Consider the following 57671-nt stretch of genomic DNA (forward strand, 5'->3'; position numbering starts at 1 on the left):
ACCTTCGAGGAAACTGGAGAGCAAATACTACAAGACCTGGGAGGAGTACAAGGCATTGAATCCTGAGGTGTCGGATTTTGGAGCGTCAAAACTTCAGGGTCTTGAGGAAACCGTCTTCCAATATCTAATGTATTTATTGATATAAAACATAAAACAACAAAATCACGGACGTTAAATTTTAATATAAAAATAATTTGTCATTTTTCCCAGTGTAAAACGTTGATGTTCCTAATTTTTTAAATTAATAATATATGGAAAGGAGCATCGTGAATGATGAATAATAACGCTCAGCAGTCATCTTCATACCGCTGGGTTATCCTGACGATTGCTTGTTTGGCGACATTTATCGGGAGCTATGCGCAGTATCAGATCCCTGCCCTCGCATATAAGCTTATCCCTGCCTTCAACCTTTCTTCGTCGCAGTATGCCAGTATCCTTTCGGCTCCCATGCTGCCTGCTGTATTTTTCAGCATTGCGGCAGGTGCAATGGCCGACCGTTTCGGCGTAAAGAAAGTAGTGTCAGTGGGATTCATATTTGCTATAATAGGCATAACTTTCCGCTTTGCAGCCACAAACTTTTGGGAGATGTTAATACTGATGGCTATGGCAGGATGCAGTTCAGCCTTTTTGAACGCCAATATCTCCAAGCTGTTGGGAGCGTGGTTTCCGCCAGAGCAAATTGGCACCGCCATGGGAGTTGTTCTGGCTTCCGCCACCATTGCTATGGCTGTAGGTACTGCCACATCTGCCATGTTTCCATCTATGAGAAGTGCTTTCATAACCGCAGGTGTGATCTGTGTGATAATCGCCGCACTCTGGGTGTTATTCATAAAGGATAAGCCCGAAGGTGCACCGGATATGCCGAGCATGCCTGTGGCTAAATACATCGGTGTGGCAGCCAAAAGCAGAAACATCTGGCTTGTGGGAATAACTATGATGTTCATCATGGGCGCAATGATGGCTCTTTCCGGTTTTCTCCCTAATGCGCTTCATGCAGTGAGGGGGTTGGACCCCGTAAAAGCAGGCTTTGCAGCATCACTGGGAAGTTGGGGAGGATTGGCTGGCAGCATTTTAGGCCCTGTGATTTGTGATCGTCTGGGTCGTATGAAACCATTTCTTGTAATATCAGCCATCCTAGCGGCAGCTGGCACTTACTATGCTTGGCAGGCGCCTCTAGGAGCAGTTATGTGGATTTTGTTCATTATCAATGGCTTTGTGGGGGCGGCTATTTCTCCACTGCTGATGTCTTTCCCCATGTTATTGCCAGAAATCGGCCCGGTTTATGCCGGAAGCGCCGGGGGTTTGATTGCCACCATGCAGCTCATTGGTGCATTCTGCATTCCAACATTTATTATAGCCCCTATTGCAGGTACAAATTTTTATATTATGTTTGGCCTTGCAGGGTTAAGCTTTTTAATGGCTGCGGTTGTAATAATGTTCCTGCCCGAGCTGGGCGTGAAAGCTCGTGCAAAATCAGATCCAGACTCCTCTCACTAATGCATAAACAAGGAGTGAAGAAGCCAGAAATGTCCTTTCTGGCTTCTCTATTAAAACATCTGTTTTTTTAACAGGATTTATTGTCATTATTCAAATATAAAGATAACTCTCATTTTGAAAAAAAGTAAATTCATTTTTTGAAATTAGTGGCCTATTGACGTATAATAGAATTATAAACAACATTAAGGATGTGAAAGCATGAGAAATGTCATCATTGCTTGCCAGACGCTTTACGATGAATTAAATCTGGCCGTCAATGAAACTCATTGTGAGTACCCAGTGGTATGGGTGAGCTCTGAGTATCATAGTGATCCCAATCGTCTGAGGTCAAAATTGCAGCAGGAAATCGATGCACAGAACGGATTCGACAACATATTGTTTGCATACGGGTTTTGCGGTAATGCTGTAATAGGTCTGAAAGCCTCTACTGCAAACCTGATTTTTCCCAAAACCGATGACTGTATTTCAATGCTCCTTTCCAAACCAGAAGAGAAATATGAACGCATGAAAGAAACTTACTTTTTGACCAAAGGCTGGATAGAAAACTCAAAGAGTTTGTTGAATGAATATCTGAATGCCGTGAATCGTTATGGAGAAAAAAGGACGAAAAGAATATTTCAGATTATGTTAAAACATTACAATAAATTGATGCTCATTGACACGGGTGCTTATAATGTAGCCGATTATTGGGATAGGGCAAAAAAAATAGCTGGAATTGCAGATCTGGAATTGTTTACGGGGAAAGGCAACCTATGGCTGTTGAAAAAATTATTGACCGGCCCCTACGATGATGATTTTATTATTATTGATAAAGGTCAAACAGTCAATACAGCAAGTCTGGGATATGTTTATGATAGAAATACTTACCAGGATCTATAGTAGAGGTATACAGCTAAAAAATTTGTCGCTACACTTGATTTTTTGCTTTGTTTAATACTTTTTTGATATAATTTTTCCATTGTTTATAAGGGAAAATCCAATGGCATAGAATTCCAAAAGAGGGGAACACTATGCTATTTTTTCTTTCGGGAAATATATATTCTGTACGCAAAATACACAGGTGGATTTTATCCCAATGGAAAAAGCCATGCGGGAACTTGGCATAAATCAGTCTGACCTGGACAATATAGAAGATATAAAAAATCTTGATCGGCCTTAGCAAATACAGGCAGTTAAGGCAATTAACAAAGTGGCTGCTAATCCTCTGCCTCAAACAGAGGGTGGCTACGGTAAACCTTTGATAGTGGTGGATATTGACAAAATAAATGTGTAATGGTAAACTATCTTAACAAATAATATATCAAATGCGGTGAAGGGGAATAGTATAAACCTGTCGGGCATACAGAGAGCTGGCTGTTGGCTGAGATGCCGGCTGCCTATGGTTTTGAACCCACCCTGGAGCAGGAAGCGATGAGCTTTCCCGGATATCCGTTATATATTTAAGTGGGCTTTTGCCAATAAGGGTGGTACCGCGGAACCTTCCGTCCCTGTGAGGGGTTGGAGGGTTCTTTTTTTAAAGAAAAGGAGGATATTATGGAGGAGAAAAATCAGTATTTAAAAGAGATTACCCCAATGGATGAGGATTTTTCTCAATGGTATATTGATACCATATTGAAGGCAGAACTGGCTGATTATTCTACAGTAAGGGGTTGTATTGTCTTCAGACCATATGGCTATGCTATATGGGAAAACATGCAGCAGCTTTTAGACAGACGCTTTAAAGAAACAGGGCATAAGAATGCATATTTTCCACTGTTCATCCCCGAATCTCTCCTTCAAAAGGAAGCAGAGCATGTGGAAGGGTTTGCGCCTGAGGTGGCATGGGTTACCCATGGGGGCAGTGATGAATTGGTGGAGAGGCTTGCCGTAAGGCCGACGTCGGAAACTATAATATGCAGCATGTATTCAAAGTGGATAAAGTCGTGGAGGGACCTACCAGTCCTGATAAATCAGTGGGCAAATGTAGTCAGATGGGAAAAGAGTACCAGACCGTTTTTAAGGACATCAGAATTTCTATGGCAGGAGGGGCATACAGCCCACAGGACAGAAGAAGAGGCCGAGGAAGAGACACTGAGGATGCTTGAGGTTTACAGGGACTTTGTGGAGACTGAGCTGGCTATACCTGTGATAAAGGGTAGGAAAACTGAGAATGAAAAGTTTGCTGGGGCATTGAGGACATATACCATTGAGGCTCTTATGAAGGACGGTAAGGCACTTCAGGCCGGCACATCCCATAACCTTGGGCAGCACTTTGCAAAGGTGTTTGATATACAATATTTAGACACAGATGGACAGCTAAAGTATGTTTGGCAGACATCATGGGGTGTTTCAACGAGGCTCATTGGGGCACTGATCATGGTCCACGGGGATAACAAAGGTCTTAAAATACCGCCGCGGATAGCCCCTGTACAGGCAATAATAATACCTATACCTGGACAGGAAAGTGAAAAGGTGTTTGAAAAGGCTAAGGAACTATCTGCGGGGCTTAATAGCAGATTCCGTGTGGAAGTGGACTTTAATGATGAAAAGACCCCAGGATGGAAATTCAGTGAATACGAGATGAAAGGTGTGCCTCTAAGGATTGAGATTGGTCCAAGGGATGTAAAGAATGACCAGGTGGTCTTAGTTAGAAGGGATACCGGTGAAAAGATGGTTATATCCCAGGATGCTCTGGATGTGAAAATTGGAGAGGTACTTGAGGACATACAGAGGAATATGTTCACTCAGGCAAGGGCTTTTGTGGAGAAAAATACGAGAGAAGTTCATAGTTTTGATGAGTTTAAAGAGACAATAGAAAATAAAAAGGGTTTTGTAAAGGCAAATTGGTGCGGGAGTACTGAATGTGAGCTTGCGATAAAAGATGAGACCATGGCCACCATAAGGTGTATACCATTTGAAGGTAGTGAGCCTGATGGTGGGTGTGTGCACTGTGGCAATAGGGCTACCAAAAAGGTAATTTTTGCAAGGTCATATTGATTATGTATATGAACATGTCAGAGATAGTACCAATGCCTCTTAAGGATGTTTCTAAAAGCCTGGGTGATGATACAGTCAGGCTCATGGTAAGGGCCGGCCTTGTGAGGAAGGTCAGTGCTGACTCTCTTTTGTATATGCCCTTGAGTATCAAAGTGATTAGAAAGATTATCAATCGGATACTGAAATACTACTGTAGTGCACATGAAGTAATGCATGGCGGCCTTGATGAGAAGAGGTCCATCTCGTTTTTTAAGGTTTTAAAAAACGAGATGGACCTGTATCAGATTGCATTTTATTCCCTTTGCGGCGATGAGCTGACTGTATATTTTAAGGAAGAAAATTCAGGGGTGTATTTACCTGAATTTATTCGAGAGTATGTCCAAAAGGTTGAAAATAGTGCAGTTTATGTTTCCACGAATGAGACGGGCCATATGAGATTTCTCAGTTGTCCTGAATGTGGCAGACTTTATGACCCTCACAATATAGAGATTAGTATGGAAGCAGGCATACCTGATTCTGCAACTGACATGATGGAGATATATACTCCGGGTGCTACTACTATAGATAAGCTCTGTAAGTGTTTGGATATTATACCTGAAATGACCGTTAAGACCATGATATATGAGACAGAGAGGCAAAAGGAAAAGTATTATTATGCAGTAATGGTAAGGGGTGACAGGACGATATCAGAAGAAAAATTGAAAAAGGCTCTGGAGGCAGACAGGGTTGGCCTGGCCGATGAATCCGTGGTGAAGTCTATAACAGGCTCACCACCGGGGTTTTGTGGGCCTGTGGGCATAAATGTGCCGATAATTGCGGACCTTGAGATAAGCCATATGGATAAAATGGTTGCTGGTGCCAATAAGCTTGACACCCATATTGTAGGTTGTACACCGGGGAGGGATTTCCAGGTTGAGAGGTACTTTGACCTGAGATGTGGTACAGAAGGAGATAAATGCCCTGTCTGCAGTTGTGGGTTAAGGACTGTCAAGGGGTATGTAGTCATGCAGAAAGACGAGCCTTATGAGGGTGTGTGCAGCTTTACCTATCATCTGGGACGCATCCTGCAGAGCATTGTGAAAAATGGAATGGATGAATATGGTATCAGGTGGCCCAGGGGATTGGCCCCATTTGATGTGGCGATAGAGGTAACCTCGCCAGGGAATAAATTTCTTGTGGATGAGGCAAACAGCATCAAGAGGTTACTTGAAAGAGATTTTGATGTTTTGTATGATGATAGAGACATGGGGCTTAGGGCACGGCTGGTAGATATAGACCTTCTTGGCATTCCAAAGACTGTAATAGTCACTGATAAGACCAATGAAATAGGCAGGTATGAACTGAGGTATAGAAGAGGAGAGTCAAAGTTTGTTGAGAGGGATAGGCTTTTAGAAATACTGAATAGTCGTGGGCTTCAATGATATGATGAATTCAAAGCCGACGCTGGATTTCATTGAATTTATTGAGATAACTTGTTGGGCATAAAACTATAGTGGGAAACATAATTAAGGGTTTGTTTTTGGTGTCTGAGATTCTTGTTCATTTTCATTTACTGTTATAATCAGTAATATTTTATTGAGTATATAAACCACCCTGATTACACAAAATAAATGTGGAGGAGGGTGGTTTTTATGTCTATAATAACAGTCAATCTTGGCGATTTTAATCCGGTAATGGATGGTGTAATTGTAAAGAGGGTAGTGGAAAATGCTTCAGATGAGGATGAAATTGTTATAAACATAGACAGCAATGATGCAGTGGATGCATATAATATCTATAGTATACTGGAGAGTGGCGGCTATGAATTCCTTCCAAAGACATCAGACAATGGAAGAACATATAAGATAATGGCCCGTAAAAGGAGGACCTCTGATGACAGACCAAAAGGACTTGAGTAGAAAAAACAAGAGGAGCATTACACCTGAGAATGCCTTCGGCGAATTTGTACCTACCCTTCATAAGTGGGTCATGCCCAATGTAATGAGACAAAGGGCTAAATACATGAAAGAGATCTCTGCAGAGAAAAATCCCGGTGCAGATGCTGACACAAAAGCGTAGGTAAACCTGCGCTTTTGTACGATTAAAAGAGATACAATGTGACTGAGGAAAATATTCAGTTAAAATAGGTTAATTTTTAAATATCACAGGCTTTACATGTAAAAAATGGTGGGTTAAACTAAAATTGAAAGTCAAAGAAAGTCAAAGGCAGTAAAGAGGTGAAATGATGGCAAGGCTTAGCGACATTATAGAAAACTTCATAAAGCAGATGTTAGAAGAAAGTGGGAACAATTTTGTTGTGATACAGCGAAATGAGCTTGCCAACTATTTTAGATGTGCGCCGTCGCAGATAAACTATGTACTGGAGACAAGGTTCACTTATGAAAGAGGTTATTATATAGAGAGTAAGAGAGGCGGCGGTGGATATGTAAGGATATTTAAAGCTGACGTTGATGAAGACCACTACCTTCTGCAGATGTTGTCTCAGAAGATGGGTGACAGCATGGATCAGCAGACCGCATATGCATATATAGATGGCCTCCTTGAGCAAAACATATTGGACGAAAAGATACACAACATATTTAAAAATGTTGTGAGCGACAGGACATTAAATCTAGATCCCGAGATCAGGGATAGTATAAGGGCAAATATTGTTAAGACGATATTTTTGACCTTAATTAAGTTTTGCAATGAAGATGCGTAGGAGGGATGGGTATGCTCTGTGAAAGGTGCGGGAAAAATCCTGCAACTGTGCATTATACTCAGATTGTGAATGGTGTTAAGTCTGAAGCTCATCTATGTTCAGAGTGTGCTAAAGAGGTAGGTGCTACATTTGGTGGCAATCTACAGGGTATGATGTCCGGGTTTATGCCATTTGTTTTTGGCAACAATTTCTTTACTGAACCATTTGGACCCGGCAGCTTTCTTTCAGGTTTTATGGACTGGGGAATGTCTCCCGGAACAGTAGAGGAGGAACTGAGATGTGAATATTGTGGCCTATTGTATTCTCAATTTAAAAAGACAGGTTTTCTGGGATGTCCTAAATGCTACTCTACTTTCAGGGAGAGGTTAAATCCTCTTATAAGGCGGGTCCATGGTAGTTCAAACCATGTGGGCAAAGTACCTCGGAGAAAAGGTGGTAACCTCAGGATTAAGAGAGAGATTGAGGAACTCAGGGCGCAGCTTGATGAAGCGGTCAAGAAGGAGGAATTTGAAAAAGCTGCTGAGCTGAGAGACAGAATAAAGGACCTTGAAAAGAAATTAAAGGGATAGAGGTGTTTGACGTGAGTTGGTTTGATGAAAAGGGGCCGGAGGGGGATGTGGTACTAAGCAGTCGTATAAGACTTGCCAGAAATTTTGAAGATTTGCCATTTCCTGATATAATAAGTGTAGAACAGTCGCAGGTTGCTATCAAAAGATGCAAAGAGGCATTGCTGGATAAGGGTTCATCACTTTCCCCACAGCTTCAGTTTTTAGACCTGAAAGCCATGGATGATACAAGCCGCCAGGCGTTGGTGGAAAAACACCTGATCAGTCCTGATCTTGCGAGGAATTATAGTAAGGGTGGACTTATATTAAAAAATGACAACTCTGTGTCTATAATGATAAATGAGGAAGACCATATCAGAATTCAATGCTTTGCAGCTGGGTTAAACCCTGAGGCAGCATGGGATATTGCTGATAAGATTGATGACCTTTTAGAAGAGAATGAATCTTTTGCCTTTGACGAGGAGCTTGGTTATATAACAGCATGTCCCACCAATGTAGGTACGGGCTTGAGGGTTTCAGTGATGATGCACCTTCCTGCACTGGTCAAGACAGGGAATATAAACAATGTGATTGAAAATATTAATAAACTGGGAATAACGGTAAGGGGAATATATGGAGAAGGGACACAGGCCTTAGGAGACATCTTTCAGATTTCCAATCAGGTAACCCTGGGCAGGTCTGAGAGGGACATTATTGGTAATATAAGGGGCCTTGCTATGGAGATACTGAATGCTGAGCGTTCAACTATAGAGGCCTTGCTAAAAAGTTCAAAGTTACAGATAGAGGATATGGTATACAGGGCATTTGGGCTTTTATCAAATGCCAGAGTACTGACATCAGAAGAAACTTTAAGGCTGCTTTCGGATGTAAGGATGGGTGTGAATATGGGTATGATTGACGTTCCAATTACAGTGCTCAATAAGCTTTTGATAATGACAAGGCCAGCAAATCTGCAACTTATGTGTGGCAGAAGGCTGGAGCCTTATGAGAGGGACATAAAGAGGGCAGAATATGTAAAAGAAATTTTAAAAACTCAAAGTGGAGGTGTGTAAAAATGATGTTTGGTGGTAGATTTACAGAGAGGGCCCAGAGGGTATTGATTCTTGCCAATGAAGAGGCTAAGGCTTTAAACCACAATTATGTGGGTACTGAGCATATCCTGCTTGGGCTTTTAAAAGAAAATGAGGGTGTGGCTGCACAGGCTCTCCACAGCCTTGGCGTGCAGTTTGACGATATAAGGGATAGGATAGAGAGCCTTATCGGACGGGGAACCATGCCTGTGGATGTTATTGGTTATACGCCGAGGGCAAAGAGGGTTTTGGAACTGAGTTTTGTGGAGGCACGCAGGTTGGGGCATAACTACGTTGGGACGGAGCATATTCTCCTTGGTCTGTTAAGAGAAGGTGAAGGTGTAGCTGCACGGGTGTTGATGGAGATGGGTGTGGACCTAAACAGGGCGAGGGATGAAGTGATGAAGCTGCTCTCGCAGGAACCCGGCGGTCAGGCAAAACAGGGGAGGGCATACGGCAATACTCCTAACCTTAACCAGTATGGTAGAGACCTTACCGAAATGGCAAGAGACGGTAAATTGGACCCGGTGATAGGGAGACAAAAAGAGATAGAGAGGGTTATACAGGTACTCTCAAGACGTACTAAAAATAATCCCTGCCTCATAGGTGACCCTGGGGTTGGAAAAACAGCTATAGCTGAGGGCCTGGCCCAGCAAATAGTTGCCGGTAACGTGCCGGAGATTTTAAAAGATAAGAGAGTTGTTACCTTAGACCTCTCTGCTATGGTAGCAGGTGCCAAATACAGAGGAGAATTTGAGGAAAGGCTGAAAAATGTCATAAATGAGGTTATTAAGGCACAGAATGTGATACTGTTCATAGATGAGATGCATACGATAATAGGAGCAGGTGCGGCAGAGGGTGCTATTGATGCCTCAAATATATTAAAGCCGGCACTGGCCCGTGGCGAGATACAGGTGGTAGGTGCCACTACTGTAGACGAGTATAGAAAATATGTGGAAAAGGATGCTGCCTTAGAACGCAGATTTCAGCCGATAATGGTTGAAGAGCCTACTGTTGAGGAGACGATAGAAATCCTGAAAGGCTTAAGGGACAGGTATGAGGCACATCATAGGGTAAAGATAACTGACGGTGCTTTGGAGGCTGCAGCAAAGCTTTCTGCCAGGTATATAACCGACAGGTTCCTGCCAGACAAAGCCATAGACCTTATTGATGAAGCTGCATCTCGTGCCAGACTGCAGACCTATGTAGCTCCACCAGAAATCAAAGAGCTGGAAGAAAAGCTAAGCGACCTTGAAAAGGAAAAAGAAGCTGCTATAAGTGCTCAGGAATTTGAAAAGGCTGCGAGGATAAGGGATGAGGAACAGAAAGTAAAGCAGGAGATAGAAGACCGTAAGAAGGAATGGACAGCAAGGACGATGTCGGAGGACAAATGTGTGACAGAAAGTGATATAGCATATATTGTTTCCACATGGACGGGCATACCTGTAAAGAGCCTGACTCAAGAGGAATCAGACAGGTTATTAAACCTGGAGAAGATACTGCATGAGAGGGTAATAGGTCAGGATGAGGCAGTAGATGCTGTGGCCCGTGCTATAAGGAGGGCAAGGGTAGGTCTAAAAGACCCTAAAAGGCCTATTGGTTCGTTCATCTTTTTGGGACCAACGGGTGTGGGTAAGACAGAGCTGGCAAAAGCCCTTGCTGAGGCTATGTTTGGCGATGAGAATGCTATAATAAGGCTTGACATGTCTGAGTATATGGAGAGATTTAGCGTCTCCAGACTCATTGGTTCGCCTCCAGGATATGTGGGATATGATGAGGGAGGGCAGCTTACAGAGAGGGTAAGAAGGAAACCCTATTCTGTTGTGCTTTTTGATGAGATAGAAAAGGCTCATCCTGATGTGTTCAATATACTGCTGCAAATTTTGGATGATGGAAGGCTGACAGACGGGCAGGGCAGAACTGTGGACTTCAAAAACACTGTAATTATAATGACATCAAACGTTGGCGCAGAAACCATCAAAAAACAGGAGAGCATAGGTTTTACAGTAAAGGAAGAAGAAGGCTTAAGCGACTATGAAAAGATGAAGGAAAAGGTCTTAGAGGAGCTTAGAAGGACCTTCAGACCTGAATTTTTAAACAGGGTTGACGATGTGATTGTGTTCCGTCAACTAACCCTTGATGACTTGAGAAAGATAGTTGAATTGATGCTCAAGGATGTAAATAAGAGGATACAGCAAAATAACATCACCTTGGAGTTTATGCCTGAAGCCATGGAGTATCTGGCCAAAGAGGGCTTTGACCCAACGTATGGGGCCAGGCCGCTCAAAAGAGCCATACAGAAGCACGTAGAAGATGCCCTATCAGAGCTTATGTTAAGAGGCGAGGTAAAGGCAGGGGATTCTGTACTGGTGACTGTGGAAGATGGAAAACTGATTTTCAGAAACAAACAAAAACTGAATGTATAATAGCTTTATAAAATACATCAGAGGACTTAAATTTTTAATACAGGGGCTGTCCTTTGGTTGACAGATATTGTGCCGTTTGTACTTTGTGGTCCTTCAGGTTACGCTGAAGGACCTGTTTTTAAGGGGGATAATCATGGCAAAAGAGAAAAGCTCATATGTATGTATAGAATGTGGCTATCACTCATCTAAGTGGATGGGGCGATGTCCTTCATGCAACAGTTGGAACACGATGATAGAAGAAAAGCATGAGGATGAGAAAAAAACGACGAAAGACCTGAAACTAAAACAGGAAGAGCTTCCCGTATCCCTGGTAGACATTGATTCATTACCTGAAGAGAGAACGAAGACTGGCATAGAGGAATTTGACAGGGTATTGGGTGGTGGACTTGTAAAAGGGTCACTCGTGCTTGTTGGAGGCGACCCGGGTATAGGTAAATCTACCCTAATTCTTCAAGCAGCGATAAAGCTTGCCAGCAGCGGCCATAAGGTGCTTTATTTGTCTGGAGAGGAGTCAGTAAATCAGATAAAGATGCGTGCAAAGAGGATAGGTAGGCAGTCAGAGAATCTTTTTGTCGCTTCAGAGACTCGATTTTCAAAAATAGAGGGCATGATTGAGTATATAGCCCCAGAATTTCTCATAATTGACTCAATTCAGACCATGTATGATTCAGAGCTAAATACATCTGCAGGTAGTGTAAGTCAGATAAAGCTGGTTACTTCCAGGTTGATGGGCATAAGCAAGAGCAATGGCATTACCACCATGGTGATAGGACATGTCACAAAAGAAGGGGTGTTGGCGGGGCCGAGGGTTTTAGAACATATGGTGGATACAGTGCTCTACTTTGAAGGGGACAGGTCGGGAAGCTACAGGGTGATAAGGGCGGTTAAAAATCGCTTTGGTTCTACCAACGAGGTGGGACTCTTTGAAATGGACGAAAATGGCCTTGAGTCTATAGACAACCCCTCTGAGATACTTATTGGTCAAAGGAGTGATTCACCTGGCTCTGTTATCAGCTGTGCGATGGAAGGGACCAGGCCCCTATTAGTTGAGATACAGGCCCTTGTTACGCCAACAATTTTTGGGATGCCGAGGAGGATGGTAAACGACCTTGACTACAACAGGTTTTTAATGGTCGTAGCGGCACTGGAAAAACAGGTTGGCTTAAAAACACAGAGTCAGGATATATATGTAAATGCTGTAGGGGGGTTGAAACTTTCTGAGCCGGCACAGGATTTGAGTATAGCTGTTGCAATAGCCTCCAGCTATAAGGAAAGACCGGCAGACCCCTATACCCTTGTTGTTGGTGAAATTGGTCTTACCGGTGAGATACGCAGCATCAGCAATGTAGAGAGCAGGATAAAGGAGGCCAGAAGAAGCGGCCTGAAAAGGGTGGTAATTCCGCAAATGAACAGGAATAAAATCAAACCTATCGACAGCATTGAAATAATAGGGGTAAAAACCTTGAGCGAAGCCTTAAAACTTGCCTTTAAGGAAAACTAAAGCATATTGAAGGTTCCCAGGGTGGTGAGTTTATCATATTCCTCAAGCATATTATCATAAAGATTGATATTTAATAAATTGCAAAGAGCTGCAAGGTAAAAAAGGTGATTTTGCAGTTCCTGGTTTATAACCTCCCTGCATTCGTCGCATAGCTCTCCACTCAGGTGAGAGCTGGTGAAATTGGAAATTTCAGTTATATCAATATCAGGAGGTATCTCCTGCTTTTGTGCTTCTATCTTGATGCAGCCGCAGACAGTGACGGCTTTGGCTACCGCCCTGCCTATCCTGGCATCGGTTTCCTGCAGTTTTGTAAGTACATCAAGTATGCTCTTATGTCTGAAAAGGACTTCATTAACAGTATTTTGGAAATCGTCAACGATAATGTCTTTCATAATGTTCCTCCTTGTGAAACCTATTAATGTTATTATATTTTTTAAATATGGCTGTGTCAATAAGGGGTAGTGTGAATGTGGTATAAGTTATTATGATTTTAAGTTCCGATAAATATTCTATTAAAACGATGGAAAATTATATGAAGAATATCCAAAATAAACATTTTATTTTACTATTAACGGTTATAAAAATTTGGTATAATGAAAATAATAGAAGTGGAGGTGATATGCTTGCTCAGAAGGATAGTAAGGATTGCATTATTTTTAGTTGGTCTGGGCCTTGGGTATGAAATAGCTTTGGGGTTGTTATGGATATTTAATTTTCAGGATTTCTTTACGTTCTCATTATCTAATAATCAGCAGTTATTCTTTATAGGACTTATAATGTTGGGATGCGGTACGGCTTTATATTTATCCTCACCACGGATTATAAAGTGGTCAATAGATATTGCAGAATGGATGGATTCATCACTGCAGAAGGTACCTACTAACGAGATTTTAGTTGGGATAATGGGACTTATAGTAGGGCTTATTATAGCCAACCTGGTAAGTACACCCTTTAGGTTGGTGCCAGTAATCGGAATTGTTGTTACCGTTATATTAAACATTGTGCTCGGGTATGTGGGTGTTGTGGTTGCTGTCCATAAAAAAGATGAGCTTTCAAACATGTTTTCGTTTTTGAAGAAGATGAACAAGGAGAAGCTCAAACCTGAAGACAGAATTCAGCCAAAGGTATTGGATACCAGTGTTATAATAGACGGCAGGATTCTGGATATATGCAAAACAGGTTTTATAGAAGGAAATATCATTATTCCAGGCTTTGTCTTAGAGGAACTGAGGCATATTGCAGATTCGTCTGATACTTTAAAAAGAAATAGAGGTAGAAGAGGTCTTGATATATTAAACAAAATGCAAAAAGAGCTCAATGTAAAAGTAGAAATAAATGAGAGAGATTTTCCTGAAATTGCAGAGGTAGACCTTAAGATCTTGAAGCTTGCCCAGGTAATTGGTGGCAAGGTAGTAACCAACGACTATAATCTCAATAAGGTAGCAGAGTTTCAGGGTGTCAGTGTTTTGAATATAAATGAACTATCCAATGCAGTAAAACCTGTGGTACTTCCTGGTGAAGAAATGGTTGTGCAGGTTATAAAGGATGGGAAAGAATCCGGCCAGGGGATAGCATACTTAGACGATGGCACCATGATTGTGGTTGACGGAGGTAAAAAATACATTGGAGACACACTTGAGGTTGTAGTGACAAGCGTGCTTCAAACTGCAGCTGGAAGGATGATATTTGCAAAGCCAAGGATAAATATACAGGAAAAAGCAATATAACAGTCATTTTTAAGGCAAGGATTGATATTGTTCTGCGTGCTGTAAAGCAGTCATTATAGAATTATATAATACCGAGGGGACATATCTCATGATATGTCCCCTGCTTTTATGGTATAATGTTGTTCGGTGGTGAGTATAGTGAAAAATACTGCTATTTTACTTGCGGCAGGAAAGAGCTTGAGGATGGGGACTGGGTTTAATAAGACACTTATTGAAGTCGATGGCAGGCCTCTGTTATGGTATTCATTGAGGATACTTGAACAGTGTGAGCTTATAGATGAGATAGTGCTCGTGGTACAAAGAGACATGGTAGGGTATGTGGATGATTACATAGTAAAAGGTTATGGATTTAAAAAGGTGAGCAGGATAGTGGAGGGCGGAAGTGAAAGGCAGTTTTCGGTTTTCAATGGACTATCGGCCGTGGAGTATGCTGATGTTGTTGTTGTTCATGATGGGGCCAGGCCGCTTATAACAGAACAAATGATAAGAGATGTAATAGAGGTTGCATATGAGGTGGGGGCCACTGCTGTTGGTGTACCCCTAAAAGACACTGTAAAGGTTATAGGCGAAAACAATATGGTAAAATATACACCGGACAGGAGAAGCCTCTGGGCTATACAGACTCCTCAGGCCTTCAGATTTGAGATATTAAAAGATGCACATGAAAAGGCAATAGAGGAAGGGTATGTAGCAACCGATGACTGTGCCCTTGTAGAAAAGATAGGAAAATCCGTAAAAATAGTAGAGGGAGACTACAAAAACATAAAGGTCACCACCCCCGAAGACCTTGTTATACTTGAAGCCCTTATAAGCATATAATGTATGTGTAATTGAGCTAATCTGCTGCCGCAAAACTGATGTAATTGTAGATGCATTGTGGTGAAGTATATGGATATATAACGATTACAAAATGTACGGTTATACTTTTAATGTTATGTATAATACACAAACGACAGAAATCTCAGCAGAATTTATGGGGTGGTCTTATGAAACCGGTAATAATTGTCCCTGGTCTTTACGCTTCCATACCAAATCCGCTTGCGAAAAATGGATACAGTTTAGGTTTCAGTGAGAGGTTTTATGGACCATTGATCGATGGGCTTACCTCAATGGGTTATGTCATGGACAAAGATCTTTTTGTCGCCTGTTACCCATGGTGGGAAAATATAAGGTTTATCTCTTCAAAATTTCTTGTGCCTATGATTGATACAGCAAAAAATGCATGTAAGTGTGATGATGTTATCCTTATATGCCACAGCATGGGTGGGCTGGTTGCCAGGGACTATATACAGGATAATGGCTATAGAAATGATGTGGATAAACTTATAATGCTTGGCACTCCTAATGCTGGTTCTGCCAATGCATACTATGCATGGGAGGGTGGGGACCTGGCACCGACACCTGACTTTGACCCGTTAAATATATTTTATAAGGCTTTTGTGTGGATGATATCAAGGCAGCATCTTTTACCACATCCTAAGGATGTGATAAGAAATCATATAAAGTCAATTAAAGAACTTATGCCTGTAAGGGAATATGGTAACTATATTTTTACCTATAAAAATGGTGAGATAGATTTTATCCCTATAAGGGAAATGAAAGAAAAAAACGACTATCTTGCGGAATTAAACAAAAGATTTGATATCCTTGAGGAAAGGTGCAGGCTTTATCTTTTTGGGGGAACGGGTCACTATACCAATGAGTATATACAGGTATCATCAAAGAAGGATAAGTGCTGGGAGGATGGTAAGCCTGAGGGGGTGGTCAGGAATTTGGAAGGAGATGGTACAGTCCTTTTAAAGAGTTTGAGGGTAAAGAGCAATGCCATAGAGGTTAAGAGCCTTCATACGGACCTTATGGGAAAGGCGCTGGAACAGATTTCTAAGATTCTAAATATCAACTATAAGGGACACTTTGAGACGGAAAAGATAGATAATTATCTCAGCATTATTGTCCCTAAGGGGGTTGACCTGTATGAAGATGTTGAGGATTTAAAATTTAGTAAGGTTACAATATATGACAGATTCGACTGGTATCTGATGTTTAATGTGAAAAAAAGGGATTACAGATTCAGGATAAGGGAAAATCTACCTGTATCAGATATTTTTATTGATACAATGAAGAATGGTGTTAATGTGTATAAAGAATATAGAAGGACTACATCGGAATTTGTAATAAAGGGTGAGGATATAAATTGAGGACTGGTATAGGTTATGATTCACACAGGATGGTAGATGGGCGTAAGCTTATCCTGGGAGGTGTTGAGATACAATATCAGAAAGGACTTTTGGGGCATTCTGATGCCGATGTTTTGATCCATGCAGTAATTGATGCTATGTTCGGGGCAGCATCTATGGGGGATATAGGTGATCACTATCCTGACTCTGATGAGCGATATAAAGACATATCGAGTATGATCCTGCTCAAAGACGCATACAGGCTTATTAAAGAGAATGGCTACAAGGTAGTAAATATTGACTCGGTTATCCTCTGTGAGAGCCCAAGATTAAGGGATTATATACCAGCCATGAGACACAATATAGCAGGTATACTTGAGATACCTGACAATGCGGTCAGCATAAAGGCAAAGACCAACGAGGGCATGGGCGATATAGGTCGCGGCGATATGGTTGCTGCTATGGCTACAATACTTCTTGCAAGCGATAATAAGAAATTTCCTCTATATTGAGGAAATTTTTTATTTAATAGCAGGAAATTCAAGACATATGTAGAAATTATATAGATGTAAGACAACAGATATCTTATGGAGGTGTTAGTTATGGGTTTTAAAAAAATTTTTAGTTTTGCCCTTATATTTGTTCTTGTTGTCTCCATGGTGACCTTTGGAGAGGTATCAGGTGTTGCGGCTCAGAAAAATGTTAATTTGACTATTCTGGCCACATCAGATATTCACGGACACATATACCCATGGGACTATGACCAGGCAAAACCGGCGGATTATGGCCTGGCCAAGGTTTACACCATTGTTAAAAGCGTAAGGGCAGAAAACCCCAATACCATCCTCGTGGATAACGGCGACCTTATACAGGGAACACCGCTTGTCTCCTATTACAACTCCCAGATACTGTCCGGTAATAAAGACTTTACATATCCCATGATTGATGTAATGAATATGATGGGTTATGACTCAATGACCCTGGGCAACCATGAATTCAATTTTGGCCTTGACGTACTCAACAAGGTAATATCCGATGCAAAATTCCCTGTTCTGTCGGCAAATATTTACAAAGAGGACGGGACAAACTTTGTAAAGCCGTACACCATAAAAGATGTTGGTGGTGTTAAGGTCGGTATACTTGGGCTTACCACAAAGACCATACCAGAGTGGGAAAATCCAGATAACTATAAGGGCCTCAAGTTTAATGACATAGTAGAGGAAGGCAAAAAGTGGGCCAAGGTGCTTAAGGATGATGAAAAGGTGGATTTTATACTGGCAGTTGTGCACTCGGGCATAGAGTCACCGACAGATATCATCCCTGAGAACCAGGTCAAGGCCCTTGCAGAGAATGTACCGGAAATTAATGCCATAGTAGCAGGGCACACACACTCAAACATACCAAATCAGGTAATAAACGGAGTTACAATAACTGAACCAGGCAGATGGGGTGAGTATTTATCCAGGATAGACGTGGAACTCACCAGTGATGGTGCAGGGTATAGGATAGCAAATATAACAAGCAATACCATTTCTACAAAGGATGTTGAACCGGCACAGGAGGTCCTGGATCTGGCAAAACCATACCATAACCAGACCTTGAACTACATTAATACTAAGATAGGCACAGCGACCGATGATTTTGCGCCTGTGGATGAAATAAAAGGAATTCCTACGGCGCAGATTAAGGATACGGCTTTGATAGATCTTGTGCAGAAAGTACAGATGTATTACGGTAAAGCGGATGTGTCCATGGCAGCCATGTTTAACCCCAATGGCATAATCAAGAAGGGTGATATTACCATCAGGGATATTTCCGGCCTGTATATATATGAAAACTATTTATATACCATTGAGGTTACAGGTAGGCAATTGAAGGACCTTATGGAATGGTCAGCTAAATATTACAACCAGTACAGGCCCGGCGATGTAACTATAGGTTTTAACAAGGATGTACCAGGATATAACTATGACATGTTTGAGGGTGTAGACTATAAGATTGATATATCGAAACCTACAGGAGAGAGAATTGTGGACTTGAAGTTCCATGGTAAGCCCGTGACTGATGATATGGTGTTAAAGCTGGCTATAAACAACTACAGGTTTAACGGCGGCGGTGGGTTTATGAAGGCGGCCGGAATAACTAACCCAAAGGTGCTTTTTGATTCTCAGAAAGAGATGGGCGACAATGGCCAGATAAGGAACCTTATTATAAGCTATATTAAAGAAAAGGGCACCATATCTCCTGAAGTAAACAATAACTGGTCCATAACTGGGGCTAACCTTGATAGCTGGGCCAGGCCATATGTCATTGACCTTGTTAACATGGGCATTATGGATACAGGGAAAAATAATTCTGTAGCTATCAATGTAAATGATGAGGTCACAAGGGGCGAATTTATAAAAACTCTGGTCAGGGCTATGGGATATCAGCTTCCTGCCGTAGAGTCTTCCAGCTTTACAGATGTGGATAAGGAACTCGCACCTTATGTAGAAGCTGCACTTAAAAATGGGGTCACCAATGGGATAAGCGATACCCTGTTTGGCACAGATATGAAGATAACCAGGGAACAGGCTTTCTCCATGCTCATGAAAGCCCTGAATCTTAAAGATAATGGTGAAAACCTCGGGTCCTTTAAGGATGCAGACAAGGTAAGCGAGTGGGCTAAGGGATATATCAGCTCTGCAATTGGACTTGGTATAGTAAAGGGTTCGGATGGAAACTTAAATCCAGTTTCTAACATTACCCGTGGCGAAATGGCTTCCATGATCGACAACTTCATAAAGAATATAAAACCTGTAACACTGTTATCAATTAATGACTTTCATGGACAGCTAAAGGAATCGGGGAGTAATATAGGAATAGCCAAAATGGCTGGATATTTAAAGTCTAAAAAGGCAACAAATCCTAACAGGACTCTTGTACTCAGTGCTGGAGACAACTATCAAGGCAGCGCTGAGTCAAACCTGCTGTACGGTGAACCGGTAAACCAGGCTATGAATATGATAGGGTTTGACGCTTCAGCCATTGGAAACCATGAATTTGACTGGGGTATTGACAAGCTTAAAGGGTGGATTAATACAGCAAAGTTCCCATTCCTGGCAGCAAACCTGTATGACAGGTCTACTGGCAAACCGGTAGATTGGGCAAAGCCATACACTATTGTTGAAAGGGATGGGATAAAGATAGGCATAATTGGCCTTTCTACTCCTGAGACTGCATATAAGACCAAACCTGACATAGTGGCACCCTATGAGTTTAAAGACCCTATCGAGGTTACAAGGGAGTATACGAAGATATTAAAAGATAATGGAGCAGATATAATTGTGGTGCTGTCCCACCTTGGGACTGACCAGGATAAGGATGGTAACATAACAGGTGAGGGGGCAGAACTGGCGAAGGTATCTGATGTGGATGCCATCATAACAGGCCATACCCATAAGACTGTAGCAGGAAAGATAAATGGTATACCTGTTGTCCAGGCTTACTACAACGGACGTTCGGTTGGCGAGATAACTCTATACTATTATGTTCCATTACAGAAGGTAGTTGCATCCACTGTAAAGGTAAATGGTAATCTCTCAAAAGAAACCATTGCCCCTGATAAGGATGTGGCGGCAATGCTTGATGACTACCTGAAAGATGTTGCACCACTGCTGAATGAGGTCATAGGTAAGACTGATGTAGACCTGGAGCACGATAAGGGACACCTTTCTCTGCTGGGTGAATGGACGGCGGATATTATGAGGGAAGCATCCGGAGCTCAGATAGCATTCCAGAATGGTGGCGGGCTCAGGACCAGCATACCAAAAGGTGATATCACTGTTGGTAAAATGTACGAGGTAATGCCTTTTGATAACACCCTCTATACCTTTGATATGACGGGGGCACAGATCAAAGAGGTACTGGAACATGGCATAATGAACACCAACGTTGGATGGGTTCAGTTTGCCGGACTTATAGTAAAGTATGACTCTACAAAACCGGAGGGTGAAAGGGTAGTAAGCATGACCCTGTCTGACGGTACTCCGGTGGAGATGGATAAGGTTTATAAAGTTGTCACCAATGATTTTATGGCTACGGGTGGAGACAATTATATGACATTCACTAAGGCACAGAACGGGAAAGACACAGGTATACCTGTAAGGGAAGCCATGATAAAGGCTATAAGGGACCTCACATCGGCAGGTAAGACATTATCACCTGAATATGAAGATAGACTGATAGATGTCTCAAAGACTGTAAGCTTTAGAACTCCGGTTTTTACCGGAGTTTTTTTTTATGGGGAAAAACCTATTGCATTAATGAGATATATCTGGTATAATTCATAGTAAATTAGTATGAATTAAATGCAATGAAGAGGTTGAGTAGGTACATCGAGCCCCTAAGAGAGGGACTGTCACCGGCTGAGAGCAGGCCCGGGCCACTGGATGTATTCGAATTGCACCTTTGAGCATCACCCCAGAACATGAGTATGGTGTGGCGTCAGCTACGTTATAGCTTCGAGTGAAGGCGTCAGTCTGCCTTAACAAGAGTGGAACCGCGGTAAACCCGTCTCTTAGGAGATGGGAATTTTTATTTTATGGAGGTTTTATCATGAGATTTTTCACATCGATTATGGAAGATGCTAAGAATATACAGAAGAAAGACCCGGCAGCAAAGAGTATCCTGGAGGTATTTCTTTGTTATCCGGGGCTTCATGCCCTTATATTCTACAGGATTTCCCATTTCTTCTATATACATCATTGGTATATTACAGCCAGGATAATATCTCAGTTTGGCAGGTTCTTTACAGGTATAGAGATTCATCCCGGTGCAAAGATAGGCAGGAGGCTATTCATTGACCATGGGATGGGCGTGGTTATAGGTGAAACTGCAGAAATAGGTGATGATGTTACAATATATCATGGTGTGACATTGGGCGGCACAGGACATGAAAATGGTAAAAGACATCCAACAATCGGCAATAATGTTGTAATAGGTGCCGGTGCTAAGGTGCTGGGCAGTTTTAAGGTTGGAGACAATTCCAAGATTGGGGCTGGGGCTGTTGTATTGGAAGAAGTTCCGCCAGATTCTACAGTTGTCGGGATTCCTGGACACATTGTAAAAAAAGATGGAATTAGGGTTGAGATAGATGATATAATAAATAAAGAAAAGATACGTGACCATATATAATTGATTATGGCAATTGTTGATGCAGTGCTTGCAAATCATGCATATGATATGAGAGGCAACAATAAAGCAAATTAGTGTTTCTATTAGCGAGCATAGGGTAGATATGGCTTCTCATGTATACGGCAAATTAGTGGTGGCCGGTAAAGCTAAAATGCAAGCTGCAGTAATCGGCGTTTGGATGTTATTGATATGTTGTCGCAGGTTTATTGTACCGAAGAAAGGAGAGAGGCTATGCAAATATACAACACCATGACGGGGAAAAAGGAAGAATTTGTGCCATTGATGGATAAGAGGGTGGGGATGTATGTATGTGGACCCACAGTATATAATTTTATTCACATCGGCAACGCCAGATCTTTTATTGTGTTTGATTTAGTCAGAAGGTACTTGGAATATAAAGGATATGATGTGACCTATGTTCAGAACTTTACTGATATAGATGATAAGATGATAAAGAGAGCCAATGAAGAGAGCATTTCGGTATTTGAACTGGGCGAAAGATTTATAAATGAGTATTTCAAGGATGCTGATGCACTGGGTATAAAGCGGGCTACTGTACATCCAAGAGCCACACAGGTGATTGACAGTATAATTGAGTTTATATCCGACCTTGTTGCTAAAGGCTATGCCTATCAGACAGATGACGGTGTCTATTTTAGCGTGGAAAAGTTTGATGGTTACGGAAAGCTGTCAAAGAAAAATATTGAGGATCTGATTTCTGGTGCTAGGGTTGATGTAAATGAAAGGAAGAAGAACCCACTGGATTTTGCACTATGGAAGGCTGCAAAACCTGGCGAACCCTGCTGGGAAAGCCCATGGGGGAAGGGCAGGCCGGGATGGCATATTGAATGCTCTGTCATGTCCTCTAAGTACCTTGGGAACAGCTTTGACATACATGGTGGTGGGCCAGACCTGGTCTTTCCACATCATGAGAATGAGATTGCCCAAAGTGAAGCTCGGAACGGTACAGTTTTTGCCAGATACTGGATGCATGCGGGTTATCTTAATATAAACAACCAGAAAATGTCTAAATCACTTGGTAACTTCTTTACTGTAAGAGAAGTCCTGCAGAGATATGACCCGATGGTGGTTAGATTTTTTATGCTTTCATCGCACTATAGGAGCCCGATAAACTTTAGCTTTGAGCTTCTGGATCAGACTGCAGGTGGACTTGATAGGATAAAAAATGCACTTATAAGGCTTAATGGGCTCAAGGGCCAGGCCGGAGACACCTCCGCTGATTTTTCTGTGAGAGAGGCTGTTCAAAAAGAAAAGGATAGGTTCATTGCGTCCATGGACGATGACTTTAATACTGCTGAGGCGATATCTAATATTTTCAATATTGTAAGCATAGCAAATTCGAGGGTTGATGAAGGCAGTGGCCAGGCCTTGATAAAATTTGTATCAGGCACCATTTGCGAGTTGCTGGGTGTACTTGGCATCACCTTCAACCTAAATGCTGACATGCTGGATGAAGAAATAGAGTGTCTAATTAAAGAAAGACAGGAAGCAAGGGCGAGGAAGGACTTTAAAACTGCCGACAGGATACGGGATGAGTTAAAAGAAAGGGGTATAATTCTGGAGGATACCCCTCAAGGGGTAAGATGGAAAAGAAAATGATTGGACAAAAGGCTAGCCATATACCTTCACTGGCCCTTGCGTACCTTGGTGATTCAATTTACGAGGTCTTTATACGAAAATACCTCATATCCGAAGGCATTATGGATGTTAACACACTTCATAAAGAGACAGTAAAGTATGTTAATGCTGTATCCCAGGCGGTTTTTCTATCAAAACTGGAAGGATTTCTGACAGAAGAGGAAATGGATGTGGTTCGGAGAGGGAGAAATGCGAAGATAAATACGAAGCCGCAAAATTGTGATATTCAGGATTACAAACGTGCGACAGCACTGGAAGCATTAATTGGTTATCTTTTCATAAATGAGAGACTGGATAGAATTGACGAGATTATGAAAAAAATAATATCATATGCTTGAGGGGATGGTACAATGGATATACAACTGATAAATAAGACACCAGACTTTTTGAAAGTTATATGGCTTGCGGCCAGGACATGTAAAAGCCCTAAAACCCCACAGGAACTCTGGCAGGAGGATCAATCCCGGGAAGAGATGGAAAGGATTGCTGACAACATAATAAGATCAGGTCATACCAGTGTTTTAGAGCACTGCTATGTTACATATGCTGTTGCAGGGGTCTCAAGAAGTTTGCTGGCACAGTACACGAGACATAGGATTGGCATAAGTATATCAGTCCAGTCACAGAGGGCGGTCTCTGAGAGGTCAGACAGAAACGGTGGAATGTTTGATGCTGTCATACCACATACGATAGAACAAAATGAAAAGGCTAAAGAGATATTTGTCTCTCAGCTAAGGTCATTGCAGGAGTGCTATGACAGGTTGTCAGAACTCAATATAAATAAAGAGGATGCCAGGTTTATTTTACCCAATGCAGCAGCCACCAACTTTGTCACCACATTAAATTTGCGTTCACTCATGGATGTATATGAGAAAAGAGTTACCGTTCCAGGGGCACAGTGGGAGATTAAAGAGATGATACAGCGTTTTGCGGATATTATATGTAATGAAGAACCGTGGCTGAGAAAATATTTTTTAAAAAGTGAAACCACAAAGGTGGAAAATTAATATGGATCACAAATCTGCTGGGATTGCTCACATAATAATAATGAATTGTTACAGCAAAAACTTAGAAGGATTGATATAAGATGATAAAAGAAGAAGGCATAATAGCAGGCAGGAATCCTGTCCTTGAAGCTTTAAAATCAGGTATAGAGATAAATAAGATAATAATTTCTGACAATGAAAAGCAGGGAATCATGAAAGAAATAATTGGCAGAGCGAGAGAAAAGGGCATACCTGTGGAAATGGCCAATAAGAAGAAGCTGGACTCCATTACAGAACTTAATCATCAGGGTGTTGTTGCCATGTCCTCACCTGTTAAATATATGAATATCGATGATATATTTGACTATGCCAACAAAAGAGGTGAGGATCCCCTTCTGGTGGTTCTGGATGGCATCCAGGACCCGGCCAACCTTGGCTCAATCATAAGGACATCTGAGGTGTTGGGGGCGCATGGGGTGATAATCCCCATGCACAGAAGCGCAGGCATCACCGCTGCAGTATCAAGAATATCAGCTGGCGCAGTATATCACCAGAGGATAGCAAGGGTGGCGAACATTTCTCAAGCCATTAAAGAGATGAAAGAGCGTGGACTGTGGGTTGCTGCCTGTGACATGAACGGTGAAATATATTATGGTAAAGACCTTACTGGGCCTATCGCATTGGTGATAGGCGGGGAGGGCAAAGGGGTTTCCAGACTTGTTAGAGAGAATTGCGACTATGTCATTAGTATACCAATGTATGGCAAGATAGGTTCTCTTAATGCAAATGTTGCGGCAGCTATAGTTATGAGCGAGGTTGTGAGACAAAGGTGCATGAAAAATGGCAGAATATCTGATAGTAGACGGTTATAACATAATAAACTCATGGCCTGAACTTATAGATTTAAGTAATGTTAGTCTGGAAGCGGCAAGAGATAAGCTGATTGAGATAATGTCAAATTATCAGGGCTATACCGGAATAAGGGTTATAATAGTATTTGATGCCCATTATGTAAAAGGTAGTGTGGAAAAGCATATATATTTAAATGGCATGGAGGTTGTTTATACAAAAGAGGGTGAGTCGGCAGACCATTATATAGAAAAGCTGGTACATCGTATAAGCAGCAATCATACCATACGCGTGGCTACCTCTGACTGGATAGAACAACAGGTTGTGCTGGCAGGTGGTGGTGTTAGGGTGTCAGCGTTAGAGCTTTTAAAGCTGGTTGAGAACACAAATAGAAAGATTAATAGAGATATTAAAAACAATGAATTAAAGAATACAACCACGCTGACAGACAAATTGGACCCTTGTGTCTATGAAAAGCTTGAGAAGATAAGAAGAAACGCTAATAATGCTTGACTGATTTTGAACCGATAGTTATAATAGTTATAAATGATGCCTTTAGATAAAAGGTGGAGGCGATATATGTGAAGCCTGGGGCCCAGATTAAAACAGTTACTGAATTTGATTCAATGGAGGATGAGGATGTAGTAGTTGAGGCTCAGCAAGACAACGATAAGGCTTTGGAATACATCATTAATAAGTACAAGAGTTTTGTAAAGTCAAAGGCTCGTTCCTATTTTCTGATAGGTGCAGACAGAGAGGATATTGTACAGGAAGGGATGATAGGGCTATACAAAGCAATAAGAGATTTTAAAGCTGACAAGCTTTCATCATTCAGGGCGTTTGCAGAACTGTGTATTACAAGACAGATTATCACAGCGATTAAAACGGCAACAAGACAGAAGCACATACCCCTGAATTCATATGTCTCGTTGAACAAGCCGCTTTATGACGAGGAATCGGATAGAACGCTCATGGATATAATAGCGGAGGGTAAAATCTCTGACCCTGAAGAACTGGTAATAAGCAATGAAGAATTTAATAATATAGAGTGCAAGATGGGGGAGATATTAAGCGATTTAGAGTGGGAGGTACTGACATCATATCTTCAAGGCAAATCCTATCAAGAAATTGCAGCCACACTCGACAGGCATGTTAAATCGATCGACAATGCACTTCAAAGAGTAAAGAGAAAACTTGAAAAATATATTGATGCGGAATGATTTATTTTTTTACTTATTGACATATTTGTAGTGATATAGTAAAATTAAAAATCGGGTTAGTTGTTCAAGCCCATGTAGCTCAGTCGGCAGAGCGTCGCCTTGGTAAGGCGGAGGTCACCGGTTCAATCCCGGTCATGGGCTCCATTTAGTCAAATATAGATTTGGAGGCTAATTAAGAAAATTGGCCGTTTTATATATAATTTTAAAATAATTATGTTATACATAGAGGAGGAAAAAAGATGGCAAAAGCGCATTATGAAAGAACGAAGCCCCACGTAAATATAGGTACAATAGGCCATGTAGACCATGGCAAGACCACACTTACCTCAGCGATAACGATGGCGTTAGCAGTTGAGGGCAAAGCCCAGGCGAAAGCATATGACCAGATAGACAATGCGCCTGAAGAGAAAGCGAGAGGAATCACAATAAACACAGCCCATGTAGAGTATGAGACAGAGAAGAGGCACTATGCCCATGTTGACTGTCCGGGACATGCTGACTATGTAAAGAACATGATAACAGGTGCTGCCCAGATGGATGGTGCCATACTGGTTGTATCAGCAGCAGACGGGCCGATGCCGCAGACGAGAGAGCATATACTCTTAGCGAGGCAGGTAGGGGTACCATATATAGTAGTATTTTTAAACAAAGCTGACATGGTAGACGATCCAGAGCTCATAGAGCTGGTAGAGATGGAAGTCAGGGACCTATTAAATGAATATGAATTTCCCGGAGACGAGATACCGATAGTGGTAGGGTCAGCCTATGAAGCCATGGAAGCCCTTATAAAGAACCCCAACATAAAAAGGGGAGAGAATCAGTGGGTAGACAAGATATGGGAATTAATGGATGCAGTAGACGAATATATACCCACACCACAGAGGGATATAGATAAGCCATTCCTGATGCCAATAGAAGACGTATTCACCATCACAGGCAGAGGCACAGTGGTAACAGGGAGAGTAGAGAGGGGCAAGATCAAAGTAGGAGACGAAATAGAGATAGTAGGATTAATGAATGAGAGCAAGAAGACAGTAGTAACAGGATTAGAGATGTTCAGGAAGACCTTGGACGAAGCTCTGGCAGGGGACAACATAGGAGCGCTGTTAAGAGGCATACAGAGGACAGAGGTAGAGAGAGGGCAGGTATTAGCAAAACCAGGCAGCATACACCCACACACAAAATTTATAGGTCAGGTATATGTACTCACCAAAGAAGAGGGTGGGAGGCACACACCATTTTTCAACGGATACAGGCCACAGTTTTACTTTAGGACAACAGATGTCACTGGAGAGATAAAGTTACCAGAGGGTGTAGAAATGGTAATGCCTGGGGACAACATCAACATGGAAGTGACATTGATAACACCAATAGCGATTGAAGAAGGATTAAGGTTTGCCATAAGAGAAGGTGGCAGAACAGTAGGTGCCGGTGTTGTCGGAAGTATAATTGAATAAGAGCGATTGGGGACCAGGTAAGCCTGGTCCTTTGTTATTTAAAGTTTTGTTGACAATAAAAAATATTTATGGTAAATTTAATGAGTAACGGTGTAAAAGAAGGAAATCCGTCCTTAATGCTGAATATATCTGTTATAAACCGCGTGTAATTTTATATTTGGGGGTGTTTTTAATGCCGAGGGTAAGGGTTACTCTGGAGTGTACTGAGTGTCACCAGAGAAATTATAATACTACTAAAAATAAAAAGACCCATCCTGATAGAATGGAATTAAAGAAATACTGCAGATTTTGCAGACATCATACTTTGCATAGGGAAACAAAATAGTTTGATGAGGATGTGAATAAAGTTTATGGCCAATAATGGTGGAGGTATAAAATCTATAAGCAACTTTTTCCATGATGTAAGGGCAGAACTTCGCAAGGTTACATGGCCAGACAGGTCTACAGTCAGGACATATACCATGGGAGTAATTTTAATTATTGCCCTCTTGGGGTTATTCATTTTTCTGGCTGATTCAGTGTTTGTAACACTCTTAAACTGGATTTTGAGTTTGTAAATGGATGGAGGGTATCATATGTCGTTTTTGGACATTGTTGATACCGATAAACCTCGGTGGTATGTGGTTCATACCTATTCTGGATATGAAAATAAGGTCAAGGCAGATTTGGAAAAGACAGTGGAAAATCGTGGCCTGCAGAATATCATATATGACATTAAAGTGCCAGAAGAAGAGGTTATTGAGATCAAAGATGGCAAAAAGAAAACTGTTAAACGAAAAATATTCCCTGGTTATGTTCTCATTAAAATGAAAATGAGTGATGACTCGTGGTATATTGTTAGAAACACAAGGGGTGTTACAGGGTTTGTAGGACCTGGGTCAAAGCCAGTACCACTTACTGATGCGGAAGTCAAAGCCTTAGGTATAAAAGAGGCCATTCCCTCAGTAGAATTTAGTGTGGGGGACAATGTTAGAGTGACTGCTGGCCCACTGGCGAATTTTATAGGTAGGGTTGAAGAGATTGAAATGGAGAAACAAAAGGTCAAGGTGTTAGTTTCTATGTTTGGAAGAGAAACACCTGTAGAATTGGATTTTATACAAATCCAGAAGATATAAGACATGTTAAGGAGGTGCGCATATGGCAAAAAAAATCACAGCATTTGTGAAGCTACAAATCCCAGCTGGCAAAGCAACGCCAGCGCCGCCTGTAGGTCCGGCGCTAGGCCAGCATGGAGTTAATATAATGGGTTTTTGCAAAGAGTTTAACGAAAGGACAGCAAGTCAGGCGGGTCTTATTATACCGGTTGTTATAACAGTATATGCGGACAGGTCGTTTTCTTTTATCACAAAAACGCCTCCAGCTTCTGTGTTATTAAAAAGAGCAGCAGGTATAGAGAGCGGTTCTCCGGAACCCAACAAGAAGAAAGTGGCTAAGGTAACGTGGGATAAAATCAGAGAGATAGCCGAGCTCAAAATGCCTGATTTAAATGCAGGTAGCATTGAAGCAGCGATGAAAATGATTGCGGGTACAGCAAGAAGCATGGGGATTGAGGTTGTAGAGTAAGCATTAAGTGGGAGGGGTTTCCCGATATTACCACATAAGGAGGATAAATATGGCAAAGAGAGGTAAAACCTATCTTCAAAGTTTGTCAGAATATGATAAGACAAGATTATATGATGCAAAGGAAGCTCTGGAAATAGTTTTAAAGACAGCAAAGGCGAAGTTTGATGAGACCATAGAGTTATCTATAAGATTGGGTGTTGACCCAAGACATGCAGACCAGCAGGTTAGAGGTACAGTTGTCCTGCCTCATGGCACAGGTAAATCCAAAAAAGTGCTTGTACTTGCGAAAGGTGATAAGGCAAGGGAGGCGCAGGAAGCTGGAGCTGAGTTTGTTGGTGCTGAAGAGATGCTTGAGAAAATTGAGAAAGAAAACTGGTTTGACTATGATGTTATAATTGCCACGCCTGATATGATGGGAGCGGTTGGTAGACTAGGTAGAGTACTTGGGCCAAAAGGGCTTATGCCAAATCCAAAGTCTGGGACTGTTACATTTGATGTTGCTAAAGCTGTAAGCGAGGTAAAGGCAGGTAAGATAGAGTATAGGGTAGACAAGACAGGCATAGTGCATGTGCCAATTGGCAAAAAATCCTTTGGGGTAGATAAATTGTTTGAAAACTACCAGACTATTATGGAGGCTATTATAAAGGCAAAACCTGCTGCTGCAAAGGGCCAATATATAAAGAGCGTTGTCCTTTCATCTACCATGGGACCTGGCGTAAAGGTGGTACCGCAGAGGGCAGCATAAAATTGCAATTTTGCTGGTCTGTCAAATTTATAGTTGACATATGAGATATTATATACTATAATAGCCAATTGTGTGGTGCTATTATTGATTGACCGCAGTAAGTTTCTGGGTGTGTTGTTATGTTATATGCTGCCACTAATAGTAGATTTATTTATTACAGTAAAATTAATATTGAAGATTGACGACCGTAGACAGTAGGTGGCGTACTGCGTAAATCCTACCGAGGTTGTGCCGATAAATAGAGGCCTTCCATGTCTATGGGAGGCCTTTTTTCATATAATAAACCCCAGGAGGTGAGATGATTGAGTAAGACCCGTGAGGAAAAATCGCAGATAGTAGAACAGTTAAAGGAAAACTTTCAGAAGGCTCAATCTGTGATTTTGACAGATTACAAGGGGTTGACAGTAGAAGATGAGACTGCATTGAGAAAAAAGTTTAGAGAAGCGGGAGCTAAGTATGAGGTCATAAAGAACACCCTTGCTGAAAGAGCAGCAAAAGAAATAGGGATAGAAGGAATTGAAAATTTTTTGACTGGTACAACTGCTGCGGCATATGGGTTTGACGATCCGGTAACCCCTGCGAAAATTTTGGCAGAATATGCTAAGGAGCACGAACAAATCAAGGTTAAAGGCGGTATTGTCAACGGTAAAGTTGTAGGGATTGATGAAATAAATGTCCTTGCCGAGCTACCGCCAAAGGAGCAACTCATTGCAAAGATGCTGGGAAGCATGCAGGCACCTATATTTGGTCTTGCTGGTGCACTCTCAGGTATCCTCAGAAAGTTGCTTTATGCTTTGAATGCAATTTCTGAGGCTAAGAAAGCTTAATGAAAAATTATTAAGAGGAGGAACAATAATGAGCAAAGAAGAAATATTGGAAGCTATAAAAGGTATGACTGTTTTGGAACTTGCAGATCTGGTAAAGGCATTAGAGGAGGAATTTGGTGTATCTGCTGCAGCCCCTGTAGCTGTTGCTGCAGCTCCGGCTGCCGCTGCTGCAGCTCCGCAGGAGGAGGAAAAGACAGAATTTGATGTAATTCTTAAAGATGTTGGTGCAGAAAAGATAAAGGTAATCAAGGTTGTAAGAGAATTAACCAACCTTGGTTTAAAAGAGGCTAAGGATCTTGTTGATAATGCTCCAAAACCTGTCAAAGAAGGGGTAAGCAAGCAGGAAGCTGAAGAAATAAAAGCTAAGTTTGCTGAGGTTGGAGCTACAGTCGAGATAAAATAAATTTAAGAGATATGACATGCAAAAAAAGGGCTGATTCAGCCCTTTTTTGTTGTATATGTATAAATTTATTGTTGATGATCTTTAAAAAATATCATTGTAACTTTTCTAACTCTTTACGGTGATGTTTTATTATGATGATTTACAAGGCGCCATTATCGTAAAATAACCACAGCTAAACAAGACTACATTGATTTTTGATAAAGAATCTCATATAATATATTTAGTAAACCAAATATTTAGGGAGACAAATTATATGTATTCAGAAGACATTATCGAATTGGAGATGCTTTTTCGGGAAATAAACCATAAGATAAATCTTTGTACCCGATGTTATCTCAATGAAAAAGGTATAACCATGTCGAGGTTTTGGGTGATGAATAAGCTATCATTCGATAAGCCCATTACCATGAAAGACCTTCAAAAGAAATTGCTCCTGGCCCCTGCAACTTTAACGGGGCTTATAGATAATCTTGTGGATGACAAACTTGTAAAAAGATGGAGAGATAATGTCGATAGAAGACTGGTTTATCTTACCCTAACAAAGGAAGGCCAAGAGTTATTAAATGATATTCTGCAGTATCGTGCTTCAATATTTATGGATTCGCTAAAAGATATTGAAGCACTGAATATTGAAGGTCTAAATCATGATTTAGCTCTTATATTAGACCGACTAAATAAAAAATTCGACAGAGAATAGTGTCACAGTTTTAGAGGTTCTTTCTTATCATATCCGACACTTATAAAGAACTTTTATGGGAGGAACTGTTTTCATGCCATATTCCATAGAGGTAAAGGATTTAAGGAAACGCTTTGGAGATTATGATGCCGTAAACTGTATCAATTTTAACATTCATGAAGGGGAAGTTTTTGCATTGCTTGGGCCGAACGGTGCAGGTAAAACCACCACCATCCGCATGATAACCACTCTTTTGCCTCCTACCTCAGGTGAGATAAAGATCGAAGGCTTTGATATAAAGAAGCATGGAACTTTTATCCGAAGATTGATAGGATATGTACCCCAGGCCCTTTCAGCTGATTCCACTTTGACGGGCTATGAAAATCTTTTATTTATCACAAAGTTACTGCGCCTACCAGCCAGAGAGCGGGAAGAAAGGATAAGATATGTTTTAGACATATTGAATTTAAAAGATGCAGCAAATCGGTTGGTGAGAGAATATTCCGGGGGGATGGTGAGAAGGCTTGAAATAGGCCAGGCCATTATCCACAGGCCAAGGATATTAGTCTTGGATGAGCCTACGGTAGGCCTTGACCCTGTTGCAAGGCATAACGTATGGGACGTTCTCAATATATTGCGAAGGGAAACCAGCCTTACTATATTGATAACCACCCACTACATGGAAGAAGCGGAAACAATCTGCAATAGGGTTGCCATTATGAACAGGGGCCATATAGCGGCATTGGGTACGCCCGATGAGTTAAAGGCCATGACAGGAAAGTCTGATGCCACTCTTGAAGATGTATTTACATTCTTTACAGGCAATCAACTGGAGACAGGAGGGAGCTTTAATGAAATACGTCAAATCAGAAGACGAATCCAACGTTTTAATTGAAGAAAAGCTATTGGGGAAGTCGATTATATCAAATTTTGAGGCATATATGGCCAATTCACTTACTATTGCTGAAATAGAAATAAGAAAATTAAGACACGATCCCACAGAGCTTTTTACCCGAGCCATTCAACCGGTCCTTTGGCTGGTGATATTCGGCCAGGCTTTTTCCAAGGTGCGCGCCATACCTACTGGTAATGTAAACTACCAGACATTTATGACACCTGGGATTTTGGCCCAGTCAATGATGTTTATCTCAATTTTTTATGGCTTGAGCATTATATGGGATAAGGATCAGGGTATACTTCAAAAACTTATAGCCCTACCCGTGCCTCGACCAGCCTTTGTGACCGGTAAAGCTTTTGGCGCCGGTGTAAGAGCTATAAGTCAGGTTGTGATCATACTGCTACTTTCGTTGCTTTTGAGGATAAATTTGCATTGGAGCATACTCGGCATATTTATGAGCATAATCACCATAATTTTTGGTGCCATAATATTCTCGTCTCTGTCTATGGCCCTTGCAGCCATAGTAAAAAACAGGGAAAGATTTATGGGCATTGGCCAGGTTATAACTATGCCGTTGTTTTTTGCCAGTAATGCCATATATCCCATATCAATCATGCCCCACTGGCTGCAGATACTTGCCCGAATAAACCCTTTAAGCTATATAGTGGAGCTCTTAAGGGGCTATCTGCTAAATGGTTATGTGCAAAATGCAGGATTTGATTGGTTTATCGTGATAATGGTGACTGTTATCATACAACTTATCGCTGCATATTTGTATCCAAAGATAGTAACGTAAGTTTGAGTCTAATCTTAAAATATTGAGGTGAGGAGGTAAAATCTATCTTAAAAATTCCCTAAAAGGTGTCTTGATAATATGGAGGCAAATGTATGAAAAAATAGACACCACACTAAAAGTCGACATGACAAACCTTTCAACAATACTCTCATACCAAAAAGCACCAAGAACTTAAAAGAGATGGAGCTGAATTTAATATCAGCCGTTAGACAGTAATGAACACACTAAGAAAAACCCACAACCTTCAAACTTATGAAAAACCGAATGCAAAGAAAAAAAGAAATCCTATATATAAAAGCTGATGAAGACCATATCCATCTTATAATTTTCATGAATTTACGGTGAAGAAAAAAGAGAAGACACATGAAAAGATGTTTGAGAATACATTACAAATTATCCATGACAAAAGCCATGTAAAATGTATATGCACATCAGGAAACCAATACCCACATAATATTTATACCTTTTCAAAAAAGCTTGAATACCTGAGATAAACGCTACAGCCTTTGAAAGTGGACTTAATATCTAATATAATGTATAATAAAGCAGAGTAAAAGGAGAGGAACAGCACAGGGCAGCTCTCTTTTATAAAAAATAACAATATGGAAAAGGAATGAAAAGAAATGGTGGAAAGTTTTGGCTTCATAAAGGTAGCATCTGCATCTCCGGTACTTAAAGTGGCCAACACGGATTATAATATTTGTGAAATAGAAAAGTTAATGCGGGAGGCTGACGCAAGAGGTGCACGCATAATAGCCTTCCCTGAATTATGCATAACAGGATATACCTGCAATGACCTGTTTCTGCAAAAGCAATTGTTAGAAAGGGCTAAAGGCGCACTTTTTGAGCTGTCGTCGAAAACTAAGGACCTGGATATTCTGGCAGTAGTAAGTTTACCTCTTTTGATAGATCAAAGGCTTTATGACTGTGCGGCGGTAATTCAAAGAGGACAAATCCTGGGTATAGTCCCCAAGATATTTTTACCTAATTACAAGGAATTTTACGAAAAAAGATGGTTTACATCAGGTTATGAGATAAGCAGGGAGGCTTCGGAGATAAGGCTGTGGAGCAGAACTATACCCTTTGGTAATCTGCTGTTTAAAAATGAGGAATATGACATAACCTTGGGAATAGAAATATGTGAAGATCTATGGGCCACAATTCCACCAAGTTCATATCTTGCTCTAAGTGGGGCAAACATTATCGTCAATCCATCTGCAAGCAATGAGCTGGTAGCCAAAGCAGAATACCGGAGAAAACTCATAGAGCAGCAGAGTGCTAGGTGCATCAGCGGGTATATCTATGCAGGAGCCGGAATATATGAATCCAGCACTGACCTGGTGTTTAGTGGTCACTGCCTGATAGCGGAAAATGGTATTATCCTGGAAGAATCGAAAAGATTTAACAGAGGGAATACCATTATCTATTCGGAAATTGATGTCGACCGGCTCTCAGCCGAAAGGCAGTTTAACAAGACTTTTGCGGACAACTATGATATGGAAACTGACCGTAGGAGATTTAAAGTGGTGGAGTTTGAGTTTACTAGAAAGCTTATAGCAGATGCCGACAATTTTGACAGAAAAGTCCATCCATATCCCTTTGTTCCGTCCGATCCTGATACCGTTGACAGAAGGTGTGAGGAGATCTTCAATATCCAGACAGCAGGCCTTGCCAAGAGGATTGAACATACAGGAGCAAAGAAAGCTGTAATCGGCATTTCCGGTGGACTAGACTCCACGCTGGCGCTTCTTGTTACAGTAAAGACTTTTGACCTGCTGGGCATTTCACGGCAAAACATCGAGGCCATCACCATGCCCGGTTTTGGGACCACAGATATGACCTACAACAATGCCGTCGAATTGATGAAGCTATTGAATGTAAACATGAGGGAAATCGATATAAAGCCCGCATGCCTTCAACATATGAAAGATATAGGTCACGACCCCGAAGTGCATGATATAACCTATGAAAATCTCCAGGCCCGGGAAAGAACCCAGATTCTAATGGATATAGCCAACAAAGTGGAGGGCCTTGTGGTGGGGACGGGAGATTTGTCGGAACTGGCTCTGGGATGGGCCACTTATAATGGCGACCATATGTCCATGTATTCGGTAAACTGCGGTGTTCCTAAGACACTGGTGAGATTTTTGGTCAAGTGGATAGCAGATAATGTTGTAGAGGAAAATACCAGAAAGGTCTTGTATAAAATCATTGACACACCCATAAGCCCGGAGCTTTTGCCCCCGGATGAACAGGGAAGAATACGTCAGAAAACTGAGGACAAAGTGGGACCTTACGAACTTCACGATTTTTTCCTCTTCTATGTGGTGAGATACGGCATGGCCCCAAGAAAAGTATTATTTTTGGCCAATATGGCCTTTAAGGATAAATACGAACCGAAAACAATAAGAATGTGGCTTAAAAAATTCTACCATAGATTCTTTTCACAGCAGTTCAAACGCTCAGCCCTGCCGGATGGCCCCAAAGTTGGCAGTATAAGCCTTTCCCCTCGAGGTGACTGGCGCATGCCCAGTGATGCCGACAGTGCTATCTGGATAAAAGATCTTGAAGGGCTGATGTAAAAATCAGAGAAGGGGAAGAGGTTTTCGTTACAATTTACTTTATTTTTAACAGCCTTTTTAGCGGTTAATATGTTTTTTCAAGGGATCTTCAATCAGTCGGTAACGCCTTACTTTATACTGTGTAGATTTTTGGAAACGCAGTTTCCTTTGTTCTCATGCCCTCTCAATAGGGCAATTATTTTTTTACCTCTGCCGCCAAATTTGAGGATATTTATCGGTGTTTAAAGGCAGGTGAGTTTTTGGCATATTATGCCCATGGCGTCTATCTTTTTTATGAGCTTTGAACTACTTGGCGCGATTCACCTAAAAATTTATTTGACTTCATTGACACCTTATGATAATATATTAAGATGCATTATTGTCCTTTTTTGTAAGTGTGGTATAAAAAGAGTAATTACTGTGAATAATACCAGTAATAGTACTCAATGGTTTTGCCTATGAGAGCACAAATATATTAAGGGGTGAATGTTGGATGGTACATCCTGAAAAGGTAGGCAAAAGGACTCGCATGAGCTTCTCTAAGATCAATGAGGTTTTGGATATGCCAAATCTTATTGATGTTCAAAAAGATTCATATAAATGGTTCCTGGAAGAGGGCCTGAGGGAGGTTTTCAGGGATGTCTCACCGATAGAGAGTTTTACCGGGAATTTATCTCTTGAATTTATTGACTATTCTTTAGACGAAAATCCCAAATATTCTATCGAGGAATGTAAGGAGCGAGATGTCAATTATGCGGCTCCTTTGCGAGTAAAGGTTCGACTTACTAACAAGGAGACAGGTGAGATTAAGGAACAGGAAATTTTTATGGGAGATTTTCCACTAATGACTGATAGTGGAACATTTATAATTAATGGTGCTGAAAGGGTTATTGTCAGTCAGTTGGTGAGATCCCCAGGACCGTATTATGTAGCTGAAGAAGACAAGACAGGTAAGAAAATTTATTCAGCCACGCTTATTCCCAACAGGGGTGCATGGCTGGAATATGAGATAGACCAGAACAATGTATTTTCGGTGAGAATTGATAAAACAAGGAAATTACCTGTAACTGTTTTTTTGCGTGCACTGGGCTATGGGATGGATACCCAGATCATAGACCTGCTTGGAGATGATGAGAGGATTAAAGCGACAATAGATAAGGATAATACTAAGAATGAAGAGGAAGGACTTTTGGAGATATACAGGAGGTTGAGGCCTGGAGAGCCGCCAACTGTTGATGGTTCTAAGGCGCTTATTAATTCTTTGTTTTTTGACTCCAAGAGGTATGATTTAGCCAGGGTTGGCAGGTATAAGTTTAATAAGAAGTTGGCCCTTTCCTATCGTATTATAGGACAAAAGGCAGCAGAGGATATTGTAAATCCACAAACTGGTGAAATCATAGTAAGAGAAGGAGAAAATATTTCCCGGGAAAAAGCTATGGATATTGACAACGCTGGTATAATCAGTATTAAAGTAAAAGCTGGGAACAAGGTAGCTATTGTCGTTGGCAACGGTACAGTTGACATCACCAAATATCCTATACCCTTTGACATAGAAAATATAGAGGTCAAGGAAAAGGTAAATTTAAGGGTATTAAAAGAAATATTAAAGCAGGCAACAAATCAAAAAGAGTTTGAAGAATTATTTAAGGAAAGGTATGAAGATCTTGTCCCTAAGTATATTACGAAAGAGGATATAGTCGCTTCCATATCCTATATTATTAATTTGGCTAACGGTATAGGTCAGGTTGATGATATAGATCATCTTGGTAACAGAAGGCTGAGAACAGTTGGTGAGCTTCTTCAAAATCAATTTAGAATAGGCATGGCCAGATTAGAAAGAGTAGTTAAAGAGAGGATGACAATTCAAGACCTTGATGTCGCCACACCTCAGGCTCTAATAAATATAAGGCCTGTAGTAGCGTCTATAAAGGAGTTTTTTGGCAGCAGCCAGCTTTCCCAGTTCATGGATCAGACTAATCCCTTGGCTGAACTTACACATAAGAGAAGGCTAAGTGCTTTAGGACCTGGGGGCCTGAGCAGAGAACGTGCCGGATTTGAGGTTAGAGATGTTCATAATTCACACTACAGTAGAATATGCCCTATAGAAACTCCAGAAGGCCCTAACATTGGCCTTATTGGTTCTCTTGCCACCTATGCGCGGATTAACGAGTATGGATTTATTGAAGCTCCTTATAGAAAAGTTGATAAGAAAAATGGTACAGCGACTGATGAGATAGTATATATGACTGCTGATGCAGAGGATGGGTATATAATTGCTCAGGCGAATGAGCCTTTAGACGAGAATGGACGCTTCATCAACGAAAAGGTAACGGCGCGGCATAGAGATGACATTATTCAGGTTTCTCCTGAAGAGGTAGACTTTATGGATGTATCTCCTAAACAGATAGTATCAGTCGCAACAGCTATGATTCCATTTCTTGAAAATGATGATGCTAACAGGGCGTTAATGGGATCTAACATGCAGAGGCAGGCGGTTCCGCTCATTAGCCCAAGGGCTCCAATTGTCGGCACAGGCATTGAATATAAGGCTGCAAAAGATTCAGGTTCGGTTATAGTGGCAAAGAACAGTGGTGTTGTTGAAAAGGTTACGGCAGATGAAATTGTTGTTAAGAAAGACAATGGTGAAAGGGAGATATACAGGTTATTAAAATTCAAAAGGTCCAATCAGGGTACCTGCATAAACCAGAGAGCAATTGTTAATAAAGGTGAAAGGGTAGAAAAAGGGGATGTAATTGCTGATGGTCCAGCCACAGATATGGGGGAAATAGCCCTTGGCAGGAACGTGCTGATAGCATTTATGCCGTGGGAGGGCTATAATTACGAGGATGCTGTGTTGATATCAGAAAAACTTGTAATGGAAGATGCATTTACATCCATACACATAGAAGAATATGAAGCTGAAGCCAGAGATACAAAGCTGGGACCGGAAGAAATAACGAGAGAAATACCTAATGTTGGCGAGGATGCCATAAAAAATCTTGATGAAAGAGGAATAATACGCATTGGAGCAGAGGTTACAGCAGACGATATACTGGTCGGTAAAGTAACGCCGAAAGGCGAAACAGAACTCACCGCTGAGGAAAGATTGCTGAGGGCGATTTTCGGTGAGAAGGCCAGAGAGGTTAGAGATACATCATTAAGAGTGCCTCATGGTGAAGGCGGAATAGTGGTAGATGTCAAAGTATTCACCAGGGCGAATGGTGATGAGCTGCCGCCGGGAGTAAACGAATTGGTCAGGGTTTATGTAGCTCAAAAACGAAAGATTTCTGTTGGAGACAAAATGGCAGGAAGGCATGGTAACAAGGGTGTTGTATCAAGAATTTTGCCTGTTGAAGATATGCCATTTATGCCTGATGGTACGCCTGTTGAGATTGTATTAAACCCATTGGGAGTTCCATCCAGGATGAATATTGGCCAGGTACTGGAGGTACACCTAGGTCTTGTTGCGAAGGCATTAGGGTGGCAGGTGGCCACACCGGTATTCGATGGGGCGAAGGAAGAGGATATAGTTGAACTGTTTAGACAGGTGGGACTTCCTGAAGATGGGAAAATTACTCTCTATGATGGAAGGACAGGTGAACCATTTGAAAACAGGGTAACTGTGGGCTATATGTATATGCTTAAACTCCATCATCTTGTTGATGATAAAATGCATGCCCGTTCTACTGGTCCATATTCATTAGTGACACAACAGCCTCTTGGAGGAAAAGCTCAATTTGGTGGTCAGAGATTTGGAGAAATGGAGGTTTGGGCCTTAGAGGCATATGGTGCAGCCCATACTCTGCAGGAAATTCTGACTGTAAAGTCGGACGATGTGGTAGGTAGGGTTAAGGCGTATGAGTCAATTGTAAAGGGTGAAAATATTACTGAACCTGGTGTACCTGAATCATTTAAGGTATTGATCAAAGAACTTCAAAGCATGGCTCTCGATGTAAAGGTCCTAACTGAAGATAATAAAGAGATCGAATTAAAAGAGTTTGAAGATGAGGATGAAGAGACAAATGAGGAGCTGGATATTAACCTGGAAGGGCATGAAGATATCCCGACAGGTGTGCCGGCTTACTTAGATGATTACGCTCAAAATGAGGAAGAAAGTGAAGAGAGTGAGCATTTGGAATCTGATGATATTGACCTCGATGAAGAAAGCTTTGATGATGACTTTCCCGGTTATGATATCGATGATGATTTTTAAAATATAAAAATTTTAAATTTAAGAAAGGAGAGAATCTCCTTGGCAGAAGCTTTGACGAGTTTTGATTCCATTAAAATAAGCTTGGCTTCACCAAACAAAATAAGAGAATGGTCGCATGGTGAAGTTAAAAAACCAGAAACAATCAATTACAGAACCTTAAAGCCAGAAAGGGATGGTCTTTTCTGTGAAAGAATTTTTGGCCCAACAAAAGACTGGGAATGCCATTGTGGAAAATATAAAAGGGTAAGGTATAAGGGTGTAGTTTGTGATAGGTGCGGCGTAGAGGTTACAAGAGCAAAGGTGCGAAGAGAACGCATGGGACATATTGAGCTGGCGGCACCAGTATCACATATATGGTATTTTAAAGGCATTCCAAGCAGAATGGGGTTAATCCTTGACATGTCTCCGAGAGCTCTGGAAAAGGTACTGTATTTTGTTTCTTATGTTGTACTGGACCCGGGTGACACCCCTCTTTCAAAAAAACAGGTTTTAAATGATAAGGAATATCATGATTATATTGATAAATATGGCAACCGGTTCAAGGCTGGGATGGGTGCAGAAGCGATAAAGGAGCTTCTTGCAGAAATAGACCTGGATAAGCTGTCCAAGGAATTGCGGAACGAATTGAAAAATAGCACCGGTCAAAAGAGGGTTAGGATCCTTAGGAGGCTTGAAGTAGTGGAGGCATTCAGGCAGTCTGGTAACAGGCCCGAATGGATGATACTAGATGTAGTTCCTGTTATCCCACCAGACCTAAGGCCTATGGTACAGCTTGATGGTGGCAGGTTTGCTACATCGGATCTAAATGACCTATACAGAAGGGTAATAAACAGAAACAACAGGCTAAAAAGACTGCTTGATCTTGGGGCACCTGATATAATAGTGAGAAATGAGAAACGAATGCTCCAGGAAGCTGTTGATGCACTTATTGACAATGGTAGAAGAGGTAGACCAGTTACAGGTCCTGGCAATAGGCCATTAAAATCTCTTTCTGATATGCTGAAGGGTAAACAGGGTAGGTTTCGTCAGAATTTGCTGGGCAAGAGGGTTGACTATTCAGGTAGGTCTGTTATAGTTGTAGGACCTGAGCTTAAATTTTATCAGTGTGGCCTACCGAAAGAGATGGCGTTAGAGTTATTTAAACCATTTGTAATGAGGGAACTTGTGAAAAAAGGCCTGGCCCATAATATTAAGAGTGCCAAAAGAATGGTAGAGAGGGTTCACCCTTCTGTATGGGACGTACTGGAGGATGTAATAAAAGACCATCCGGTGCTTTTAAACCGGGCACCAACTCTTCACAGGTTGGGCATTCAAGCTTTTCAACCAATCCTTGTAGAGGGAAGAGCGATAAAGTTGCATCCCCTTGTATGCACCCCGTATAATGCTGATTTTGATGGAGACCAGATGGCGGTCCATGTACCATTGTCTGTGGAAGCACAGGCAGAAGCAAGATTTATCATGCTGTCGGTGAATAATATTTTGAAACCGCAGGATGGTAAACCGGTTGTTGTTCCAACCCAGGATATGATCTTAGGAAGTTATTACCTCAGCATGGATAAACCAGGGGCAAAAGGTGAAGGAAAATATTTTGCCTCTTATGATGAGGCACTTATGGCCTATCAGAATGGTGTTATAGAACTGCAGTCAAAGATATTTGTCAGGGTCAAAAAAGTTATTAATGGTGAGGAAAGAAAAAAGATAATTGAAACTACAGTAGGCAAGTTGATAATCAATGAGGCTATACCTCAAGACCTGGGTTTTGTAGACAGGTCAGACCCAGAGAATCTGTTTAAACTGGAAATTGATAAAGTTGTGGATAAAAAACTTTTGGGTGCGATAGTTGACAGATGCTACAGGATCCATGGACCCACTGAAACTGCTGAAATGCTGGATAGAATTAAAGCCCTTGGATATAAATATTCCACTAAAGCTGCTATCACTGTGAGCGTATCAGATATGGAAATTCCATCGGCAAAAGCTGAAATATTAGCAGAGGCAGAAAAAAATGTTGACATTATAGAGAAGCAATACAGAAGAGGTCTTATTTCTGCTGAAGAAAGATATGAGAGAATAATCGATGAGTGGAATGCTGCTACGGAAAAAGTAGGAAATGCTCTTATGGAAAACTTAGATGAGTTCAACCCGATCTTTATGATGGCTAACTCCGGTGCACGAGGCAGCAGGGCTCAGATTACACAGCTTGCAGGAATGAGAGGTCTTATGGCAAATCCCACAGGTAAAATAATAGAGATGCCAATTAAAGCGAATTTCCGTGAAGGATTAAGTGCTCTCGAATTCTTCATATCAACTCATGGTGCAAGGAAGGGACTGGCAGATACAGCGTTGAGGACTGCAGACTCAGGATATCTTACAAGGCGTCTGGTAGACGTCAGTCAGGATGTTATAATAAGAGAAGATGACTGTGGTACCGATGACGGCATATATGCAATTGAATTTAGAGATGGCAATGAAGTTATAGAAAAATTAGAAGATAGAATAATTGGCCGTGTTGCTGCTGAGGACGTCATTCATCCTGAAACTGGAGAGATACTGGTTGCAAAAAATCAAGAGATAAAGGAAAAAGACGCTGAAAGAATTATATCAGCGGGAATAAAAAAGGTAAAAATTCGTTCTGTTCTCACATGCAAGGCAAGACATGGAGTATGTGCAAAGTGCTACGGTCGGAACCTTGCTACCGGTGATATGGTAAATATTGGTGAGGCGGTTGGAATAATAGCAGCTCAATCGATCGGTGAACCTGGTACTCAGCTTACTATGAGGACATTCCATACAGGAGGTGTGGCAGGTGCAGACATAACCCAAGGTTTACCGAGGGTTGAAGAGCTGTTTGAGGCAAGAAAGCCAAAAGGTTTGGCCGTTATTAGTGATATCAATGGGATTGTTGCCGTATCGGATAGCAGGAAAAAGCGTGAGGTGACTGTATCCAACAATGAAACCGGTGAGTCCAAGACCTATCAGATACCTTACGGTGCGCGTTTAAAAGTATCAGACGGGCAATATATAGAGGCAGGTGATGAAATAACCGAGGGGTCGGTTTATCCTCAGGATCTCTTAAAGATAAAAGGGATAGAAGCTGTACAAAATTATCTCCTGCAGGAAGTACAAAGGGTATACAGGTTGCAAGGCGTTGAAATAAACGACAAGCATATAGAGGTAATAATAAGACAAATGATGAGGAAAATTAAGATAGAGGAGCCCGGGGATACAGACATGTTGCCTGGGGATCTGGTGGATATATTTGCGTTCGAGGAAGCAAATCAGAAAGTAGTTGAAGCCGGTGGGAGACCAGCAACAGGTAAAAGGTCACTGATGGGTATAACGAAGGCAGCACTTTCAACTGACTCTTTCCTCTCAGCGGCATCATTCCAGGAAACAACGAGAGTCTTAACTGAAGCAGCTATAAAGGGTAAGAGCGATCCTCTGCTTGGCCTTAAGGAAAATGTCATAATTGGAAAATTAATACCTGCAGGTACTGGGATGTCGAGATACAAAAATATTACAGTTAAACCTACAAATGAATTAATAAGAGAAGAAGCCAGCATGACTGTTGACACAGTCAATATATGATGATAAAATAACTAAGTGTGCAGGTAGATGGGGGAGATTCTATATGCCTAACCGTTTAAAAACAGCAAAAAATAAATGCGTTGGGACTAAGCAAACCCAGAAGGCTATAGAAGCAGGATCGGCTGTTGTAGTATATGTGGCGAAGGATGCTGAGACTAAAGTGACAAGTAAAGTGATAGAGCTTTGTATGCAGAAGGGGATAGAGTGTGTCTTCGTCGATACTATGAGACAATTAGGGGAATTTTGCGGTATTGAGATTGGAGCAGCATCTGCTGCCATACTCAAAGATTGAGCATTACCCCTTCCTGTGGAAGGGGTAAAATTATGTTTTTAAGGAGGTGTAGAGATGCCAACTATAAATCAGCTTGTAAGAAAGGGTAGAGAAGCAGCCCCCAGGAAATCTGACGCACCTGCACTGGAAGGAAACCCACAAAAAAGAGGGGTCTGTACAGTTGTAAAAACTACCACTCCCAAAAAGCCGAACTCTGCTTTAAGAAAGATTGCAAGAGTCAGGCTCACCAATGGTCAGGAGGTTACTGCTTATATACCAGGTATTGGCCACAACCTGCAGGAACACTCAGTTGTTTTGGTGAGAGGTGGAAGGGTGAAGGACCTTCCTGGCGTCAGGTATAAAATAATAAGAGGAACACTTGATGCTGCAGGCGTGGCAAACAGAAAGCAAGCCAGGTCCCGTTATGGAGCCAAGAAACCTAAGAAGTAAGGAGGTTAGAGGATGCCAAGAAGAGGCTATATAGCAAAAAGGGATGTACTGCCTGACCCGGTTTATAATGATAAGGTAGTGACAAAATTAATCAACAAAGTTATGCTCAGTGGAAAAAAGAGCATAGCTCAAAAGATTGTTTACGGGGCATTTGATATAATAAGAGAAAAGACAGGCAGAGATCCATTGGATGTTTTTCATGATGCAATGAATAATGTCATGCCTGTATTGGAGGTTAAGGCAAGGCGTGTAGGCGGTGCTACTTACCAGGTGCCAATGGAGGTAAGGCCTGAGAGAAGACAGTCGCTGGGTATAAGATGGCTGACTGAGTATGCAAGAGAAAGAAATGGTAAAAATATGATGGAAAAATTAGCCGCTGAAATATTAGATGCAGCAAATAACCAGGGTGCCAGTGTGAGGAAAAAGGAAGATACCCACAGAATGGCTGAAGCAAATAAAGCATTTGCACATTATAGATGGTAACCAGGTGGAAGGAGGATTATTTAAGTGCCTAGGCAGTTTCCGATAGAAGCAGTACGAAATATTGGTATAATGGCTCATATAGATGCAGGTAAGACCACCACGACAGAGAGGATCCTGTACTACACAGGTAAGCTTCACAAAATGGGAGAGGTGCACGAGGGGACGGCAACGATGGACTGGATGGTACAGGAACAGGAACGTGGCATTACTATAACATCTGCAGCTACTACCTGTTTTTGGAGAAATACGAGAATAAATATAATTGATACGCCAGGGCACGTGGACTTTACAGTTGAGGTAGAACGTTCACTGAGGGTATTAGATGGTGCTGTAGCTGTCTTCAGTGCCAAAGAAGGTGTTGAGCCACAATCTGAAACCGTATGGAGACAGGCTGATAAATACCATGTACCAAGAATAGCATATGTAAACAAGATGGATATAATAGGCGCAGATTATTATAATGTTATAGAGATGATAAGAAACAGACTGAACGCAAACCCTGTTGCAATCAATATACCTATTGGCAAGGAAGACACATTCAATGCTATCATAGACCTGGTGTCAATGAAAGCATATTACTATGCTGATGATCTCGGAACTAAAATTGAAGAAAAAGAAATACCACAGGATATGATAGACATTGCTGAGGAGTACAGAACAAAGCTGATTGAAACAGCGGTTGAATTAGATGATGAACTTATGATGAAATATCTTGAAGGCGAAGAACTTTCAGAAGAAGAAATAAAGGCAGTAATCAGAAAAGGTACTGTTGAAAATAAGCTTGTACCGGTTTTATGTGGTACGTCTTACAAAAACAAGGGGATACAGCTCCTTCTAAATGCCATTGTCGACTATCTGCCTTCACCAGTAGATCTGCCACCGGTAAGAGGAATTGATCCGGTGACAGGCGAAGAAGTAGAAAGGCATCCGTCTGACGATGAGCCGTTTTCTGCTATTGCTTTTAAAATAATGGCTGACCCATACGTAGGGAAGTTGACATTTGCCCGTGTTTATTCAGGGACATTAAAAAATGGATCTTATGTATATAATGCGACTAAAGGTAAAAGAGAAAGAGTTGGACGAGTGCTTTTGATGCATGCGAACCATAGAGAAGATATTGATATGGCTTATGCTGGAGATATTATAGCAATAGTAGGGCTTAAGGATACTGTTACGGGCGATACCTTATGCGATGAGCTTAAACCTATTGTACTGGAATCGATGGAATTCCCAGAACCGGTTATCCACGTGGCAATAGAGCCTAAATCTAAAGACAGCCAGGATAGGCTTGGTGTATCACTGCAAAAATTATCTGAGGAAGATCCGACCTTCAGAACATATACAGATCAGGATACTGGTCAGACGATTATATCAGGTATGGGTGAACTGCATCTTGAAATTATAGTTGACAGGTTACAAAGAGAATTTCATGTAGAGTGCAATGTGGGTAAGCCACAAGTTGCATACAAGGAAACAATAAAGAAATCAGTAAAGAGTGAGGGTAAATTTATAAGGCAGTCTGGTGGTAGAGGTCAGTATGGTCATGTATGGATTGAGCTTCAACCACTGGAAAGAGGAGAAAATTATGAGTTCGTGAACAACATTGTCGGTGGTGTCATACCAAAGGAGTATATACCATCTGTTGATGCTGGCATTCAGGAGGCTATGCAGAGCGGTGTGCTCGGTGGTTATCCTGTAGTTGATGTAAGAGCGATATTATTTGATGGGTCATACCATGAGGTTGACTCCTCGGATATGGCGTTTAAGATTGCAGCGTCAATGGCTTTTAAAGAAGGCATGAAAAAAGCTGACCCTGTGTTATTGGAACCGATTATGAAGGTTGAAGTTGTCGTGCCTGAAGAATTTATGGGTGATGTCATTGGTGATATTAACTCTAGGAGAGGCAAGATAGAAGGAATGGAGATGCGTGCTGGCGCTCAGATAATAAGAGCGTATGTACCGCTTGCAGAGATGTTTGGGTATTCCACGGACCTTAGGTCAAGAACACAGGGACGAGGCACTTATTCTATGCACTTCAGTCATTATGATGAGGTGCCCAAAAATATAGCTGAAACGATATTAAAAGATAAGTAGGAGGAAAAAAGATGGCAAAAGCGCATTATGAAAGAACGAAGCCCCACGTAAATATAGGTACAATAGGCCATGTAGACCATGGCAAGACCACACTTACCTCAGCGATAACGATGGCGTTAGCAGTTGAGGGCAAAGCCCAGGCGAAAGCATATGACCAGATAGACAATGCGCCTGAAGAGAAAGCGAGAGGAATCACAATAAACACAGCCCATGTAGAGTATGAGACAGAGAAGAGGCACTATGCCCATGTTGACTGTCCGGGACATGCTGACTATGTAAAGAACATGATAACAGGTGCTGCCCAGATGGATGGTGCCATACTGGTTGTATCAGCAGCAGACGGGCCGATGCCGCAGACGAGAGAGCATATACTCTTAGCGAGGCAGGTAGGGGTACCATATATAGTAGTATTTTTAAACAAAGCTGACATGGTAGACGATCCAGAGCTCATAGAGCTGGTAGAGATGGAAGTCAGGGACCTATTAAATGAATATGAATTTCCCGGAGACGAGATACCGATAGTGGTAGGGTCAGCCTATGAAGCCATGGAAGCCCTTATAAAGAACCCCAACATAAAAAGGGGAGAGAATCAGTGGGTAGACAAGATATGGGAATTAATGGATGCAGTAGACGAATATATACCCACACCACAGAGGGATATAGATAAGCCATTCCTGATGCCAATAGAAGACGTATTCACCATCACAGGCAGAGGCACAGTGGTAACAGGGAGAGTAGAGAGGGGCAAGATCAAAGTAGGAGACGAAATAGAGATAGTAGGATTAATGAATGAGAGCAAGAAGACAGTAGTAACAGGATTAGAGATGTTCAGGAAGACCTTGGACGAAGCTCTGGCAGGGGACAACATAGGAGCGCTGTTAAGAGGCATACAGAGGACAGAGGTAGAGAGAGGGCAGGTATTAGCAAAACCAGGCAGCATACACCCACACACAAAATTTATAGGTCAGGTATATGTACTCACCAAAGAAGAGGGTGGGAGGCACACACCATTTTTCAACGGATACAGGCCACAGTTTTACTTTAGGACAACAGATGTCACTGGAGAGATAAAGTTACCAGAGGGTGTAGAAATGGTAATGCCTGGGGACAACATCAACATGGAAGTGACATTGATAACACCAATAGCGATTGAAGAAGGATTAAGGTTTGCCATAAGAGAAGGTGGCAGAACAGTAGGTGCCGGTGTTGTCGGAAGTATAATTGAATAATATAAAACACCAGGCTACGTGTATATGTAGTTTAAAGGAGGGACAATGATGCCTAAACAGAAAATAAGGATACGTCTGAAAGCATATGATCATGTGGTATTGGATCAGTCAACTGAGAAAATTGTAGATACAGCGAGGAGGACAGGAGCTGAGGTTTCTGGACCAATACCCCTGCCGACTGAAAAGAGTATAATAACTATATTGAGAGCCCCGCACAAATACAAGGATTCTCGTGAACAGTTTGAGATAAGGACGCATAAACGTCTTATTGATATACTGGACCCCACATCCAAAACTGTAGACGCATTAATGAGGCTGGATTTACCTGCAGGTGTGGACATAGAGATAAAGCTGTAAAATGAAATTTTTATTAGCCAGGAGGTGGAGACATGAATAAGGGCATACTTGGTAAAAAGCTGGGCATGACTCAGATATTTGATAAGGATGGAAAAGCGATACCGGTTACAGTTGTTGAAGCAGGTCCATGTGTGGTGGTCCAGAAAAAGACTGTAGAGACTGATGGATACAATGCAATCCAGGTTGGTTTTGGCAATGTCAAATTGAAAAGAGTCAACAAACCAATGATGGGACATTTTAAAAAGGCTGACGTAGAGCCGAAAAAATTCCTTAGAGAATTTAGGATAGATGATGTCAACAATTATAAAGTTGGGGATGTCATTAATGTCGATATATTTAAACCTGGTGACAGGGTAGACGTCATTGGCACATCAAAAGGTAAGGGATTTGCTGGTGTCATTAAAAGATGGAATGCAAAGCGGGGACCAATGGCTCATGGCTCAAAGTACCACAGGAGGGTTGGTTCTATGGGTGGTAGCACGTATCCGGCTAGGGTGTTTAAGGGCAAACATATGCCGGGCCATATGGGAAATGAGAGAAAGACAGTCCAGAATTTAGAAGTAGTAAAAACCTACCCAGAGAAGAATTTACTAGTTATAAAAGGTTCAGTACCTGGCATAAGAGGTTCTTTGCTTTATATAAGAGACTCGATTAAGGTTACCAGGTAATGGGAAGGAGGAAAGAAGATGGCATTGGCCAAAGTATATAACACTAATGGCGAACAGGTGGGAGAAATAGAACTGAGCGATGAAATCTTTAATGCACCTGTTAAAACAGAGGTCCTCCATGAGGTGGTCTTAAATTATCTTGCAAATCAAAGGCAAGGCACCCATGCTACCAAAACACGCGGTATGGTAAGGGGTGGTGGTAAGAAGCCATGGAGACAGAAGGGTACAGGTAGAGCAAGGCAAGGGAGCATTAGAGCCCCACAATGGATAAAAGGTGGTGTGGTGTTTGGGCCTCACCCGAGAAGTTACAGGTACAACCTGCCAAAGAGTTTAAAAAAGGTTGCATGGAAATCTGCATTGAGCTCTAAGTACAGTGAGAATAAGATAATTGTACTTGACAATCTTTTTATGGATAAACCTAAAACAAAAGAAATTATCAATATGTTAAACAACTTGGATGTTGATGATAAAGCTTTAATTGTACTTGCTGACAGAAATGAAAATGTTTATAAATCCTCGAGGAATATACCCGGCGTAAAGACCACATATATAGGACAGTTAAATGTATATGACATATTAACTCATGACACCTTTATTATTACAAAAGATGCAGTGAATAAAGTGGAGGAGGTGTATTCCTGATGGAACTCCATGATGTTTTGATAAGGCCGATTGTGACTGAAAAAACTATGGAAATGATGGCAGAGAAGAAATATGCCTTTGTTGTAGATAGAAATGCCACAAAAACACAGATTAAAAATGCTGTTGAAAATATATTTGGCGTAAAGGTAGAAAAGGTATATACTGCAAATCGTATAGGAAAAGTAAAAAGAGTAGGTAGATTTGAGGGCAGAAGGCCAGACTGGAAAAGGGCAATAGTTAAACTTACAGCAGACAGTAAAGGGATAGAATTTTTTGAGGGACTAATGTAATTCCTAAAGGAGGTTAAATGGATGGCGATAAAGAAATATAAGCCGACCTCACCTGGAAGAAGGTTCATGTCTGTTAATACTTTTGATGAAATAACAAAGACTGAACCTGAAAAATCACTGGTAGTGAGTCTAACGAGTAAAGCGGGAAGGAACGTTTATGGAAGGATTACCGTTAGACACAGGGGTGGTGGTCATAAGAGGCTTTACAGGATAATTGACTTCAAAAGGAATAAGTTTGGTGTTCCGGCTAAAGTTGCAGCCATTGAATACGATCCAAACAGGACAGCATATATAGCACTTTTAAATTATGCTGACGGAGAAAAAAGGTATATACTGGCCCCAGAGGGATTAAAAGTTGGAGACGTAGTGCAGTCAGGTGAAGGTGCAGATATAAAAGTTGGCAATGCATTAAAACTTAAAGATATGCCGGTAGGTACTGTTATCCATAATATTGAGCTTATACCAGGAAAAGGTGGACAGCTTGTTAGGGCTGCAGGTTCTTCGGCACAGCTGCTTGCAAAAGAGGGTGCGTATGCGCAGGTACGTCTACCTTCATCGGAAGTTCGTTTGATACGCACTGAGTGTATGGCTACAATTGGGCAGGTTTCAAACATTGACCATGAAAATGTGACTATAGGAAAGGCTGGTAGGAGTAGATGGATGGGCATAAGACCAACGGTAAGGGGTTCCGTAATGAACCCAATTGATCATCCTCATGGTGGTGGTGAAGGCAAAGCGCCGATAGGGCATCCTGGGCCAGTAACTCCGTGGGGCAAACCAACTCTTGGCTATAAGACGAGGAAGAAGCATAAACCTTCTGATAAGCTTATAGTAAAAAGACGTAGCAAGTAAGGGAGGGGTAAGATGAGCAGGTCAGTTAAAAAGGGACCTTTTGTAAATGAAAAGCTGTTATCTAAGATAATCGAGATGAACAAAACCGGTGAAAAGAAAGTTCTGAGAACCTGGTCCAGAAGTTCTACTATTGTCCCGGAAATGGTAGGTCATACCATTGCTGTCCATGATGGAAGAAAGCATGTGCCTGTTTATATAACTGAGGATATGGTTGGACACAAATTGGGTGAGTTTGCTCCCACCAGGACTTTTAGAGGGCATGCAGGTTCGGAGAAGACAACAAAAATTAAAAAGTAGCCAAAGGTGAGGAGGTATAAAGGTGGAGGCTAAGGCAATATTACGATATGCCAGAATTTCTCCAAGAAAGGTCAGAATTGTATTAGACCTTATAAGGGGAAAACAGATAGACGAAGCAATGGCAATTCTGAAATACACGCCTAAGAGAGCTTCATATATGATTGAGAAGTTATTAAATTCAGCGGTGGCCAATGCTGAAAATAACTTTAATATGAACAGGGATAAACTTTTTATTTCCAAAGCTTATGCCGACCAGGGACCAACTTTAAAAAGATACCTGCCGAGAGCCCATGGAAGGGCAGATGTTATAAGAAAGAGGACCAGCCATATAACTCTGGTTCTTGAAGAAAAGTGAGAAGGAGGTACGAGTATGGGTCAAAAGGTTAATCCCATTGGGTTTAGGGTAGGTGTGATAAAGGACTGGGACGCAAGGTGGTACGCTAAGGGCAATAACTTTGGTGATACGCTTATTGAGGACATAAAACTCAGGAACTATATCAAGGAGAAGACATTTGAGGCTGGAATCTCAAAAATTGAAATTGAGAGGGATGCCAATCGCATAAAGATAAATCTTCATACTGCAAAACCAGGTATCTTAATAGGTAAGGGCGGTGCAGGGATTGACGTTTTGAAGAAGTCACTAGAGCAAATGACGGGTAAGGTAGTTCTTCTCAATGTCATAGAAATAAAAAAACCTGAACTGGACGCTCAACTGGTCGCAGAAAATATAGCTTTTCAGCTTGAGAGAAGAATTTCTTTTAGAAGGGCAATGAAACAGGCCATGTCAAGAGCTATGAAAGCTGGAGCTAAGGGTATAAAAACATCAGTTTCTGGAAGGCTTGGTGGTGCTGAGATAGCAAGGACAGAAACGTATCATGAAGGTGTGGTGCCACTGCAGACCATTCGTGCAGACATAGATTATGGTTTTACAGAAGCTAAGACAACTTACGGAAGGATAGGAGTAAAGGTTTGGATTAACAAGGGCGAGGTATTACCTGAGCTGAAGAAGGAAGCGGCAGAAGGAGGAATGTAATTATGTTGATGCCCAAAAGGGTTAAATACAGAAAACCACACAGAGGTTCCGTCCCAAGTCCGGACTCTAAGGCTACAAGGGGCAATACCCTTACTTATGGAGAGTTTGGATTGCAGGCGTTAGAACCGGCATGGATAACATCTGCTCAGATTGAAGCTGCACGTGTTGCAATGACCAGGTATATCAAAAGAGGCGGGAAGGTGTGGATAAAAATTTTCCCTGACAAGCCTATAACCAAAAAACCGGCTGAGACAAGGATGGGTTCCGGCAAAGGTGCACCTGAATATTGGGTTGCAGTTGTTAAACCTGGTAGGGTGTTGTTTGAGATTGGTGGTGTCAGTGAAGAGACTGCAAAGGAGGCTTTGAGACTGGCAAAGTATAAGCTTCCCATTAAGACCAGATTTATAAAACGTGAAGATGTGGGTGGTGAAAACAATGAAAGCCAGTGATATGAAAGAAATGACAAACAGTGAGTTAAATCAAAAGCTGTCTGAGTTGAAGGAGGAGCTCTTTAACCTGAGATTTCAACTGGCTACAGGTCAGCTGGAGAATACAAGCAGGATCAAAATGGTAAGAAAGGATATTGCGCGGGTCAAGACGATTTTAAGGGAACGCCAGATCAAAGTGGTTTAAAGGAGGTTAGTATATGGAGACAATAAGGGGTAAGCGCAAAGAGAGAATAGGCTTTGTGGTAAGCGATAAAATGGATAAGACAATAGTCGTAGCAGTAGAAGATAGGGTGCAGCATCCTCTTTACGGAAAGATTGTAAGAAGAACCAAAAAGTACAAGGCTCATGATGAGAAAAATGAAGCGCATATTGGCGATAAAGTTCTTATTATGGAGACAAGACCTTTGAGCAAGGAAAAAAGGTGGAGACTGGTTGATATAGTTGAAAGGGCAAAATAATGAAAGGAGGACAATTCCATGATACAACCACAGACGAGGTTAAAGGTTGCAGATAACACTGGTGCTAAAGAGATAATGTGTATAAGGGTCCTCGGCGGTCCAAACAGGAAATTTGGAAATATTGGTGATATAATAGTTGCTTCAGTTAAAAGTGCAACACCAGGAGGTGTTGTTAAAAAAGGTGATGTAATAAAAGCAGTTGTGGTGAGGTCTGTAAGCGGACTTAAGAGAAAAGATGGCACATTTATAAGGTTTGATGAGAATGCTGCGGTAATAATCAGAGATGATTTACAACCACGGGGTACACGTATTTTTGGACCGGTTGCCAGAGAGCTTAGGGATAAAAACTTTATGAAAATAATTTCTCTTGCGCCAGAAGTGCTTTGATTGGAGGTGGCAAAATGCCTAAGGTACATGTCAAAAAAGGAGATACCGTTGTCATTATATCTGGTGAGGATAAGGGAAAGAAAGGAAAAGTTTTAAAGGTGATACCGTCCGAGGGTAAAATACTTGTTGAGGGTATAAACCTGGTAACAAAGCACAAAAGACCGTCAGGTCAAAATCAGCAGGCAGGGATAGTCCATGAGGAAGCACCAATATATAGTTCAAAAGCTTTGATTTATTGCAACAATTGTGGGAAAGGTGTCCGGTATGGAAAGAAAATTCTCGATGACGGTAAAAAAGTGAGATATTGCAAAGCTTGTGGCGAGAATTTAGACTGAAAGGAGGTTTAATATGCCAATAATTCCTAGACTCAAAGAGAAATACTTGAACGAGGTTGTGCCTCAGCTTATGAATAGGTTTCATTATGACAATCCAATGCAGGTACCAAAACTGGAGAAGATTGTAATCAACTCTGGTGTGGGTGAGGGAAAAGAAAACCCTAAGGCACTGGACGAAATGGTAGAAGAGATTAAAATGATCACAGGACAAAAACCTGTCATAACAAAAGCAAAAAAATCCATAGCTAACTTTAAGATAAGAAAAGGAATGCCTATTGGTGTTATGGTAACACTGAGGGGTAACAGAATGTATGAATTTGTCGACAAACTACTGAGTGTTGCACTTCCAAGGGTACGTGACTTTAGAGGAGTTTCGTCTAAGTCTTTTGATGGCCGAGGCAATTATACTCTTGGAATAAGGGAGCAGCTGATTTTTCCGGAAATAGATTATGATAAGGTTGAAAAAATCAGGGGTATGGAAATAGTGTTTGTCACAACCGCAAAGAACGACGAAGAGGGTTATGAACTGTTAAGATTATTAGGAATGCCTTTTTCAAAATAAGGGAGGGATAAAATGGCACGCAAAGCCTTAAAAATAAAACAGCAAAGACCTCAAAAGTATGCAACTAGAGAGTATAACAGGTGTAAGATATGTGGCAGACCGCATGCATATCTCCGTAAGTTTGGTATGTGCCGTCTTTGCTTCAGGAAGTATGCTCATGAGGGTATAATTCCTGGGGTCAAAAAGGCAAGCTGGTAATAGGAAGGAGGTAAATCTAATGGTTACAGATCCAATAGCCGATATGTTAACACGAATCAGAAATGCCAATATTGTTAGAATGTCAACAGTTGATATTCCGGCTTCAAATATAAAGAAAAGTATAGCGGAAATTATGTATAATGAAGGATTTATTGAATCCTATGAGATTGTAGATGATGGAAAGCAGGGTATAATTAGGATTAAGATGAAATACGGTCCTGATAAGGAGAGAGTAGTAAGTGGGCTTAAGCGGATAAGTAAACCGGGTTTGAGGGTATATGCCACAAAGGATCAGATACCAAAAGTATTGGGTGGCCTTGGAATTGCTATATTATCTACACCAAAGGGTGTAATAACTGACAAAAAAGCCAGACAGGAGGGTGTTGGAGGAGAGGTCCTCTGTTATATCTGGTAAACTAAGGAGGTGCTAAAATGTCAAGGATAGGGAAAAAACCTATTGCCATCCCTCAAGGGGTTCAAGTTGATATTTCTGAAAACAATATAGTGAGAGTTAAGGGCCCTAAAGGTGAGCTGACACAGGCTTTTAATAAGAATATGATTATAGAGAAGGCTGATAATGCTATATTAGTCAAAAGACCAGATGATAGTAAATTTAACCATTCCTTGCACGGACTTACCAGGACGCTAATTGCCAATATGATTGAAGGTGTAACGAAAGGTTATGAAAAGTCTCTGGATATTGTTGGGGTTGGTTACAGGGCTTCAAAACAGGGAAATAAACTCGTTTTAAATCTTGGATATTCTCATCCAATCGAGATTGAAGAGGAACCGGGCATAGAGATTGCAGTAGATGGGAGCAACAAGATCATTGTAAAAGGGATAGATAAACAGCGGGTGGGCCAGGTGGCAGCCATGATTAGAGATAAAAGACGTCCTGATGTATATAAGGGAAAGGGTATCAGGTATACCGGTGAGGTTGTCAGGTTAAAAGAAGGAAAGACAGGCAAGAAGTAGGAAGGAGTGATTGACTTTGATAAATAAAGAGAGCAAGAATATAGGGAGAAAAATACGCCACAAAAGGCTGCGTAAAAAGGTTTTTGGCACTGCAGAGCGGCCGCGTCTTTCGGTTTACAGAAGCCTTAACAACTTTTACGTCCAACTAATTGATGATGAGGCTGGACATACAATGGCTTCAGTATCTACCTTAGAGCCTGAAATAAAATCGAAGATCACCAATGGTTCAAATAAAGAAAGCGCTGAAGTAGTAGGTAAATTAATAGCTAAGAGGGCACTGGAAAAAGGTATAAACAAAGTGGTATTTGACAGGGGTGGCTATAAATATCATGGAACAATAAAGGCATTGGCTGATGCTGCCAGAGAAGGTGGATTAGAATTTTAAAGGAGGGAAATTATGCGAATTAATCCAAACGGTTTAGAGTTAAAGGAAACCGTGATTTCGATGAACCGTGTTGCAAAGGTTGTGAAGGGTGGTAAAAATTTTCGTTTTAGTGTTTTAGTAGTCGTAGGAGATGGCAATGGCTATGTAGGAATTGGCACCGGGAAAGCTGCTGAAATACCAGAAGCAATACGGAAGGCCATAGAAGATGCCAAAAAAGCTCTTATTAAGGTACCAATTGTAGGCACAACCATCCCCCATGAGATTATAGGGGAGTTTGGTGCAGGCAAAGTGCTTTTAAAACCAGCTAAAGAAGGTACAGGTGTTATTGCAGGTGGTCCTGTGAGGGCACTTTTAGAGGCCGCTGGAATTAAAGATGTTAGGGCTAAGTCTCTTGGCAGTGACAATGCCAGGAATGTTGTAAATGCTGCGTTTGAAGGACTGAAGAAGTTAAAAACAGCTCAAGATGTAGCCAGATTAAGAGGTAAGGATGTAGTTGATGTAATATAACTCCGTGATTTCAAGGGAGGTGTCTGAATGAATATACATGAGTTAAAGCCGGCTGACGGTTCGAGAAAGGGTAAAAAACGTGTGGGAAGAGGTATAGGTTCCGGTCATGGAAAGACTTCAACAAGGGGTCATAAGGGTCAATACGCCAGGAGTGGTACGGGGATAAAACCCGGTTTTGAAGGCGGCCAGATGCCCTTGCAGAGAAGACTTCCAAAGAGGGGCTTTACCAATATCTTTAAGAAAGAATATGCTATAATAAATATTGAAGAACTCAATAACTTTGATACTGATACTGTAGTTACACCGGAATTGCTTATTAAATATGGCAGAATAAAGGATATGAAAGATGGCTTGAAGGTCTTAGGCAACGGTGAGTTAAATAAGAAATTGATTGTAAGGGCTAACAGCTTCAGCAAATCTGCCATAGAAAAGATTGAAAGGGCAGGCGGAAAGGCAGAGGTGATTTAAATTGTTTTCAACTCTCTTTAACGC

Annotated in this window: 64 protein-coding genes, 1 tRNA gene, 1 pseudogene and 3 other annotated features (1 of these 69 running past the window's edge); of the genes and pseudogenes, 65 read left to right on the forward strand and 1 reads right to left on the reverse strand. The window is 41.4% G+C overall.

Translation table 11 applies throughout. The annotated features are described in order from the left end of the window. Window positions 1–270: 270 nt before the first annotated feature. From FWJ32_RS03495 to radA, 11 genes are all read left to right on the forward strand, one after another. Window positions 271–1497, forward strand: coding sequence for an MFS transporter (locus tag FWJ32_RS03495; RefSeq protein WP_203227568.1), 1227 nt, complete (start codon window positions 271–273; stop codon window positions 1495–1497). A 198-nt stretch (window positions 1498–1695) separates the two neighbouring features. Then, a complete protein-coding gene (locus tag FWJ32_RS03500; protein ID WP_149544594.1) occupies window positions 1696–2376 on the forward strand; it encodes a DUF1638 domain-containing protein in 681 nt (226 codons plus the stop codon). Window positions 2377–2797: 421 nt separating this feature from the next. Next, window positions 2798–2989, forward strand: a binding site (T-box leader). A 41-nt stretch (window positions 2990–3030) separates the two neighbouring features. Continuing rightward, window positions 3031–4473 carry a proline--tRNA ligase gene (gene proS / locus FWJ32_RS03510; RefSeq protein ID WP_149544595.1) on the forward strand — a complete coding sequence of 481 codons (1443 nt, stop codon included), beginning with the start codon at window positions 3031–3033 and terminating at the stop codon, window positions 4471–4473. Window positions 4474–4475: 2 nt separating this feature from the next. After that, on the forward strand, window positions 4476–5894 hold the full coding sequence (locus tag FWJ32_RS03515) for a YbaK/EbsC family protein (RefSeq protein WP_149544596.1): 1419 nt from the start codon (window positions 4476–4478) through the stop codon (window positions 5892–5894). 210 nt (window positions 5895–6104) lie between these two features. Then, window positions 6105–6371 carry a hypothetical protein gene (locus FWJ32_RS03520; RefSeq protein WP_149544597.1) on the forward strand — a complete coding sequence of 89 codons (267 nt, stop codon included), beginning with the start codon at window positions 6105–6107 and terminating at the stop codon, window positions 6369–6371. Next, a complete protein-coding gene (locus tag FWJ32_RS03525) occupies window positions 6346–6531 on the forward strand; it encodes a hypothetical protein (RefSeq protein WP_149544598.1) in 186 nt (61 codons plus the stop codon). Before FWJ32_RS03520 ends, FWJ32_RS03525 begins: the two co-directional genes overlap by 26 nt. A 166-nt stretch (window positions 6532–6697) precedes the next feature. Then, on the forward strand, window positions 6698–7174 hold the full coding sequence (locus FWJ32_RS03530; protein WP_149544599.1) for a CtsR family transcriptional regulator: 477 nt from the start codon (window positions 6698–6700) through the stop codon (window positions 7172–7174). 11 nt (window positions 7175–7185) lie between these two features. Next, complete coding sequence (locus FWJ32_RS03535; RefSeq protein ID WP_149544600.1) at window positions 7186–7743, forward strand: UvrB/UvrC motif-containing protein; 558 nt, start codon at window positions 7186–7188, stop codon at window positions 7741–7743. 11 nt (window positions 7744–7754) lie between these two features. Continuing rightward, complete coding sequence (locus tag FWJ32_RS03540) at window positions 7755–8792, forward strand: protein arginine kinase (protein ID WP_149544601.1); 1038 nt, start codon at window positions 7755–7757, stop codon at window positions 8790–8792. 2 nt (window positions 8793–8794) lie between these two features. Next, a complete protein-coding gene (locus FWJ32_RS03545) occupies window positions 8795–11236 on the forward strand; it encodes an ATP-dependent Clp protease ATP-binding subunit (RefSeq protein WP_149544602.1) in 2442 nt (813 codons plus the stop codon). 133 nt (window positions 11237–11369) lie between these two features. After that, window positions 11370–12737: a DNA repair protein RadA gene (gene radA / locus FWJ32_RS03550; RefSeq protein WP_149544743.1), complete on the forward strand. Its 1368-nt coding sequence runs from the start codon at window positions 11370–11372 to the stop codon at window positions 12735–12737. Here radA and FWJ32_RS03555 read toward each other — a convergent pair. Further along, window positions 12734–13129 carry a DUF1573 domain-containing protein gene (locus FWJ32_RS03555; RefSeq protein WP_149544603.1) on the reverse strand — a complete coding sequence of 132 codons (396 nt, stop codon included), beginning with the start codon at window positions 13127–13129 and terminating at the stop codon, window positions 12734–12736. The genes radA and FWJ32_RS03555 overlap by 4 nt on opposite strands. A 231-nt stretch (window positions 13130–13360) precedes the next feature. Between FWJ32_RS03555 and FWJ32_RS03560 the strand changes: the two genes are divergently transcribed. From FWJ32_RS03560 to secY, 54 genes and pseudogenes are all read left to right on the forward strand, one after another. Beyond that, window positions 13361–14464, forward strand: a complete 1104-nt coding sequence (locus FWJ32_RS03560; protein ID WP_149544604.1) for a PIN/TRAM domain-containing protein — start codon at window positions 13361–13363, stop codon at window positions 14462–14464. A gap of 138 nt (window positions 14465–14602) precedes the next feature. Continuing rightward, entirely contained in the window at window positions 14603–15283 is a 681-nt protein-coding gene (gene ispD / locus FWJ32_RS03565) for a 2-C-methyl-D-erythritol 4-phosphate cytidylyltransferase (RefSeq protein ID WP_149544605.1), read from the forward strand. A gap of 167 nt (window positions 15284–15450) precedes the next feature. Further along, on the forward strand, window positions 15451–16662 hold the full coding sequence (locus FWJ32_RS03570) for a lipase family alpha/beta hydrolase (RefSeq protein ID WP_162523484.1): 1212 nt from the start codon (window positions 15451–15453) through the stop codon (window positions 16660–16662). Then, entirely contained in the window at window positions 16659–17153 is a 495-nt protein-coding gene (gene ispF, locus FWJ32_RS03575; protein WP_149544607.1) for a 2-C-methyl-D-erythritol 2,4-cyclodiphosphate synthase, read from the forward strand. The genes FWJ32_RS03570 and ispF overlap by 4 nt, the downstream gene beginning before the upstream one ends. A gap of 90 nt (window positions 17154–17243) precedes the next feature. After that, window positions 17244–20972 carry a 5'-nucleotidase C-terminal domain-containing protein gene (locus FWJ32_RS03580; RefSeq protein ID WP_162523485.1) on the forward strand — a complete coding sequence of 1243 codons (3729 nt, stop codon included), beginning with the start codon at window positions 17244–17246 and terminating at the stop codon, window positions 20970–20972. Window positions 20973–20986: 14 nt separating this feature from the next. Next, window positions 20987–21203: a binding site (T-box leader), on the forward strand. Between the two features lie 34 nt (window positions 21204–21237). Then, entirely contained in the window at window positions 21238–21816 is a 579-nt protein-coding gene (gene epsC, locus FWJ32_RS03585) for a serine O-acetyltransferase EpsC (protein ID WP_149544609.1), read from the forward strand. Between the two features lie 231 nt (window positions 21817–22047). Beyond that, window positions 22048–23436 carry a cysteine--tRNA ligase gene (gene cysS / locus FWJ32_RS03590; RefSeq protein ID WP_149544610.1) on the forward strand — a complete coding sequence of 463 codons (1389 nt, stop codon included), beginning with the start codon at window positions 22048–22050 and terminating at the stop codon, window positions 23434–23436. After that, the gene (locus FWJ32_RS03595; RefSeq protein ID WP_149544611.1) at window positions 23421–23813 is read left to right on the forward strand and encodes a Mini-ribonuclease 3; all 393 of its coding nucleotides are present in this window, start codon (window positions 23421–23423) and stop codon (window positions 23811–23813) included. Before cysS ends, FWJ32_RS03595 begins: the two co-directional genes overlap by 16 nt. Before the next feature lie 12 nt (window positions 23814–23825). Further along, window positions 23826–24482: an FAD-dependent thymidylate synthase gene (gene thyX, locus FWJ32_RS03600; RefSeq protein ID WP_149544612.1), complete on the forward strand. Its 657-nt coding sequence runs from the start codon at window positions 23826–23828 to the stop codon at window positions 24480–24482. A gap of 80 nt (window positions 24483–24562) precedes the next feature. Further along, the gene (gene rlmB, locus FWJ32_RS03605) at window positions 24563–25333 is read left to right on the forward strand and encodes a 23S rRNA (guanosine(2251)-2'-O)-methyltransferase RlmB (protein WP_149544613.1); all 771 of its coding nucleotides are present in this window, start codon (window positions 24563–24565) and stop codon (window positions 25331–25333) included. Beyond that, window positions 25302–25823: an NYN domain-containing protein gene (locus tag FWJ32_RS03610; RefSeq protein ID WP_149544614.1), complete on the forward strand. Its 522-nt coding sequence runs from the start codon at window positions 25302–25304 to the stop codon at window positions 25821–25823. Before rlmB ends, FWJ32_RS03610 begins: the two co-directional genes overlap by 32 nt. Before the next feature lie 68 nt (window positions 25824–25891). After that, complete coding sequence (sigH, locus tag FWJ32_RS03615) at window positions 25892–26530, forward strand: RNA polymerase sporulation sigma factor SigH (protein ID WP_149544615.1); 639 nt, start codon at window positions 25892–25894, stop codon at window positions 26528–26530. A 68-nt stretch (window positions 26531–26598) separates the two neighbouring features. Beyond that, window positions 26599–26674 (forward strand) — tRNA-Thr (locus FWJ32_RS03620). Window positions 26675–26769: 95 nt separating this feature from the next. Beyond that, a complete protein-coding gene (gene tuf, locus FWJ32_RS03625) occupies window positions 26770–27987 on the forward strand; it encodes an elongation factor Tu (protein ID WP_149544616.1) in 1218 nt (405 codons plus the stop codon). Between the two features lie 172 nt (window positions 27988–28159). Beyond that, window positions 28160–28312: a 50S ribosomal protein L33 gene (gene rpmG / locus FWJ32_RS03630; protein WP_149544617.1), complete on the forward strand. Its 153-nt coding sequence runs from the start codon at window positions 28160–28162 to the stop codon at window positions 28310–28312. 25 nt (window positions 28313–28337) lie between these two features. Beyond that, the gene (secE, locus tag FWJ32_RS03635) at window positions 28338–28544 is read left to right on the forward strand and encodes a preprotein translocase subunit SecE (protein ID WP_149544618.1); all 207 of its coding nucleotides are present in this window, start codon (window positions 28338–28340) and stop codon (window positions 28542–28544) included. Window positions 28545–28562: 18 nt separating this feature from the next. Next, complete coding sequence (gene nusG, locus FWJ32_RS03640; RefSeq protein WP_149544619.1) at window positions 28563–29102, forward strand: transcription termination/antitermination protein NusG; 540 nt, start codon at window positions 28563–28565, stop codon at window positions 29100–29102. 22 nt (window positions 29103–29124) lie between these two features. Further along, complete coding sequence (gene rplK, locus FWJ32_RS03645) at window positions 29125–29550, forward strand: 50S ribosomal protein L11 (RefSeq protein ID WP_149544620.1); 426 nt, start codon at window positions 29125–29127, stop codon at window positions 29548–29550. Window positions 29551–29599: 49 nt separating this feature from the next. Continuing rightward, on the forward strand, window positions 29600–30295 hold the full coding sequence (rplA, locus tag FWJ32_RS03650; protein ID WP_149544621.1) for a 50S ribosomal protein L1: 696 nt from the start codon (window positions 29600–29602) through the stop codon (window positions 30293–30295). Between the two features lie 167 nt (window positions 30296–30462). Continuing rightward, window positions 30463–30577: a sequence feature (ribosomal protein L10 leader region), on the forward strand. A gap of 20 nt (window positions 30578–30597) precedes the next feature. Then, window positions 30598–31122: a 50S ribosomal protein L10 gene (rplJ, locus tag FWJ32_RS03655; protein ID WP_149544622.1), complete on the forward strand. Its 525-nt coding sequence runs from the start codon at window positions 30598–30600 to the stop codon at window positions 31120–31122. 28 nt (window positions 31123–31150) lie between these two features. Beyond that, entirely contained in the window at window positions 31151–31525 is a 375-nt protein-coding gene (rplL, locus tag FWJ32_RS03660; RefSeq protein WP_149544623.1) for a 50S ribosomal protein L7/L12, read from the forward strand. A gap of 253 nt (window positions 31526–31778) precedes the next feature. After that, window positions 31779–32222, forward strand: coding sequence for a MarR family winged helix-turn-helix transcriptional regulator (locus FWJ32_RS03665; RefSeq protein ID WP_149544624.1), 444 nt, complete (start codon window positions 31779–31781; stop codon window positions 32220–32222). A gap of 73 nt (window positions 32223–32295) precedes the next feature. Then, window positions 32296–33096, forward strand: a complete 801-nt coding sequence (locus FWJ32_RS03670) for an ABC transporter ATP-binding protein (protein ID WP_149544625.1) — start codon at window positions 32296–32298, stop codon at window positions 33094–33096. Next, window positions 33053–33895, forward strand: coding sequence for an ABC transporter permease (locus FWJ32_RS03675; RefSeq protein ID WP_149544626.1), 843 nt, complete (start codon window positions 33053–33055; stop codon window positions 33893–33895). Before FWJ32_RS03670 ends, FWJ32_RS03675 begins: the two co-directional genes overlap by 44 nt. Before the next feature lie 31 nt (window positions 33896–33926). Then, window positions 33927–34216 (forward strand): annotated as a pseudogene (locus FWJ32_RS03680) (UPF0236 family transposase-like protein); the annotation flags it as partial. A gap of 302 nt (window positions 34217–34518) precedes the next feature. Further along, the gene (locus FWJ32_RS03685) at window positions 34519–36477 is read left to right on the forward strand and encodes an NAD(+) synthase (RefSeq protein ID WP_149544627.1); all 1959 of its coding nucleotides are present in this window, start codon (window positions 34519–34521) and stop codon (window positions 36475–36477) included. Window positions 36478–36949: 472 nt separating this feature from the next. Continuing rightward, entirely contained in the window at window positions 36950–40669 is a 3720-nt protein-coding gene (rpoB, locus tag FWJ32_RS03690; protein WP_149544628.1) for a DNA-directed RNA polymerase subunit beta, read from the forward strand. Between the two features lie 39 nt (window positions 40670–40708). Further along, window positions 40709–44257, forward strand: a complete 3549-nt coding sequence (gene rpoC, locus FWJ32_RS03695) for a DNA-directed RNA polymerase subunit beta' (RefSeq protein ID WP_238988781.1) — start codon at window positions 40709–40711, stop codon at window positions 44255–44257. A 43-nt stretch (window positions 44258–44300) separates the two neighbouring features. Further along, entirely contained in the window at window positions 44301–44549 is a 249-nt protein-coding gene (locus FWJ32_RS03700; protein ID WP_149544629.1) for a ribosomal L7Ae/L30e/S12e/Gadd45 family protein, read from the forward strand. A gap of 54 nt (window positions 44550–44603) precedes the next feature. After that, window positions 44604–44978 carry a 30S ribosomal protein S12 gene (gene rpsL, locus FWJ32_RS03705; protein ID WP_149544630.1) on the forward strand — a complete coding sequence of 125 codons (375 nt, stop codon included), beginning with the start codon at window positions 44604–44606 and terminating at the stop codon, window positions 44976–44978. Window positions 44979–44990: 12 nt separating this feature from the next. Continuing rightward, the gene (rpsG, locus tag FWJ32_RS03710; protein ID WP_149544631.1) at window positions 44991–45461 is read left to right on the forward strand and encodes a 30S ribosomal protein S7; all 471 of its coding nucleotides are present in this window, start codon (window positions 44991–44993) and stop codon (window positions 45459–45461) included. A gap of 24 nt (window positions 45462–45485) precedes the next feature. After that, window positions 45486–47555 carry an elongation factor G gene (gene fusA, locus FWJ32_RS03715; RefSeq protein ID WP_149544632.1) on the forward strand — a complete coding sequence of 690 codons (2070 nt, stop codon included), beginning with the start codon at window positions 45486–45488 and terminating at the stop codon, window positions 47553–47555. A gap of 11 nt (window positions 47556–47566) precedes the next feature. Next, on the forward strand, window positions 47567–48784 hold the full coding sequence (gene tuf / locus FWJ32_RS03720) for an elongation factor Tu (protein WP_149544616.1): 1218 nt from the start codon (window positions 47567–47569) through the stop codon (window positions 48782–48784). Between the two features lie 48 nt (window positions 48785–48832). After that, on the forward strand, window positions 48833–49141 hold the full coding sequence (gene rpsJ / locus FWJ32_RS03725) for a 30S ribosomal protein S10 (protein WP_149544633.1): 309 nt from the start codon (window positions 48833–48835) through the stop codon (window positions 49139–49141). Between the two features lie 32 nt (window positions 49142–49173). Continuing rightward, window positions 49174–49809 carry a 50S ribosomal protein L3 gene (gene rplC / locus FWJ32_RS03730; protein WP_149544634.1) on the forward strand — a complete coding sequence of 212 codons (636 nt, stop codon included), beginning with the start codon at window positions 49174–49176 and terminating at the stop codon, window positions 49807–49809. Window positions 49810–49827: 18 nt separating this feature from the next. Continuing rightward, window positions 49828–50451, forward strand: a complete 624-nt coding sequence (gene rplD, locus FWJ32_RS03735) for a 50S ribosomal protein L4 (RefSeq protein WP_149544635.1) — start codon at window positions 49828–49830, stop codon at window positions 50449–50451. Next, window positions 50451–50741 carry a 50S ribosomal protein L23 gene (gene rplW / locus FWJ32_RS03740; protein ID WP_149544636.1) on the forward strand — a complete coding sequence of 97 codons (291 nt, stop codon included), beginning with the start codon at window positions 50451–50453 and terminating at the stop codon, window positions 50739–50741. The genes rplD and rplW overlap by 1 nt, the downstream gene beginning before the upstream one ends. A 21-nt stretch (window positions 50742–50762) precedes the next feature. Beyond that, entirely contained in the window at window positions 50763–51593 is an 831-nt protein-coding gene (gene rplB / locus FWJ32_RS03745) for a 50S ribosomal protein L2 (protein WP_149544637.1), read from the forward strand. Between the two features lie 12 nt (window positions 51594–51605). Next, window positions 51606–51890 carry a 30S ribosomal protein S19 gene (gene rpsS, locus FWJ32_RS03750; RefSeq protein ID WP_149544638.1) on the forward strand — a complete coding sequence of 95 codons (285 nt, stop codon included), beginning with the start codon at window positions 51606–51608 and terminating at the stop codon, window positions 51888–51890. A 22-nt stretch (window positions 51891–51912) separates the two neighbouring features. Beyond that, window positions 51913–52245, forward strand: a complete 333-nt coding sequence (gene rplV, locus FWJ32_RS03755) for a 50S ribosomal protein L22 (protein WP_149544639.1) — start codon at window positions 51913–51915, stop codon at window positions 52243–52245. A 15-nt stretch (window positions 52246–52260) separates the two neighbouring features. Further along, window positions 52261–52923 (forward strand): 30S ribosomal protein S3, encoded by a 663-nt coding sequence (rpsC, locus tag FWJ32_RS03760; RefSeq protein WP_149544640.1) that lies wholly within the window; start codon window positions 52261–52263, stop codon window positions 52921–52923. Window positions 52924–52925: 2 nt separating this feature from the next. Then, entirely contained in the window at window positions 52926–53372 is a 447-nt protein-coding gene (gene rplP, locus FWJ32_RS03765; protein WP_149544641.1) for a 50S ribosomal protein L16, read from the forward strand. After that, the gene (rpmC, locus tag FWJ32_RS03770; protein WP_149544642.1) at window positions 53359–53556 is read left to right on the forward strand and encodes a 50S ribosomal protein L29; all 198 of its coding nucleotides are present in this window, start codon (window positions 53359–53361) and stop codon (window positions 53554–53556) included. The genes rplP and rpmC overlap by 14 nt, the downstream gene beginning before the upstream one ends. A gap of 13 nt (window positions 53557–53569) precedes the next feature. After that, complete coding sequence (gene rpsQ / locus FWJ32_RS03775; protein WP_149544643.1) at window positions 53570–53830, forward strand: 30S ribosomal protein S17; 261 nt, start codon at window positions 53570–53572, stop codon at window positions 53828–53830. 18 nt (window positions 53831–53848) lie between these two features. After that, complete coding sequence (gene rplN, locus FWJ32_RS03780) at window positions 53849–54217, forward strand: 50S ribosomal protein L14 (protein ID WP_149544644.1); 369 nt, start codon at window positions 53849–53851, stop codon at window positions 54215–54217. Between the two features lie 14 nt (window positions 54218–54231). After that, the gene (gene rplX, locus FWJ32_RS03785; RefSeq protein WP_149544645.1) at window positions 54232–54552 is read left to right on the forward strand and encodes a 50S ribosomal protein L24; all 321 of its coding nucleotides are present in this window, start codon (window positions 54232–54234) and stop codon (window positions 54550–54552) included. A 22-nt stretch (window positions 54553–54574) separates the two neighbouring features. Beyond that, on the forward strand, window positions 54575–55114 hold the full coding sequence (rplE, locus tag FWJ32_RS03790; protein ID WP_149544745.1) for a 50S ribosomal protein L5: 540 nt from the start codon (window positions 54575–54577) through the stop codon (window positions 55112–55114). A gap of 12 nt (window positions 55115–55126) precedes the next feature. Further along, on the forward strand, window positions 55127–55312 hold the full coding sequence (locus tag FWJ32_RS03795) for a type Z 30S ribosomal protein S14 (RefSeq protein WP_149544646.1): 186 nt from the start codon (window positions 55127–55129) through the stop codon (window positions 55310–55312). 19 nt (window positions 55313–55331) lie between these two features. After that, window positions 55332–55727 (forward strand): 30S ribosomal protein S8, encoded by a 396-nt coding sequence (gene rpsH, locus FWJ32_RS03800; RefSeq protein WP_149544647.1) that lies wholly within the window; start codon window positions 55332–55334, stop codon window positions 55725–55727. Window positions 55728–55744: 17 nt separating this feature from the next. Further along, entirely contained in the window at window positions 55745–56287 is a 543-nt protein-coding gene (rplF, locus tag FWJ32_RS03805) for a 50S ribosomal protein L6 (protein WP_149544648.1), read from the forward strand. Window positions 56288–56303: 16 nt separating this feature from the next. Beyond that, the gene (rplR, locus tag FWJ32_RS03810) at window positions 56304–56672 is read left to right on the forward strand and encodes a 50S ribosomal protein L18 (protein ID WP_149544649.1); all 369 of its coding nucleotides are present in this window, start codon (window positions 56304–56306) and stop codon (window positions 56670–56672) included. Between the two features lie 12 nt (window positions 56673–56684). Continuing rightward, window positions 56685–57179: a 30S ribosomal protein S5 gene (rpsE, locus tag FWJ32_RS03815; RefSeq protein ID WP_162523486.1), complete on the forward strand. Its 495-nt coding sequence runs from the start codon at window positions 56685–56687 to the stop codon at window positions 57177–57179. Between the two features lie 27 nt (window positions 57180–57206). Then, complete coding sequence (gene rplO / locus FWJ32_RS03820) at window positions 57207–57647, forward strand: 50S ribosomal protein L15 (RefSeq protein WP_149544651.1); 441 nt, start codon at window positions 57207–57209, stop codon at window positions 57645–57647. 1 nt (window position 57648) lies between these two features. Then, window positions 57649–57671: the beginning of a preprotein translocase subunit SecY gene (secY, locus tag FWJ32_RS03825; RefSeq protein WP_149544652.1), read on the forward strand. 1234 nt of this gene lie beyond the right edge of the window; the window shows 23 of its 1257 coding nt (coding positions 1–23); it begins with the start codon at window positions 57649–57651; the stop codon falls past the right edge of the window.

Source organism: Calorimonas adulescens, assembly GCF_008274215.1.
Taxonomy (GTDB): Bacteria; Bacillota; Thermoanaerobacteria; order Thermoanaerobacterales; family UBA4877; genus Calorimonas; species Calorimonas adulescens.

Excerpts from the sequence above, each read along its gene's own strand:
- cysS (WP_149544610.1), top strand. The coding sequence starts at position 22,048 with ATGCAAATATACAACACCATGACGGGGAAAAAGGAAGAATTTGTGCCA.
- FWJ32_RS03500 (WP_149544594.1), top strand. The coding sequence starts at position 1,696 with ATGAGAAATGTCATCATTGCTTGCCAGACGCTTTACGATGAATTAAAT.
- thyX (WP_149544612.1), top strand. The coding sequence starts at position 23,826 with ATGGATATACAACTGATAAATAAGACACCAGACTTTTTGAAAGTTATA.
- FWJ32_RS03685 (WP_149544627.1), top strand. The coding sequence starts at position 34,519 with ATGGTGGAAAGTTTTGGCTTCATAAAGGTAGCATCTGCATCTCCGGTA.
- rplA (WP_149544621.1), top strand. The coding sequence starts at position 29,600 with ATGGCAAAGAGAGGTAAAACCTATCTTCAAAGTTTGTCAGAATATGAT.
- rplO (WP_149544651.1), top strand. The coding sequence starts at position 57,207 with ATGAATATACATGAGTTAAAGCCGGCTGACGGTTCGAGAAAGGGTAAA.
- rplX (WP_149544645.1), top strand. The coding sequence starts at position 54,232 with ATGCCTAAGGTACATGTCAAAAAAGGAGATACCGTTGTCATTATATCT.
- FWJ32_RS03530 (WP_149544599.1), top strand. The coding sequence starts at position 6,698 with ATGGCAAGGCTTAGCGACATTATAGAAAACTTCATAAAGCAGATGTTA.
- nusG (WP_149544619.1), top strand. The coding sequence starts at position 28,563 with ATGTCGTTTTTGGACATTGTTGATACCGATAAACCTCGGTGGTATGTG.
- rplW (WP_149544636.1), top strand. The coding sequence starts at position 50,451 with ATGGAACTCCATGATGTTTTGATAAGGCCGATTGTGACTGAAAAAACT.
- FWJ32_RS03795 (WP_149544646.1), top strand. The coding sequence starts at position 55,127 with ATGGCACGCAAAGCCTTAAAAATAAAACAGCAAAGACCTCAAAAGTAT.
- rplK (WP_149544620.1), top strand. The coding sequence starts at position 29,125 with ATGGCAAAAAAAATCACAGCATTTGTGAAGCTACAAATCCCAGCTGGC.
- rlmB (WP_149544613.1), top strand. The coding sequence starts at position 24,563 with ATGATAAAAGAAGAAGGCATAATAGCAGGCAGGAATCCTGTCCTTGAA.
- rplB (WP_149544637.1), top strand. The coding sequence starts at position 50,763 with ATGGCGATAAAGAAATATAAGCCGACCTCACCTGGAAGAAGGTTCATG.
- rpmC (WP_149544642.1), top strand. The coding sequence starts at position 53,359 with ATGAAAGCCAGTGATATGAAAGAAATGACAAACAGTGAGTTAAATCAA.
- rplD (WP_149544635.1), top strand. The coding sequence starts at position 49,828 with ATGGCATTGGCCAAAGTATATAACACTAATGGCGAACAGGTGGGAGAA.
- rpsQ (WP_149544643.1), top strand. The coding sequence starts at position 53,570 with ATGGAGACAATAAGGGGTAAGCGCAAAGAGAGAATAGGCTTTGTGGTA.
- secE (WP_149544618.1), top strand. The coding sequence starts at position 28,338 with ATGGCCAATAATGGTGGAGGTATAAAATCTATAAGCAACTTTTTCCAT.
- tuf (WP_149544616.1), top strand. The coding sequence starts at position 47,567 with ATGGCAAAAGCGCATTATGAAAGAACGAAGCCCCACGTAAATATAGGT.
- FWJ32_RS03580 (WP_162523485.1), top strand. The coding sequence starts at position 17,244 with ATGGGTTTTAAAAAAATTTTTAGTTTTGCCCTTATATTTGTTCTTGTT.
- FWJ32_RS03670 (WP_149544625.1), top strand. The coding sequence starts at position 32,296 with ATGCCATATTCCATAGAGGTAAAGGATTTAAGGAAACGCTTTGGAGAT.
- rpsC (WP_149544640.1), top strand. The coding sequence starts at position 52,261 with ATGGGTCAAAAGGTTAATCCCATTGGGTTTAGGGTAGGTGTGATAAAG.
- FWJ32_RS03595 (WP_149544611.1), top strand. The coding sequence starts at position 23,421 with ATGGAAAAGAAAATGATTGGACAAAAGGCTAGCCATATACCTTCACTG.
- rplN (WP_149544644.1), top strand. The coding sequence starts at position 53,849 with ATGATACAACCACAGACGAGGTTAAAGGTTGCAGATAACACTGGTGCT.
- FWJ32_RS03665 (WP_149544624.1), top strand. The coding sequence starts at position 31,779 with ATGTATTCAGAAGACATTATCGAATTGGAGATGCTTTTTCGGGAAATA.
- FWJ32_RS03675 (WP_149544626.1), top strand. The coding sequence starts at position 33,053 with ATGAAATACGTCAAATCAGAAGACGAATCCAACGTTTTAATTGAAGAA.
- rpsJ (WP_149544633.1), top strand. The coding sequence starts at position 48,833 with ATGCCTAAACAGAAAATAAGGATACGTCTGAAAGCATATGATCATGTG.
- rplC (WP_149544634.1), top strand. The coding sequence starts at position 49,174 with ATGAATAAGGGCATACTTGGTAAAAAGCTGGGCATGACTCAGATATTT.
- rplL (WP_149544623.1), top strand. The coding sequence starts at position 31,151 with ATGAGCAAAGAAGAAATATTGGAAGCTATAAAAGGTATGACTGTTTTG.
- rpsS (WP_149544638.1), top strand. The coding sequence starts at position 51,606 with ATGAGCAGGTCAGTTAAAAAGGGACCTTTTGTAAATGAAAAGCTGTTA.
- FWJ32_RS03535 (WP_149544600.1), top strand. The coding sequence starts at position 7,186 with ATGCTCTGTGAAAGGTGCGGGAAAAATCCTGCAACTGTGCATTATACT.
- epsC (WP_149544609.1), top strand. The coding sequence starts at position 21,238 with ATGAGATTTTTCACATCGATTATGGAAGATGCTAAGAATATACAGAAG.
- rpmG (WP_149544617.1), top strand. The coding sequence starts at position 28,160 with ATGCCGAGGGTAAGGGTTACTCTGGAGTGTACTGAGTGTCACCAGAGA.
- rpsL (WP_149544630.1), top strand. The coding sequence starts at position 44,604 with ATGCCAACTATAAATCAGCTTGTAAGAAAGGGTAGAGAAGCAGCCCCC.
- rplP (WP_149544641.1), top strand. The coding sequence starts at position 52,926 with ATGTTGATGCCCAAAAGGGTTAAATACAGAAAACCACACAGAGGTTCC.
- proS (WP_149544595.1), top strand. The coding sequence starts at position 3,031 with ATGGAGGAGAAAAATCAGTATTTAAAAGAGATTACCCCAATGGATGAG.
- FWJ32_RS03555 (WP_149544603.1), bottom strand. The coding sequence starts at position 13,129 with ATGAAAGACATTATCGTTGACGATTTCCAAAATACTGTTAATGAAGTC.
- FWJ32_RS03525 (WP_149544598.1), top strand. The coding sequence starts at position 6,346 with ATGACAGACCAAAAGGACTTGAGTAGAAAAAACAAGAGGAGCATTACA.
- FWJ32_RS03520 (WP_149544597.1), top strand. The coding sequence starts at position 6,105 with ATGTCTATAATAACAGTCAATCTTGGCGATTTTAATCCGGTAATGGAT.
- rpsG (WP_149544631.1), top strand. The coding sequence starts at position 44,991 with ATGCCAAGAAGAGGCTATATAGCAAAAAGGGATGTACTGCCTGACCCG.
- radA (WP_149544743.1), top strand. The coding sequence starts at position 11,370 with ATGGCAAAAGAGAAAAGCTCATATGTATGTATAGAATGTGGCTATCAC.
- tuf (WP_149544616.1), top strand. The coding sequence starts at position 26,770 with ATGGCAAAAGCGCATTATGAAAGAACGAAGCCCCACGTAAATATAGGT.
- FWJ32_RS03610 (WP_149544614.1), top strand. The coding sequence starts at position 25,302 with ATGGCAGAATATCTGATAGTAGACGGTTATAACATAATAAACTCATGG.
- FWJ32_RS03495 (WP_203227568.1), top strand. The coding sequence starts at position 271 with ATGATGAATAATAACGCTCAGCAGTCATCTTCATACCGCTGGGTTATC.
- rpsH (WP_149544647.1), top strand. The coding sequence starts at position 55,332 with ATGGTTACAGATCCAATAGCCGATATGTTAACACGAATCAGAAATGCC.
- FWJ32_RS03515 (WP_149544596.1), top strand. The coding sequence starts at position 4,476 with ATGTATATGAACATGTCAGAGATAGTACCAATGCCTCTTAAGGATGTT.
- rplF (WP_149544648.1), top strand. The coding sequence starts at position 55,745 with ATGTCAAGGATAGGGAAAAAACCTATTGCCATCCCTCAAGGGGTTCAA.
- FWJ32_RS03700 (WP_149544629.1), top strand. The coding sequence starts at position 44,301 with ATGCCTAACCGTTTAAAAACAGCAAAAAATAAATGCGTTGGGACTAAG.
- rpoB (WP_149544628.1), top strand. The coding sequence starts at position 36,950 with ATGGTACATCCTGAAAAGGTAGGCAAAAGGACTCGCATGAGCTTCTCT.
- FWJ32_RS03570 (WP_162523484.1), top strand. The coding sequence starts at position 15,451 with ATGAAACCGGTAATAATTGTCCCTGGTCTTTACGCTTCCATACCAAAT.
- FWJ32_RS03545 (WP_149544602.1), top strand. The coding sequence starts at position 8,795 with ATGATGTTTGGTGGTAGATTTACAGAGAGGGCCCAGAGGGTATTGATT.
- rpsE (WP_162523486.1), top strand. The coding sequence starts at position 56,685 with ATGCGAATTAATCCAAACGGTTTAGAGTTAAAGGAAACCGTGATTTCG.